Below are 46,013 nucleotides of genomic sequence, written 5' to 3'. Positions count from 1 at the left end.
CAATGGTTGGCCCAGCAGCGACCTCGATGCACTCATGCCGTGGAATTACACGCGCTGAACGGTCTCAGCTTGCCGCTTACGGCAATGCTGCCGCCCGCTTTGAAGCTATCAGCTACGCCTTGGTACAGGGTTTCAGTATTGGCGTCAGTAGCGAAACCTAGCGTCTGATACCAGAGTTGGCGGGCTTGTTGTTCGTGGCATTCCCGTACTGCCCGCGTGCTTGCTGCTTCTCCACCGATGACAGGTCGGCCCATTATGTTCGTCGCGCTTTCCAACGGGTCATATGGGCGGTACTGTTCGGGTATCCCCTCAAACCCGCAGGCTGCATAGAGGCCGGTAGGTGTGACCAGTAAGCCAGCGGCGAGAATGCACGCTCGCAATGTTGTCCGCATAAACGAAACTGAGCAAGTTCGCTGATGCAGTTGCCTGCGCGAAGTTGCCCTCACAGGTGATGTGTTTGATCGCATGTGAAATGGTCCCCCGTATGGAAGGACGTTAGGCGCGGTGCGTCCCCGCGAATGCCCTTCGATCTCTGGTGATCGGGGAGTTAGTAACCGCATGACACGGCCCTACGGCCTTTAGTTCAGAGAACCTGTTGCATACGCCGCAGGCTCCCCGACCATAGGTCGAAGAGTGGTGCCAATTCAGTGGCACGTTCCTAGTCATGAGGGGTTACTACGCCCCTGAGCCGCACGTACGGCCCAAGGGATATCTCTCGTATTCAGGAATTGGTGTCAATAATGAATGGCATTGCTCATTCCCGCTGCTCGTGAACTGAAGTGGTGTTTCCGTCCAGTGCGGAGAAAAATACGAGGCGCTTACAAACTACAGTAGTATCAATAGCTTGCATGAATTTTAGCCAGTGCCGAAATTCTCATAGTCGACCGTTGGCGAGCCTCGCGATGCTTTGGCAGCCAATGCCCATCTGCCGCCTGCTTTGCGCCCCTGCAACCTTCTGTGCCCGAATGAGGCCTAATGCGGAAGGCAGGCTGCGTCTCGGGAGTGTCGACGGACAATTTTCCGGTTGATCCCGCTGAGCTAGCGCAATGGAAGTGAGTTCTCCAGATTGACATACTGGTAATTCAAGCCCGTAGCTCTAACTGCCATCCAGCGAGTGAATAAGCGCTCTCATTTGCGCCTGCTACGTCAAAGCATTCCGTTCTTCTGGCACTCCTGCGTGCTGACCAGAGTACCGAAAATCGATAGATATAACTGTGTTAAAATCCGGCATACACACTGCTTCGTGACCCAGTCATCCGAAACTGTATTACTCACGTTCGTCCATTCTGATTTATCGAAAGTACAGCACATGGATACATCACCGCTGTAAGCCACGGCGATTATTTAGCGTCCATACTTTCTATTAATGTAATATTATTGTGTGATATATTTCTCGTTATCTATTGTATCATATATGTATCAATACTAGTATTTTATTTGTTATTATTTCTCGTATATAGCTGTACATTCGTCTGCTTATTTATCAGCCATCATTCCTTTCTGCTTCCTGCTACATTCTCGGTACATTAACTGTTCATATATCTATCCAGATATCTGCTTAAACTGATACACCGGCTCTATATTCCTAAAAGGGTCCACATAGATTAAGCCATTGATTTAAAAAATAAAATAATCAACCAGTCATCAATTTAGGCCTATTATCCGCCTGCGGCTCATCTTACAGACTGCAAGCCGCCTATCCGGTTCCGACGTTCCGGTCCGCGATAACCTTACAGGCCCCACCTAGCCAATGCGGCTTCGGATGCGGCTGGCGTCTTCTTGATCCTTAGTACCGCCTGTCGGGACAATCCTGTGACCTTGGCAATCTCGGAAGCCCCGTTGCCGATTGCCAGCATCTCCACCACCTGCCTGTATGTTTTTCGGTCATAGCTGGGCTTCTTCCCCCGGTACTTATCGGCATCGTCTTTCTTTGCCTCAATTCCGGCCCGCTGAGCGGCTTTCGTCGCTTCGGCCTGTGCCTGTGCTGTTGCGGCCATGAACGCAATCAGCGCGTCCCTGACGGCTTGCTGTATCGGGTCCGTCGTCGCCCCATCGAACGTCATCCCGTTGATGACGGTTTTGATGACAACACCTTCACGCATGAAGTGGTGGATGGCGTCTGTTACATCCTCGTAGTTACGCCCCAGCCTATCGACCCAGCGGACAACTAGCACATCGCCACGACGGAGCCTGTCATACAGACGCTTGCCTTCCGCCCTGTCTCTAAGTCTGGTGCTGATGCCTGATACGGCATGGTCTGCAAACACCTCGTCAATGACGAAGCCTGCTTGCTCCGCTTGCGTTCGCTGGTGGTCAAGCGTCTGGTCGATAGTCGATACGCGCGCATACAGTACTGTCTTGGACACGGACTAATCCTCGTTCGTTGGGGTGGTGTCCGTTATGATGCATGTCCGTTGAATTAAATCAACCCTTGCGGTCAATTTTTGTGCGGGGTTTTGGGTGTACGTTACGGTATACGCCTGCGGACACCACCCCCCCATACCGCCTCTTATGCCCTTTCGGTGATGTCCACTGCTTGCGAAGGTAAGCCGTACGCATTGCCCGGGAGCGATTTGAACGCCACCCACTCATCGGTGCCCATGGGGGGAAACGGCTGTACGAGCCAGTGTAAATACCCTCTCGTAAAAATTTCTGGTTTTTACGATCCAGCATCGATGGCTATCTGCCGCCGATTATTGCCACCAATATTATGAAGCCTATTACAAACAACCACCAAGGAAACCCTGCTTGCTTACCTTGGTTCTGGGACGGTGGAGCGGACGAGTTTGGCGTCTGCCGTACAGGAGTCCCTGCGGAAGTGTTTGTTCTCTGAGCAGGTCTGTTGGCGGTAGTTGGCGCTGGGACGGATTTGGGTGTTATCGATGCGAGAATTGCTTGATTGCGAGAGCCACTTGATACCGGGGCACTTGCAGCAGCGGATGTCGCTCGTGGGCTTGCGGGTGCTTTGCCCGTCGTAATTGAATCCAAGATCGCCTGATTTCCGACTTGCCGGTACGGAACAGCAGTGCTCCCCTTTGGGCTGGCTAGACGATGGGTTGCCTCGGTAGCAGTGATTTTACGGAGCTGGCTATTGGACGTAATGGTGATCGATAGGGAAGTACCGTATCGTCCGCTAGTATAGGGAGGGTCTACTAGGCCCTGCACACTCAACCATGTGCCAACCCAAGATTCCGTTGGGGCCGCTGTCAGCTTCTTAAGGCCGTCGCTCCAGATATTGACACGCACACCCTGCTTGGATTCATTAAAAAAGACAAAGCAGTACGGCCTACCGTACTTTGTTTTCGCAGCATGGATTTTTGTAATTCGACCGACAAGCTCAACTTTGTTGCCGACCTGTGCCAGCATGGCAGCATACGATGCGCCATCCACTACATCGAATGCTCCGACGTAGGATGCGGCGGCTGCGGCTCTGGTCTGCGACACTGGTTGTGTCGCCAATATGACGTTCGGTATGTTCCTGCCGCTCCTGAAGTCATCAAGTGATGGAACTTTGGAGATGTCAGAGAGGCAGATTTTCGCTAGGTTTTCGGCCTGGGTCGCTAAGCTGGGTATAGCTTTCAGGTCTGCGAAGGCGTTAGACTTGACTGGGTCAAGAAAGTCATTCGCAGTGAGGATAATATTCTCGCCATTTGAATGTTTCGCAAACAGCTTTGGATCGTGCATCAAAGCCCGCAAGCTCAGGTCGATCACAATGAACGAGAAGCGGTCCATATCCGGGCCGAAATCGGCGCTGGTACGCTTGGGATGCTGAAAATGCTTATGCCCTAGCTCTGTGCCTTGCCCTTTCGGCATCGCTGGGACGTAGAGGCCGTCATAGTCGATGAGCTTGACGCCGGTGCCAACGAGAACGTTACCGTTCTGTAGATCACCGTGGGCGATGTTCTTTGAGCGAAGAAACTGTTCGAGTTTATCAAACTCGCTCGCCAACCAAGTCAGCTTGCCCTTGTCCTTGTAGTTGTCCTCAAGATAAGAGCCTAGCGTGTCACCTTCGACCCAATCCATTTTGACGATCGGGTATTTTGCCCCGTTCACCATTACGCCGGTTGGCTGGTACTCAAACCCAATGAAGTAGGATGTACTCAGTCCATTGAGGGCCTTGGCGACATCGCCGTATCGCGCCTCCAGCCCTTTAGCTTCTTTATGGAAACAACGGATCGCATACTTTTTCCCGCTGGCAGTGGCAGTGTAGGTAAGCGCAAAGCCACCGCCCAATGCAACAGGTAGCCCCATGCCGTTGACCGAAATTTTCGCTGACTTCAACGAAGTGTCTGAGAAGGCCGTATTGGGGTGTTGGACCGCATCATTGTACTGGTCCATTGTTGGATATGCAGACAAGTCTCACCCCCACCCAAGGACTAGTAACGTGCTGTCGTCGCGACGCATATCACCTGCCGCTCGTGCGCTTTCGACCATCTCTACGAACTCGTCTCGCGACCCAAGAGCCCGTAGTATCGGCAATCGCTCTTCTGCGTTGGCGAGTAACCACGCGCCTAACGCATCGGTCATGCAGTAGATTCTAGCCTTCGGATTTCCGTCGAGACGCCAGTATGCTGTAGGCAAATCCTCTAGTAGGCTCGAATTTCTGTCGGGTATAGTGGAAAGCAAAAGTGGATTTGCCTTAAACTGTTCGGCTTTCGTGTAGGGAAAGCTCGCGCAAAGCTCCTCGCCATCGTCCAATACAACAAGCGTGTCGCCCACGCCGACGATATTCAGTCCTTGATGGTCGTCATCGAAAACTAGAGCCAGTAGCGTGGCGAAGCTCCCACGGTCGTACGATGCCTGCGCACTCCAAGACATTTGCTCTCTGTCGAATGCCTTCTCGTAGGATGCAATTGCTTGGCGCAACCATTCCATATCAATCGCAGGTTTGCGCAGATATTTCGCAACCAGCACCTTTGCCCATCGCTTTGACGAAAAGGACTCGGATGCTCCGTCACTTAAGACGTAGGTCCGTCGTTGCCTTGAGACTGCCGAAGCGTCCTCGTTTAGGTCTGGTTCCGATTGCTGTTTCGCAACCGTCCAACGCTGGAGTGGTAACATCAGCTTAGCGCAGGTTGCTTGCGCGTGTGCCAATGTCGAAGAAGTCCACAATTGCCTCATAGCCAGCCTTGTAGCCAAAAAAGCGCGATTCGCTGCTAACGCTCTCGTACCCCTTATCTTTCGCCGGGCTGATTAGGTGTCCCGGAAACGGGCTAGACATATTCAGCAGAAGCCGCCCGTAGTCGTCCAGCCCTGCATCCGATGCAGGGAATACGACCGGTTGTCCGCCTCCAGTTGAAATATGAAGGTTGAATAACAAGCACTGACCGTCGTTAGTAGAAAGCTGCCGCAACGCATCGGCGATGCCAGTTGGATCGCCGTCTGTAGATTGCCCGTCCGTAACGTGGATAATTGTCGGTGGGTAGCTATCGGGATGTGCGTCACACCATTCTACAAGTGCTTCTGCGGCTTTACGCATCGCTGCACTCATTGGCGTGCCACCTGCGCTGGTAGCCTCGAACCATACGGGAAACTTGGTCTTCTGATCGACAAGTCCGCCTGCCCCATCCGGCACGCGCTTTGTACGTTCTTCAATTCGCAGAGGGTTCGCCTCAATATCAGAAAGGGGGTGTAGAATGTTGCCGGACAAAGCACCGGCAAAGCCCGACTTCACCGTATCACCACCATATCCGATAACGCCGACATCGAAATAGTTGCGGACACCTTCAGAGCGGGTGCATCGTATGACCAACTGATACAGCGTCTTGTTCAAGACGTCTGCCACGAACTGCGCTTTTGTCTGCTCCGTTTCCATTCGCTCGTCCATCGAGCCTGACTGGTCAATGACAAACAGGAATGCGGACGGGCTAGTACGGCTAATTTCGGCAGAATACATATTACCCCCTCGGTACAATCGAAGCTTTTCTACACGGTGCATGCGCATGCTAATGTTCGGAGCCTTATTCTCACATGCCATAGGTTGAATCCTGTTGCAACTTTGCCTCTGATCGAATTACCTAGCAGGCAACCGCTAACCGAGTGAGATCGCATGTCTTTTCCCGCAACCGTATTCCATGTTTTGATTGCTTCCCCGTCCGACGTGCCTCAGGAGCGGCAAGCTATTGCCGAGTGCCTACACGCTTGGAATGCATTGCACTCCAAGGATACCGGCAAAGTCCTATTGCCGGTAATGTGGGAATCCCATAGCGCCCCTTCGATGAATGACAGGGCGCAGGAAGTAATCAATGATCAACTCGTACGTTCGTGTGACATGATCATAGGTGTGTTCTGGAAAAGGCTTGGCTCGCCCACAGGCAAAGCAAAGAGTGGAACCGTAGAAGAAATCAATTGGTTTCTTAAGAACAAAAAACCCGCCATGCTTTATTTTTCAAAAGCTCGCGTCGATCCTGACGAATTGGACATTAAGCAATGGGAAGAACTCAAGGAATTCAAAAAGACACTTCTGTCAAAAGGACTGCTGGAACAATATGAATCTGTCGGAGAGTTGAGCCAGAAACTCACCCGCCAGATAACCATCACTATGAGAGATATAAACGTAACGTCCTTTGTAGACAACAAGGCCGTGAAGAGAGCTATGGAAGCAGAACAGTCTCCAGACATAGAAGATAATACTGAGGTTTATCTTGAGGACTACACAGACAAATCTTTTATTATCGTCGGCAATACGTTGACACATAAGGACGTGCTCAAAGAGATCGGCGGCACTTGGATAAAATCCAAGCGAGGATTCTCTACATGGTGCTTTTCGAAGAGGAAAGCAGACAAAGTCGCCGATCTGCTTGGTGTGTCCGCTGATCTACGAACACCGCCAACAGCCTGACGGCTCTGCGCACCTAAAGACGGGACGGAAAACCAAGCTTTTTGAGGGGATTGCCCGCCCGTGCAGCTCAGAGGCACACAATGGGACAAGATGCTTGTCTAGCACCACGGAGCCCGGGTTCCAAGGGATTTTGAGCAATAATGAGCGTAGGCGCCCAGCCTACTCGGAGTGGAACACTATAAATACCTACACGAAAATTCTGTAGGCTCGAAGGTTTCAGAACGCCGCCTTTTAACGCTAGCTCAGTGGGCAGCATCTTTAAATTGTCGCAGCACATGTTAAAGATATGCCAATGAAAATTATAGTGGATTCGCCCGTGCAGCAGCTTGAAAAACCAGATGCGATCTCGACCGGCACCGATCTGGCGATTGCGTTAGGCTGGGCAGCTGAAGGCCTTGAGAAGCGCAAGATTTCAGTTGGCCACCGTGAAATAATCGTGGAAACGGCTAATCTTCAAGGAGAGGGTGCCGTTATGTTCACCCGGCTTGACGATCATGCGACGCGTCAAGAGCTGGATACGGTTGCCTTGTATGGGTACCATTCATCTTGTCCATGGGGAATTGTCGCAGACGAAGAGGGCATCCATGTACTGAGTACGCGTTGGCTACGCGACAATGACTGGTACCGGCTACCACCCATACAATGGAAAGAAGTTACCAACTCCGCGTCTCTGTTGAGCGCTTTTGCGCCTTCCGGGGTCAGAAGTAGTGCGCCGCAACGCAATCTTCTCGCACTTGAAGAACCAACAACTTTTCTACAAGCGGTAGACGACGCGCTTGTAGAGAGGCTGGACAACTGGAGAGAGAGGGCCGTTCGGTATTCTAAGGGGGCGGTAACGAAAGTCGATGCACAATTGCAGACACTTTACGCGCAATTATTTGTATTACGAACGGTTGAAGACAGGGGATTAGACGATACGATTCCTTCGCCACTGGAGGCTTGCAAAGGAGCGGATCAGTTCGATTTTGATCGTTGGGGAACAATCTACAAACGCGCAAAGGCACGCATCGGTAGCGACCTCTTTACTGACGATATTGCGCGCGAAATTGAGCCTTTCATTCTAACGGGGATTATTAGAGACCTCTACTTTCCGAAGAGAATACCGGGACGCGACGTACGTTACGACTTCTCTTGGATTAGCGCCGATGTTCTCGGCTTAGCTTACGAAAAATATCTATCTACCGTTCTTCAGCCTGCTCCCTTACCTGCACAAACAGAATTGTTTGCCCAGCCTCAGAGGGGTGTGGAACGTTTGAGTGTTAGAAAGTCTGCGGGCGCATATTACACTCCGAGATTCCTCACGGGTTATCTTGCTGGTAGCTGCATTAAGCGATTTTACGAGAACGCTTCACCAGATGCACTGCCCTATGTGATTGACTTTGCATGTGGCTCCGGCTCCTTCTTAGTAGCCGCCGTAGATCATCTTCTCGGGCATCTTAAGAGACACGATCCGTCAAAGGCATGGGCTCGCAAACTTATTGAGGGCGGACACATAGCAGGCATTGACATCGACCCAAAGGCAGTTACCGCTGCTCGATTGCATGTATGGCAAAGGGTAATCGAAGAGCCTGATGCGTTGCCACTACCTAACCTGTCGGACATTATCCGTGTAGGCGACGGCCTCAACTCGGCAACTTGGAACAATCTCGACAAACAGTACGATATTGTGCTGGGCAATCCCCCGTTTTTGGCAACATCACTTGTAGCCAACAGAGAAAAACTAGAGGCCGAATTTGAAACCGCCAGAGGCCGTTACGATTTTTCATCTCTGTTCGTTGAGCAGGCATTAAAGGTATTGCGTGAGGGGGGCAGATTAGGGCTCGTCATTCCCAACAGGCTATTCCTAAATAAAAGCGCTGAACCACTTAGGGCGCTGCTGTCGATCAAATCGGCTGTGGATGTAATAGTTGATTTCGGCTCTACAAAAGTCTTCGATGCTGATGCATACGTGGGATGCATAATTGCGGAGAAAACTGATGGCCATGGCATCATAAACCGCCCAGTGCGTGTCATCAGGGTACAATCGCTTGAGCCAGACTATATGACCGCTGAACTTTTCTCAGCAGAAGATCGTGACGTCGTATTAGAAGGCGGAACTCTTAAGTCATACAAGGCCCGCCAACCGGGAAAATCGCCTTGGTCTCTCCTGTCCGTCGCTGAACAACGCAACCGGATTGCGATGGATGAAATTTCGGTTCGCTTGGATTCCATCGCCACTGTCGCCCAAGGAATACGAACAGGTGCCAACGACCTGTTTATTCTTGACGTAGAGGACGACGACGGAGCCGCGCTCGCAAGAGTAAGAAATGGACTTGGTGAAAGCTGGTTTGTTGAGCGCGATCTTCTTGAACCGGTTGTTTTTGGCCCCGAGTTACAACGATATTCGCTAACCTCGCCTTCTCGACGGCTTCTCTACCCATATCGGAACAATGTCGCCCTGACAGAAACTGAGCTTAGAGAACGGTACCCCAGAGCCTATGAATACTTCTTTGCCTATAGAGACCTACTATCCGCCCGTTCCAGCTTAAAGGGCACGGGCTCCAATTACTATGAGTTGATACGGCCACGAGACGAAAGATGGATTCGTTGCCCTAAGCTGTTAATACGAGACCTTGCACCGTCTACAGCATTCGCGCTCGACGAGCGTGGCACAGCTTTTATAGTAAGCGGGACGGCTGTTGTTCCCGCCGACGCGGAACTATGCCTGCCGCTTTGTGCTTACCTCAACAGTCAGGTAGTAAACTCGCTTATTAAGCAGCAAACTCCCTCGTTTCGCGGGGATTTTCAGAAATTTGAACCTGGAGTTCTCTCTTCGATACCGGTTCTTATCCCAATAGCGGAAGATGAGATAGTTGCCGGACAACTTCGCGACTTCGCGATCAAACGGATGAGATGCACGGAAGGAAGCACAGATGCAAAATTAATTGAGCAACAAATAGACAGCTATATTATACAAATTGCATCATCACTCGGAGCCGATCTGGTTTTATAGTATGCCGCTGTATCCAATTGAAGGTATTGAGCTGAACCTGCCGAGGAACCTCGCAATCCTCGATACGAATATTTTGATAGCACTTGCCTTACCAGATGACGCTCTACATGCTGAGGTCGAGCAATTTATAGACGATCAAGATCAGTTTATATTTGGCGTCCCCCCGCCGGTGGTGGCGGAGGCTTGCAGTTTCATCATTGGAAAAAAGAAACGACACGATCTTGCGTTAAATCTTCTGCGCTGGCTACTTACACCGGGCAATGGCGTAGTGTTATTACCTGCGGCCCACGGTCCGAAAGAGAGCGATATACAGGCGTATTTAAATGCCGATGTCGCTTGGATGCTCAAACATAAGCTCGACTACGTAGATGCCTACGTTATGCAGATGGCAGACATGTTGACTCGATACTGTCAGCTCAGGCCGGGTCTCGTCATAATCACCAAAGACATGAAGGATTACCTACGCTGCTGGCAGCAGGGTTATATATTCAGCGTCTTCGACATTACTCAAAAGGAAATATTAGACTTTTCCTGAAGGTCTTCCGACCTTAGCAACGTGTACAAAACCCGGCCAACACCATTTTATCATCTACCATCTTACCGGTTCAGCAGGTGTGCCGTTTTCTAGAACATTGCCGCCTGCATTCATTCCCTATATACTCTTGCACATGAAAGTGAGACATACGCCTCACTGACCGCCTGTAAAAACCATTAGTATTCAAAATCTTAGGTTTCAGGAAATGCCTCACGTAAGCGGCACCATTTCTTCCTCCCCAGTTGTGATCATTACTCGATCAACGCGTCCATGCGATTGATCTTCGCATTGCAACGACCTTGCCGGTCAGAGCGAGATTTGAAACCAAATTGCGGTTATACACGTTGACTGGCCAGTGATCACAAACTGGAAAGCCAATCCTCGTGGACGTCATTCGTATTCTCATCGCCATCCTCCTCCCGCCCGTCGGCGTATTTCTTCAGGTCGGGCTCGGCCTGCATTTCTGGCTGAATATTCTTCTGACGCTTTGCGGTTATGTTCCCGGCATCATCCACGCGATCTGGGTGATCCTGCGGAGATGACACCCGCGCTCATCGGCGATCGGACGTCCGCAACATTTTAGTACGTGATTAAATTCTTATTGGATGTTGGAACTTCGTCTTCTCCTTCACGTTATGGTGATGACACCAGCCAAGGAGAAAATCATGAACCAGATCATCTACATCGTCGGCCTCGTCGTCATCGTTCTGGCGATCCTTTCGTTTTTCGGCTTCCGCTGATCCCCATTGTCAATTCGCTTGCTTGCGCATATCCTAAGTGACAGTGACACACGGCTGCGTTCATGGGTTGCTTTGCTGTCGGGTGTATTTCGGGATCGCGTTGCTCTGGGAGGTGCACGATGAAGAACGAGAGATGGACAGAACCTGTCGAGGTCAATCTTGAGACGAAGGGCAAGAGTGTCATCGCCGGCCCCTTCGAAGCGCTGACATTGTTGACGGAAGGCTGGCCCAGGATTGGCGGATTGAGCTTCGTGAAAGCCAGAAGCGCCTGCCGTGCCGCCCTTGACGGGCGAAAATCGCCCGAAGAAGCGCGCAAATGCTTCACCGATGCGGTTTCCGAGATGCAGAAAAACCCGCATTGATGCACCCAAAAGAAAACGGCTCCTGAAAAGGAGCCGTTCTTTTGTTTGCGACGCTTTCGATGATTAAGCAGTCGGAAGCGCATTCTCCTTGGACCTTACATCCAATATGGTGCGACGCCATAATAGTCATAGACCTTAAGGTCCCTGGCGTTTAGCAGGTCGTTATCATCGAGATTGGCGAAGTGAGGCGCATTTTCGATCTTTTCCTTGGTGAGGTCGATACGATAGCCGTCGAGTTCTTCGTCGTAATGCAGCTTTTCCCACGGCAGCGGATAATAATCGTCGCCGATGCCGAGGAAGCCGCCGAAGCTCAACACCGCATAGGCGACGCGCCCGCCGCGCTTTTCGAGAATGATGCGCTGTATCGAGCCGATATGCTTGCTGTCGGCTCCATAGACACGGGTGCCTTCCACCTTGTCGCTGGCGATCAGGCTCGGCGTATCCTTGACATAGGGGTCCTGTCCGACGCGGGGTTCCTGATGCAACATGATAGTTTCCTCCATCGATTTCTTCGTTGGTGTCACGCCTGGTAAACCCCGGCACCCGGCAAATCGTTCCGAAGAGTTTCCGGCTTCGTGACCGGATTTTTTTGAAGGAGGAGGGAACGAAACGGCGCCTATTGGCGGATTTTCTGCCAGACGGAAGGGGAAACGCCGACCATCTTGCGGAAGACGCGGGAAAAATGCGCCTGATCCGAAAAACCGGCGGCAATCGCGATATCAGTCAGCGCCATGTCCGGCCGCATCATCAGTTCCTTGACGCGATCGATGCGTGCCTGCATCTGCCATTGGTGCGGCGGCACACCGGTTGACGCCTTGAAGGCGTGGCTGAAATGGGATTGCGACAGGTTGGTGAGTTCCGCCAGTTCCTCCAGCCGGATCGACCGCAGGCAATGTTCACGGATATAATCGGTCGCCGCCCGCAATTGCCAGGCGGCAAGCTTGCTGCGTTTCCTGACCGGCTCCCTTTTCACCTTGAGGAAATCCGTCAAGAGCGCCAGCACGAGGCTTTCGCCGTAGAGGTCATGCAGCGGATCGGGATTATCGCATTCCGCAGCAATCAGCCGCGCGAGCGCCAGCAGCCGTTCGTCCTCGAACATCAGATGCGGATCGAGAAGCGCGTGGGGATCGAAGCCCTGCACCAGCCTCGCACCCAGCAATCCCGCATCGAAGTGCAGATCGAGATGGCGCACGAAGGAGACATTGCTGAGTTCGGCATGTACATCGATATCGGCGGGCACGAAGGAAATCCGGTTCGCCCTGGACGAGCCGTAAGTGTCGCGGCGGCAGCGGTTCATCATGAAACGGCCGTCATCCGCCCCATCCATGTCCAGCAGGAAAACGAACCGTGGATCCTTGCCGACATAACGGCCACCCGCCTTGGGAGCGCAGCGCACATCCCAGAGATCGGCGACGATGCCGTTCCACACCCGTGAACGCGGCCCGCCGATGACGGCAAAGCCCTCGATCTCATTTTCCATCCGCACGCGGAAAGCCATGGCCTCTCGATCCCGCAGGGCGCCATGGCGCCACTATAAACATGATAAATCTATTCATGTTTATAGTGGCAAACTGGTTACCCCGCAACTGCCGGCCTTCGGCCAAGCATTACCACTTCTTGGAAAGCTTGAAGGTGACGGTGCGGCTATCGCCCCAGCCGCAAACGGAGACGCCGGCGCAGCTTTTCACATATTCCTTGTCGAAGACATTGGCGACGTTGATCGATGCGGTCCAGTCGTTCTTCTCGTAGCGGATGGCGGCGTCGAAGACGGCGGCATCCGGAACGCGCAGCGTATTTGCCTCATCCGCCCAGGATTTACCCTGATACCGTACGCCGCCGCCTAGGCTCAGCCCATCGAGTGCATCATTGGTGAAGGTATAGTCCAGCCACAGCGAGGCGGTTTGGGTGGGCACGATCCAGGGCGATTTGCCGATAAGGTTCGGGTTGGCATCGCGGGTAATCTCGAGATCCGTATAGGAATAGGAGGCGAGCGCCTTCCAGTTCTCGCTGAGATTGGCTTTGGCCTCCAGCTCGAAGCCGGTGGATTCCACCTGCCCGAACTGGCCGCTCGTGGTCACGCCGCCGGCGGTATAGGAAACGATGGCATTGTCCTTGACCAGCTTGAAGACGGAGGCCGTGATGCTGCCGTCGAAGAAGCTCGGCTCGTATTTGATGCCGGCTTCGAACTGATGCCCTTCCTCCGGGGACGCCGGGGTGCCGTCGGCAAGCGTATCGATCAGCGGATTGAAGAAGGTGGCGGCCGAGATATAAGGGGTCAGACCATTATCGAATTCATAGGCCAGACCGGCACGTCCGCTCAGCGCGTCGTCATTGGAGCGGCGGGAAACACCCGCCGGCAGCCTGTTGTTCAGTTCCGTATCGACATAATCATAACGGCCATTCAGCGTGACCAGCCAACCATCGCCAAACCGCAACTGATCCTGGGCATAGATGCCGATCTGCTGCTGGGTGACGATATTGTCGGCATAAACGAAGTTCGTTCCCTGTGTCGAGCCATAGACCGGCTTCAGCGCGCCGATCGCATTCGATCCGCAGCAGGCCTGCACCTGATCCAGCCGGTAATATTTATAATCAAGGCCGAACAGCAGCGAATGGCTGACCGCGCCGGTATCGAACTGGCCTTCGACACGGTTGTCGATGCCGAAGCTGTCGACCTTCGACAAACCGTCATAACCGAAGCGGGTCAGCATATAGTCGTTGGTGGTGGGATCGAGGATCGGCTGACCGTTGGCATCGGCATTGGCCCAGCCGCCCGGATAGGGCCCTTTCTCATGCTTGTAGAGGTGGCCATAGCGGGCGTTCTGGCTGATCTTCCAGCCGTTGTCGAATTCATGGCTGACCTCGTAACCCACCATGGACTGGTAGACGCGGCCATTATCGATATCCGGCTCGCCATAAAAGGCCTTGCGGTCAAGCTTGCCGAAGGGTGCGTCGACCACGGTGCCGACATAGGGCAGGAAACCGTTGCCGATATGAACCTGATCAAGCGCCGAGAAATAGCCGTAGAGCGTGGCGCTTGTCTGTGCGTCCGGCTCGAAGGTGATCTGCGGCATGATGAAACCGCGCAGATCCTCGGAATAGTCAGTGTAATTGTCGCCGCCCGAGACCTTGCCGGTGACGCGGTATTTCCACACGCCTTCACCATCGACCTTGTCGCCGAGATCGAAACCGAAGAAGGCATTGCCGAAATTATTGATGCCGATTTCCGTTTCGCGCACCGGCTCATCCTGCGGGCGCTTACGGACCATCTGCACGATACCACCGGGATTGGCGCCACCGTAAAGCACAGAGGCGGGGCCCTTTAGAACTTCCACGCGCTCCAGACCGTAGGCATCCATCTGGAAACCGCCGAAACCGTAGCTGAACAGGTTCAGACCATCCAGAAACACGCCCGTCTGGGTGGCCTGGAAGCCACGAATGTAAAACCAGTCCGTGTCGGGGTCGGCGCCGAAAGGCTCCGCCGTCACACCGGGGGTATAACGCAGCACCTCGTCGATTTTCGTCACCGCGCCGCGGTCATCCATTTCCTGGCGGCCGACGACAGATACGGATTGCGGAATATCCTTGGTTTCCGTCTCGGTTTTCGAACCGCTGGCGCTTTTCGTCGCGACATAACCCCGGACCGGGCCAGTCGCGTTTTCCGCGCCCTGCCCGTCAACGGTAATCTGCTGCAGAACGGTCGTTTCCTGCGCGTGGCCCATCACGGGCCCCATCAGAACAACGGCAGCCGTTCCCAACAGCAGACGGCTCAAAAACATCCCATGCAAATTTTTCAAAGATATGCCCCGAAACAGATCGCAGCCGGTGTCATATCCGACAGGCCGCAGCGCCTCAATGAAGATGAGTGTTTACATCAGGATTAAGGCGGGATGCTTGTCGTTTTCGGGGCTGATTTGAAGCTTATTGGCTTCTCACACAGTTTCAGACCCGCCATTTGTGAGGGCGGACATGGAATCAGCCCTTGCGTCGGCCGATCCTCGCTAGCAGCACCACAGGGAGCATGCCGATGACGACAATCGCCAGAGCTGCGATAGACGCCTCCTCATAGGTGCCGCGTGCCGCTTCACCATAAAGATGGGTGGCGAAGGTTTCGAAATTAAGCGGGCGAAGGAGAAGCGTGGCGGGAAGTTCCTTGACGCAATCGACGAAGATCAGCAGTGCCGCCGCCGCCAGCGAAGCCTTGGAAAGCGGCAGATGAATCTGGCGGAAGGTCTGGGTCGCGGAACGCCCAAGCGTGCGCGAGGCGTGATCGAAGGATTGCGGGATGCGGCTGAGCCCCGCATCGACACCACCAGCGGCAATGGTAAGGAAACGGGCGCAATAGGCATAGATGAGGGCCGCACCACTGCCGATGAAGATAAGGCCGGTAGAAATGCCGAACCAGTCACGCATGGTCTGATCTACAAAACGGTCGAAACCGCCAAGCGCGATCAGCACGCCGATGGCGATGACCGTGCCCGGGGCCGCATATCCAACCGTCGAAAGGCGATAGGACCAGCGCGCGAGACGTCCCGGTGCAAGCCGCATTGCGTAAGCAACCGCGAGCCCGAGGATAAGGGTGATCGCCGTCGCCAGCCCGGCAAAGAGGATGGTGTTCGCGGCCTCGTCGGCAAAGCGCGCCGACAGGCCGCTGAAGCGGAACCGCTTCCATGCCTCGATGACGAGATAGCTCGCCGGCGCCACGAAGCCGATCAGGACCGGCAGGCTGCCAAGCGCAAAGGCCGCCCAGCCCTTCAGGCCGGTCAACCGCAGCGGCTCCAGTTCCCTGTTTTTCTGCGCCGAAACCGCATAACGCTGCCTGCGCCGCGCCCAGCGCTCCAGCGCCACGAGGGCAACAACGATGAACAACATGGATAGCGCGATCTGCGCCGCACCCGGCAGGTCCGATTTCGTGACCCAGGTGGTGTAGACGGAAACGGTGAGAGTGCGGACGCCAAGGAACTCCGAAGCGCCTATATCATTCAGCGCTTCCATCAGCGCAAGACTGATGCCGACCGCAATCGCTGGTCGCGCCAGCGGCACTGCCACCTTGAAGAAGGCCGCGCGTCTGGAAACGCCGAGCGTTCGCGCCGCTTCCAGCAGGTTTCCCGCCTGCGTCAGGAACATGGCGCGCACGGGAATATAGACATAGGGAAACAGCACGAAACCGAGAAGGACGATGCAGCCCGTCATGGACCTTATGTCCGGCAGACGGAACTCACGCGGGCTGGAATAACCGAGCAGCCAGCGGATCGCACCCTGCACCGGTCCTATCGGATGCAGAATATCCAGATAGGCGTAAGCGACGATATAGGTGGGCATGGCCAGCGGCAGCAGCAGCGCCCATTCCAATATTTTGCGGCCGGGAAAATCATAAGCGGTGACCAGCCAGGCGGCATAGGTTCCGACGACACCGGCCAGCAGCCCGACCCCGGCGAGAAGGATCGCCGTATCCGGAAGCGCCGTCCAGAGCACGGTCGAGCCGAGATGCGCCCACAGACCGTCTGAGCCCTGCACCGCCTGCGAAACAAGCGCCAGAACCGGCACCATGGCGCCACAAACCGCGAGCAAAGAAAGGCCCAGCCACCAGAAGGTGGAGGAAAACCTGGCTCTCGCCGGGGGGGGCAATGGCTGGATGGCGTCTGGATTCATGTGCTTCTGGAAAATACGCGGAAAGGCGTCCGCGGGTGCGAACGCCTTCCACATTGTTATCGTCGACTGGCCTTACTTGTCGAAACCGACCTTGTCGACCAGCTCGCTCGCCTGCTTGCGATGCGAGACGATTTCCGTGAGCGGCTTGTTGTCGATCTTCAGCGTGCCGAACGAAGCGATGATCTCGTTGAGAGCCGCGCCCTGCTTGACCGGATATTCGTAGTTGGCTTCAGCATAAATCTTCTGGGCTTCGTCGGAGACGAGATATTCCAGAAGCTTGACGGCTTCCGCCTTGTTCGGAGCGTTCTTGGCCACGGCTGCGCCGCTGATATTGACCTGCGTGCCGCCATTTTTGAAGGTCGGCAGAACCACCTTGATGGCATCGCCCCACTTCACCTGCTCCTCGCCGCCCTTGCCCGAGCGCATCAGGCCGACATAATAGGAGTTGGCAATGCCGATATCGCAAATGCCGCCGAGAATGTCCTTGGCAACGTCACGGTCGCCGCCGCCGGCCTTGCGGGCCAGGTTTTCCTTGACGCCGGCGAGCCACTTCTCGGTGTCCGCAGCGCCGTAATGGGCAATGTAATCGGCAAACAGCGCCGTGTTATAGGGATGCTGGCCGGCGCGAATGCAGACCTTGCCCTTCCACTTCGCATCCGCCAGATCTTCATAGTTGAAGGCGGCGAGATCGAGATCCTTCGCTGCGTAGAGAACACGGGCGCGCATGGACAGCGCGAACCAGTGACCCTTGGCATCGCGAAGCTCAGCGGGAACAGCCTTGGTCAGGGTCTCGGATTCGACCGCCTGGGTGACACCCTTTTCGGCGAGATCAACGAGATTACCGGCATCCACCGTCATCAGAACGTCGGCAGGCGAGCTTGCGCCCTCGCTCAGAACGCGCTCGGCAAGACCATCCTTCAGGAACACGGTATTGACCTTGACGCCGCTCGAGGCAGTGAAAGAGTCGAGCAGCGGCTGGATCAGGCCCGGTTCGCGGGTGGTATAAATGTTGAGTTCAGCAGCGCTGGCCGTTCCGGCCGCAAAGGCAACCGTGCTGGCAAGCAGGGCAAATCTCGTAAATTTCGTCATGTTTTGTCTCCCTCTGCGATAGCGGCAATATGGAGGAGCAGACATCATACATGACGCACCAAATCAAGTTTTATTTCTCTGGTTTCAAGGCGGAGTCGATCACCAAGAGTTGAAAATGGAGCGAGAATAAGCATGCAAATCCGCTCACTCAACCTCCAGTAAATATCAACACTCCCTTGGGATCGATACCGAAGCGCACCGTCTTGGTCCGGGTGGGTGTGCGCTGCATCGTCCTCACACGCAGATCTGCCGAAAGTCCGGGCACGGCTATGCCAAGCTGCTCGATCTCCCCGAGGAAGACACGGCTCGATATTTCGCCGGCAATTCCTTCTTTCGCCGCACCGTCCTCGATGATCGAAATCGCATTTGGGCGAACATAGGCAACGGCGGCGAGACCGTCAGGCAGATCGGACGCATCGCCCAGAAGCCCGAGCGGCGTTTCGACGCGGCCCTGTCTCATCCGGCCCTCGATCTTGTTGAAGGCGCAGAAAAAATCGGCGGCATAACGGGTTTTGGGATGATCGTGGATTTCGTAACCCGTGCCGCTCTGCACGATGCGACCTTGCTGCATCAGAACCACACGGTCGCCTGCGGAAAGCGCTTCTTCCGGATCATGGGTGACCATGATCGCCGTGGTGCCCAGCTGCCGCAGGAGCCCGAGCGTTTCCTCACGCACACTGTCTCGCAGTCCCCTGTCCAGATTGGAAAAGGGTTCGTCCATCAGAAGTAGGCCCGGCTGCGGGGCAAGCGCGCGGGCAAGAGCCACACGCTGCTGCTCCCCGCCCGACAGCGTATGCGGATAACGTTTCGCCAGTTCCTGCAGGTGAACATGTTCGATCATTTCCGCAGCACGACGACGCGCCTCCGCCTTCGGCAGCGACCGTAGACCGAACATGACATTCTGTTCCACGGTCAGATGCGGGAACAACGCATAGTCCTGAAAGACGAAACCGATATTGCGCTTTTCTGGCTCCACGAAAACAGCGGGACCGGCAACGACAGCGCCGTTCAGGGAAACGCTGCCATGGTCTGATGTCTCCACACCCGCCACGATGCGCAGCAAGGTCGATTTTCCACAGCCGGAGCGCCCCACCAGGCAAATGATTTCGCCGCGTTCGACGGAAAGATCGATATCGGACAGCACATCCGTATCGCCGAATCTCTTCCCGACCGATTTCAGTTCCAGCGCTACTCTGCCTGCCATTTCCAATCCTGCCCTGCTTTGCGAATTATGTTGATCGCTCAAATCAGGATTAAAGTCAAAAAAGCCTGGCGAAATGCGTTTCTCCTCATGGATTGGCGCAATGTGCGGCAGCAATATTGACGTTTACGTTAGAGTTAAATAAGCTTTGCCAACAAGATGGACGTTAAGGGATTACGCGTCTATCATTCGTCACCGGGGAGCGAGAGGAGCGGTCGATCCGGTAACGCCACACGGGGTTCCCTCAATCAGGCTGATTGGGCCGCCTGAATGCGGGCGCTTCGTGAATGTCAGGCAGCACAAAGCGCCTCTTCGCGGTTCATCGAACGCGCGGCGCGACAGAGACTCTGGGAGGAGCAGCATGAGTGAATTGTCCCTGGGACATCCGGAAAATGTCGGTGTTACCAAACGCTGGCTGGCATCCTATCCGCCGGGCGTGCCTTCAGAGATCCCCGCCTCGACAAATGCCTCGCTCGTCGACCTTCTCGAAAAGAGTTGCAAGCAATTTGCCGATCGCAAGGCCTTTTCCAGCATGGGAAAGTCCCTGACCTATCGGGAACTGGACGCCGAGACCCGCGCGGTCGCTGCCTGGCTGCAGTCCAGAGGGTTGGAAAAAGGCGACCGGGTTGCCGTGATGATGCCGAATATCCTGCAAAATCCCGTCGCGGTTTATGGAATTCTACGGGCGGGCATGGTCGTGGTCAATGTCAACCCGCTCTATACCCCGCGCGAACTGGAACACCAGCTGAAAGATTCCGGCGCGAAAGCCCTGTTCGTGCTGGAAAACTTCGCCCATGTGGCGCAGCAGGCGGTACCAAAAACCGCGGTGCGGCATGTGGTCGTCGCCGCGATGGGCGATCTGCTCGGCTTCAAGGGACATATCGTCAACCTGGTGGTTCGCAAGGTCAAGAAGCTGGTGCCCGCCTACGCCATTCCCGGCTCGATCAGCTTCAAGGCCATGCTGAAGGAAGGCCAGGGATTTTCCTTGAAGCCGGTCAGCCTCACGGCACAGGACATCGCCTTCCTGCAATATACCGGTGGAACGACGGGCGTCTCAAAGGGTGCGGTTCTCACCCATGCCAACCTTCTGGCCAACAAGCTTCAGATCAGCCTGTGGCTGGACGCCGCCTTCAACGGCCGAAAGGACCGCCCTGATGTTCTGAACTTCATCTGCGCGCTGCCGCTCTGTCACATCTTCGCATTGACGGTGAATTCGCTGATGGGCATTGCGCTCGGCGGCCACAATCTGCTGATCGCCAATCCACGCGACATTCCCGGCTTCGTGAAGGAACTGACGCATTATCAGCCGCATATTTTCCCCGGCATCAACACGCTTTTCAACGCGCTGATGAACAATGAGGATTTCCGCAAACTCGATCTGTCATCGCTCATTCTGGTTCTCGGTGGCGGCATGGCCGTGCAGAGGCCTGTCGCGGAACGCTGGCTTTCCATCGTCGGCTGCCCGATTGCCGAGGGTTACGGCCTCTCCGAGACATCACCCGTTGCAACGGTCAATCGTCTCGACTCCACGGAATTCAGCGGCACCATCGGCCTGCCCATCTCCTCTACGGAAATCGATATTCGCGACGAGGACGGCAAGAGCCTGCCAACAGGTGAAGTCGGCGAGATCTGCATTCGCGGCCCGCAGGTCATGGCCGGCTATTGGCAGAGGCCGGATGAAACCGCGAAAGCCATGACGGCGGACGGCTTCTTCCGTTCCGGCGACATGGGCTTCATGGACGAGCGCGGTTACACCAAGATCGTCGACCGCAAGAAGGACATGATCCTCGTTTCCGGTTTCAACGTCTATCCGAACGAAGTAGAGGAAGTGGCCGCCAGCCATCCGGGCGTGCTGGAATGCGCCGCCATCGGTGTTCCGGATGAACATTCCGGCGAAACCGTCAAGCTTTTCGTCGTCAAGAAGGACCAGTCGCTCACGGAAGCGGAGCTCAAGGCCTTCTGCGCCAAGAGCCTGACGAATTACAAAAGGCCGAAAATCATCGAGTTCCGCACCGAGTTGCCGAAATCGAATGTCGGCAAAATCTTGCGGCGCGAATTGCGCAATCTGAACTGATTGTCACGCGCAATGGGGAGAGCCGGACGACCGGCTCTTTCTTTCGTCCCGGCCCTTTTCTTTTATCAAAGTCGCCTTGATTTGGCCGCCTGAAAAAGAATAGTTTCCTCATCCTTCCACGGAAGCCGAGGAGCACAAGATGCAGGCCACCATCGAAAAACTGAAAGCAACGGCGAGCAGCACAGCCGCAACCGATCTGCGCGCCGCCTTTGCGGCAGACGACAAGAGATTCAGCCGTTTCAGCGCCAAATTCGATGACCTGTTGATGGACTACTCCAAATGCGCCGTGAATGAGGAGATCATCACACTTCTCGAACAGCTCGCGCGCGAAGGCGGCGTCGAGGCCAAGCGCGAAGAAATGTTCTCCGGCAAGGCGATCAACTTCACCGAAGACCGCGCCGTGCTGCATACGGCGCTACGCAATCGCTCCAACACGCCGGTTCTCGTGGACGGCAAGGACGTGATGCCCGATGTGAACGCCGTTCTGGCGGCCATGGGCAAGTTTGCCGATGCGATCCGTTCCGGCTCCCTCAAGGGTGCGACCGGCAAAAAGATCACCGACGTCATCAATATCGGCATCGGCGGCTCCGATCTCGGCCCGGTCATGGCGACGCTGGCGCTCGCACCGTTCCATGATGGCCCGCGCGCGCATTTCGTTTCCAACATCGATGGCGCGCATATTGCCGATACGCTGAAGCTCATCGACCCCGAGACCTCGCTCTTCATCGTGGCGTCGAAGACCTTCACCACCATCGAGACGATGACGAACGCCGCCACCGCGCGCCGCTTCATCGCCGAGAAGCTCGGTGAGGCTGCCGTCAAGCATCACTTCGCCGCCGTTTCCACCGCGCTGGAAAAAGTTGCCGCCTTCGGCATCGAAAGCGACCGCATCTTCGGTTTCTGGGACTGGGTGGGCGGACGTTATTCGATCTGGTCGGCCATTGGCCTGCCGCTGATGATCGCCATCGGCCCGGATAATTTCGGCAAGTTCCTGGATGGTGCACATGCCATGGACAGGCACTTCCGCGAGGCACCGATCCGAGAAAACCTGCCGATGCTGCTCGGTCTCATCGGTTTTTATAACCGTAACGTGCTGAATTATCCGACACGCGCAATCCTGCCTTATGACCAGCGGCTGTCGCGTTTCCCCGCCTATCTGCAGCAGCTCGACATGGAGTCGAACGGCAAGGGTGTGACCATCGACGGCACGCCCGTCGAAGGCCAGTCCGGCCCGGTCGTCTGGGGTGAGCCCGGCACCAACGGTCAGCACGCCTTTTACCAGCTCATCCATCAGGGCACGAGCGTCATTCCGGCGGAATTCATGATTGCCGCCAATGGTTTTGAGCCAGAACTGCGCCACCAGCACCAGCTTCTCATCGCCAATTGCCTGGCGCAATCGGAAGCGCTGATGAAGGGCCGTACGCTTGCAGAAGCGAAAGCCCAGCTCACCTCCAAGGGCATGGAAGACAGCCAAGCCGATTTCATCGCGCCGCACCGCGTCTTCACCGGCAACCGCCCGTCCATCACCTTCGTCTACGACGAGCTGACGCCTTTTGCGCTTGGCCGCCTCATCGCGCTTTACGAACACCGCGTTTTCGTCGAAGGCGTGCTGTTCCGTATCAACTCCTTCGACCAATGGGGCGTGGAGCTTGGCAAGGAATTGGCAACCGGCCTGCTTCCCGTCGTCGAAGGCAAGGAAAGTGCGGCGGGCCATGACAGCTCGACGCAGGGACTGGTGAAGGCGCTGGCGGGTCTGGCGGGCTGAGGTTCGTTACGACCAAGATCCAAAAAAGCCGGAGACACCTCCGGCTTTTTTAATGGGGCGGCTCAAATATAAAGCGCGGCCATCTTGCGCCACGCACCCGCACGGTGGGCGCGGCCGTCCCAGACGTGCATCCGATGCCCCACCTGCTTATCCGACAGGACACGGCTCAGATGATGATTGTTGTCCAGAAACGGGTCGGCATCGCCGATGGTGAAGACCATGTCGATACGCCGCAGGTGATCAAGCCGCCATGGGCAGTCAAGGCCCGGAAGAAAGTGGCTGGGTGTATGGAAATAGACGTCGTCGTCGTAATAACCGTCTAACAGATCGCCGAAGGATTCCACCTTCATCGTCAGATCATAACGACCGGAAAAGGCGACGAGCTTGCGAAAAAGATGCGGGTGGCGAAAGACGAGGCTGGCGGCTTGAAATGCACCGAGACTGCAACCCTGCACAATGGTGCTGCCGTGAGGATTTTTCTCTGACATCAGCGGCAGCACTTCGTTCAGAATATACTCTTCGAAAGCGGCATGGCGGCGAATGCGATCGGCGGGATGATGCCATGCCGCATAGAAGGTCTCTCTGGCCAGCCCCTCTATGCAATAAAGCTGAAGGTGGCCCGCCTCCAGCTTGTCGGCGAGACTGCCGACAAGGCCCAGTTCCTCATATTCGAAAAATCGCCCGTCGCGTGTCGGAAACATCAGCACCTTCGCACCGGCATGACCGAATATCAGGAGCTCCATGTCACGATGGAGCCTGTGACTATACCAACGGAAATATTCGCGTTTCATGGCACCTTGAAAAACCGTCTGACCTTGTCCTTATGGACCGCATCTTGCGATGCGCTGTCAGGGTAATCGAAATGTCCGGCGTCGAGGATGAAGATTTCATTAAATTTCGATTCTGGCAAAGCATTGGCCACGGCGAACTGGCAAGGTGGCGCCACTGCCGGATCGAAAAGCGCAGGCGCGACCAGCATCGGGACTTTTATGCGGGCGGCAGCACAGGCGGCATCGAACAGGCGCAGCGTTTCGAGCACATGGGCGTGGGTCTTGGAATAGGCCTGGACGGCATCCGCGCTGCCAACGGTCGGTAACGTCAACCAGAACGGCCTGTGGCCGAATGTCGGCACGACAAGGTGGCCACGATCAATGCGCTTGTCGAAAGGAATGGCCAGGGCACCGATGCCGCCGCCGAAACTGATGCCGCTGTAACCCACCTGCCCGTCCAGCCAGGGATAAAGGCTTATGAGCGTGGAAACGGCAACCCACAGATCGTCAACGCAGCCGCCGATGACGTAATCGTCCTTCCTGTCGATATTATAGAGGACATGTAGGGCCGGATCGGACGAGATCGGCGGACAGGTGCTGAGCGAAAGCCCACGAAAACAGGGAAACAACACGGCCGTCTCTTCCACGGGCACGTCAAAATCAGGAGCCTCGCGACCGCCATAACCATGGCCAACAACGAGGCCGCGACGCACCTGTCCCTCGCGCGGCAAAAGCAGCCACCCGCCGATGCGAAAACCGTCGGTGGATGTGTAGGTCAAATCTAGGACATGCCAGCGGGGGTCGCTGAGCCTGCTCTTGCGCAGCACCGGCCGGGGATCCGTGGCGAGCGCGCGGCGATAGCGCTTTTTCCAGAAATCATCGAAGCCGGGTGGCGCCTCGGGCGGGGTGATGGCCAGCAGCTGTTCACGCTGCATGCCATAGGTCGGGTCGAAATCAAAAGGATGGGACTTGGGAACGCTCATGCGACGCTTGTTTCGTGAAAAAACAGCGGACACAAGCTTCATAATATCGAAATAACGGTTTTTTACGGCTTTAGCGCCGGGAAGAGTGTTGAACCACTCGTTCAAAATGGTTCAACCGCGCCCATCACAAACCGATTTCATGCGCAAAGGGCGGATTTGCCCCGGCCCGCGAAACGGTGACTGCCGCAGCCTTTGCCCCCAGCGCAAGCGCCTTTCTGATCTGCTCTTCCGTCAGTGAGGCAACCTGCGCCTTGGTGAGAAGACCCTGCATTTTCAGCGAAGCCAGAATGCCGGCATCGAAGGTGTCACCAGCACCAACGGTATCCACGACCTCGACGCGTTCAGAGGCGACTTCGACCTTCAAGCCGGAGGTGTAGCCCACGGCGCCCTTGGCGCCACGGGTGACGACGACCAGCTTTGCACCGTGATGCAGCCAATGGCGGGCAAGCGTGTCCTCATCCCCTTCAAGACCGAACCAGGCGAGGTCCTCATCCGAGAACTTGACGATATCAGACATGGCGGCCATGCGGCGGATGCGGGCCATATGCGACTGCTTGTCCTTGATGAAACCGGGGCGGATATTGGGATCGAGCGAAATGACACGGCTTTCATGCTCGCGTGTCATCAGCGCCTCATAGGTGCTGCCGCAGGGCTCCGGGATGAGGCTGATCGCGCCGAAATGCAGCGCCTCGCAATCCGCGCCCAGTGCCGGAAGCTCCTTCTCGGTAATCATCCGGCCAGCGGTGTTCTCGTCGTAGAACGCATAGGTCGCATGACCTTCCACCAGCTTCACGAAGGCGATGGTGGTCGGGCGCGAAAGGGTAGCGCAATAGCTGAAATCGACATTGCTGGCGCGCAGGGTTTCCCGCAGGATATCACCCATCATGTCATCGGAAAGACCCGTGAAGGAGGCGGAAGGAACGCCGAGACGCCCCAGCGCAATCGCCGTGTTGAAGACCGCTCCGCCTGCATAGGGGGCAAAACCCGCCTCGCCCAGCGTCGTCTGCCGGGGCAGCATGTCAATCAGGGCTTCACCACAACACAGGATCATTACGGTCCTCCTCAAAACAGCAAATCAAATGAACTTAAATCGATTTAGACGAAGATCGATCGGAAGGCCAGCCACAAGCTGGGCTGGCCACATCCGAAATCACGATTGCGGCAATTCGCTGACGCCGCCGTGCTTTGCCGACCATGGCAGTGGATTGTCGAGGAAGGCTTCAACCTCTGACAGGGTCTTTTCGTCGAACAGTTTTTCAGCGCGGGCGACCGCCAGAACATCGCGCCAGGTCGTCAGATAATGCAGTTTGACATTGCCGTTGGAAAAGCGCGCTTCAGCCTCTTCGAAGATGCCGTAATAGAACAGCGCGATGCCGTGATCGACAATGCCGCCAGCCGCCCGGATAGCATCGATGAAGGTGAACATCGACCCGCCGGCCGTCGTCAGATCCTCGATGACCAGAACGCGAGCGCCTTCCGGCATATGGCCTTCGATCTGGGCATTGCGGCCGTGGCCTTTCGGCTTCTTGCGGCAATAGATCATCGGCAGGCCGAGGCGCTCGGCAAGGAAAGCAGCAAAGGGAATGCCTGCCGTTTCACCGCCGGCGACACAGTCGAACTTCTCGAAACCCGCCTCGCGCATCACCGCCGCCGCCGCAAAATCCATGGCTGCGGAGCGAATGCGCGGGAAAGAGATCAGCTTGCGCATGTCGATATAGACAGGGCTCTTCATGCCCGAGGCAAAGGTATAAGGGCTTTCGGAATTGAAATGGACAGCCTTGATTTCCCACAACATTTTCGCAACCAGTTCCGCAACCACGGTGCGATCGGTGAATGTGAAGTGGTTCATAGGCGTTCTCCTTTTAGGCCTTGGTTTCTCGCTCCGAAAACCCGGATGGGTGTTCGGAAAGCACGCGTCTTTGTTCGGTATGCCGTCGCCCGCCGAGGTACTGGCAGACCATAACAAAACCGCCGGCAGTGCCGGCGGTTATAAAATCAGTCTACATCCCAATGGAGCGGGAACATCGGGTCAAATACGGTGACCGGCCCCGCGCCCGTCTCGATCTTGGCCGGGAATGATACCGGCTCGTCGCGCTTGACCAGCGTGATCGTCTCCTCGTTTGGCGCAAGACCATACCAGGCCGGGCCGTTGAGCGAGGCGAAGGCCTCCAGCTTGTCGAGGGCGTTTTCATCCTCGAAGACATGGGCAAGGCAGCTCATGGTGTTGATCGAGGTATAGATGCCGGCGCAGCCGCAGGCGCATTCCTTCAGCGGGTCCACATGCGGAGCGGAGTCCGTGCCGAGGAAGAAGCGCGCGTCGCCCGACGTCGCAGCAGCCCGCAGCGCAAGCCTGTGCTCCTCGCGCTTGGCGACGGGCAGGCAATAATAATGTGGCTTGATGCCGCCAACCAGAATGGCGTTGCGGTTGATGATGAGATGATGGGTGGTGATTGAGCCGGCGATATTGGCCTTGGAAGACTTGATGTAATCCACGCCGTCGCGGGTGGTGATGTGCTCCATCGTCACCTTGAGCTCCGGCAGGCGCTGGCGCAGCGGTTCCAGAACCGTATCGATGAAGGCCTTTTCGCGGTCGAAAATATCGACCTCCGGCGTCGTTACCTCACCGTGCAAGCAAAGCGGCAGGCCGATCTTCGCCATGCGTTCCAGAACCGGCATGGCCTTGTTGAAATCGCGCACCCCGCCGTGGGAATTGGTGGTCGCACCCGCCGGATAGAGCTTGACGGCAGTGATGAGGCCGCTTTTTTTGCCCTCTTCCACATCGTCGGCCTGCGTGTCCTCGGTCAGATAGAGGGTCATCAACGGCTCGAAACGGTCATCCGCCGGAATTGCCTTGACGATGCGTTCGCGATAGGCGCGGGCGTCGGCCGTGGTAACAACCGGCGGCACCAGGTTTGGCATAATGATGGCGCGGGCGAAATGACGGCTCGTATCCCCGATCACCCCTTCCAGCATGGCGCCATCACGAAGATGCAGGTGCCAGTCATCAGGGCGGCGCAGGGTGAGCGACTTCATCGGGATACCTCGGAGCATGATGGAATTGGCGCCCGCTTAGCATCTTTTGCCGCGGGAAAACAGCCGCCAAAGTTCATCGGGCGGCTGTAAATGTCATTTTTTTAAAGCATGCCTCAGATGTTGCCCGCTTCCGGACCCCAGACATCGGTCATGGCAAAACCATCGGCCAGGGGATCGAAGGGATCAAGGCCGACCTGATGCAGACCGAAGGTGAAGCCACGCCCGGCAATGGTGGGAATGACGGCCGGACGGCCCGCCACTTCGGTGACGGCGGAAAGGCCGACATCGAATTCCGACCCGATGATCGAGCGGGATTTATATTCGTCGCCCACCTTCACCTTGCCGCGCGCATAAAGCGTGGCGAGATTGGCGGAATTGCCGGTGCCACAGGGCGAGCGATCCGCGCGGCCCGGCCACATGGTGGTGCAGGTGCGGATGGAACCATCGGCATCCACATCACGGAACATGACGTAAGCGACGCCTGATATTGCCGGGATTTCCGGATGCACGACGGTCATTTCACGGTTGACCAGATCCTTCAGGATCATGCCGGCCGAGACCAGCTTGGCGGCATTGGCCTTTTCGATCGTGAGCCCGATCTGGCGGACATCCACCAGCGCATAAAAAATGCCGCCGTAGGAGATATCCATCGTCACCTTGCCCCATTCCGGCGTGTCGATGCTGATATCCAGCTCATGCACGAAGGATGGCACCATGGTCAGCTTGACCTTTTCGCAGCGTCCGTCACGGCAGGTGGCCGTCGCTTTGACGAGACCAGCGGCCGTTTCCAGAATGATGACGGTTTCCGGTTCCTGCATTTCCACCATGCCGCTTTCCAGAAGCGCCGTCGTCGCGCAGATGGAATTCGAACCCGAACTGGCATGCGCCTGATCCGGCTGGAGAATGACGAAGGCGGCGTGCGCATCGGGATGTTTCGGCGGCAGGAGCAGGTTGACCGACCCCATGGGCGTACCGCGCGGCTCCAGCGTCAGGAAGCGGCGCAAGGCTTCCCCTTGCGGATCGGTGTTCATCCAGTGCAGCTGTTCGGCCACGGTGTTGCCGGGAATTTTCGGCGCGCCGCCAGTGACGACACGGCCGATTTCGCCTTCGCAATGAACATCGAGAAGCTGGAGGGTGCGTTTCCAACGCATGGGGTCTACTCCGGAAGTTGGGTTGTTGGCCCGACCATACAGATAAAAATACAAGCTGTATACAAATCTGCGGGAGTGTGGTGACAAAAACGCCTGACGTTTCCGCCACCCCCGGTCGTATCGTGGCTTAGCGACTACGGCATTCCGCCCGGTTTCGATTTGCGGCGGCATCGCAGTTGACCCTTGACGACTGAAGCGCCTGATCGTCCACCACGGAACCGGCTGTATCGCCCACCGACCCGACGGTGTTTTCCACAGAGCGGCCAAGCCGCTCCACCTGCCTGCCATAATTTTCCCGCGTGCGTGGATCGAAGACCGCGATCGGCGCACTGACCACCACGCTGGCCGCCGTTCCGACGGTTTGCGCAGCACCGATACTGACGGCACCCAACGCTTCGCCCAGGCCGACATCGGAATCCGTCACCGTCTGGCCGGCAATGAGACGGTCGCCGATCAGGCGGACGACCTCGGGACTCTCGGCAAATTTTCCGTGATTCAGACGATCACCGGATTGCAGCTTGGTGAGATCGAGAACGGTGATGCCAGCTTTTTCCAGCTGGCTGCGATAGGGCTCAACGGAAGGATCGATCTGGCCGAGGCGATCGACATTGCCGGAAATGCGACGCGACAGGCTGAGCGCGCGGTCATCCTGCGACACGAAGAGGGTGAATTTCGGCGGCGTTTTACCGAGGCTGCTGAATTGCCGGCTGAACACGTCGACATCGAGATCCGGAGCAGCCAGAATGACATTGCTTATCTTGGGATCAACGCGGCCGTTGCGGATGGCCATCTGGCGCAGCGCCTCCACCGCAAGCCAAGTGCCCATGGAATGGGCCATGACGGTGACTTCGCGTATGGATTTATCTTTCGCCAGCCGCGTCAGCATCTCCTCCAGCGAATCGCGGGAATAGTTGGTACTTTCCTTATCGTAATTATAGTCGAAAATGCTCGCGCGCGACGGCCAGGTGAAGACCACTGGAACGACATCCGTGCCGGAATCATGGACGATCTGGGCGAAGCGATAGACGGATTCCTCGTAACGATTGTTGAAACCATGCACGAAAACCAGCACACGGCGGTCCTTTGCGATATGCTTACTGATCCAACTTCTGGTTTCTGCTTCGGAGAGAATGGGCTCAACCGCAACCGTGGTGAAATCCTTCAGCGGATTGGGTGGCAGTTTTTTCGGCCATTGCACCTGACCAACCTTGCGGTTGGCAGCAGGCGGAATGGAGACCGTGACCGCATCGACCTTCAGCCCCGTTCCCCGCTCGCCGCCGAAAAGAACCGCGGGATTTTCGGACGGGGCGCGCGTTGTCGCAACGAGGAGATTGACCGGCGTCGTACCGACCACAGTTTGTCCCGTCGGTGTCATGACCCCGATGGGCCGCCCGCCGCAGCTTGCAAGCAGGGCGACAATCGCGATCATGGCGACGAAGCGAAGGGGCATCACATCACTCTCCTACAACCCTGAGGCAGCTCGATAGCGGCCGGGTGGAGAAGATTTTCTACCGGAGGCGGAACAGTCGCGCCAGCAACCTAAGCGGAGTGGCGGGCACTTTCCCCAGCGGTGTGTCCAAACGGACCCAATTGCCGGTCGAAAAACCGGCAAGAGGACCACCTGTTTCAACGCCTATTGCTGGGGTCGCATCGTGCCCTTTTCCCGCAACGCCTGATGCCAGGACAACGCCTCTTCGATGAGATGCGGCGTATGCCCGCCCCGCGCTGTCGCCCGGTGATAATAGTCAGCCAGCGCATCGCGATAATCGGGATGGACGCAATTGGCGATGATGACAGCCGCACGCTCGCGAGGTGCCAGCCCGCGCAGATCGGCAAGCCCGATTTCGGTGACGAGGATATCGACATCGTGTTCGGTATGGTCGACATGGCTGACCATGGGCACGACGCTTGAGATCGCGCCACCCTTGGCGATCGACTTGGTAACGAAGATCGACATATAGGCGTTGCGGGCGAAATCGCCCGAGCCGCCGATGCCGTTCATCATATGCGTCCCGCCGACATGGGTGGAATTGACGTTTCCGTAGATATCGAATTCCAACGCGGTGTTGATGCCGATGATACCGAGGCGGCGGATGACTTCCGGATGGTTGCTCACCTCCTGCGGACGCAGGATCAGCCTGCTTTTGTAATCGGCCAGTCGCGGCATGACCTGCTCGTTCATGGCGGAGGAGAGCGTGATTGACGAACCGGAGGCGAAGGTCAGCTTGTCAGCGTCGAACAGTTCGAAGGTCGAATCCTGCAGGACTTCCGAATACATTTTCAGATCATGAAACGGCGTATCGATGAAACCATGCATGACAGCATTGGCAATGGTGCCGATACCGGCCTGAAGCGGCTGGAGTTCGTGGGTCATGCGGCCATGACGCACCTCGTTCAACAGAAAGTCGGTGAGATGGCCGGCAATCGCCTTGGTCTCGTCATCCGGCGGCAGCACCGTGGAGAAACTGTCGCTTTTGTCGCTCAGCACGATGGCGGCGATCTTTTCCGGCGGCACCGGAATGAAAGGCAGGCCGACACGGCTATCCGTCGCGACGACGGGGATGGGCATACGGGTCGGGCGCTTGGCGGGAATGAAGATATCATGAAGCCCTTCCAACACCTCGGGCTGTGACAGGTTGATCTCGACGATGACCTTGTCGGCAAGGATGGCGAAACTCGCGGAATTACCGACGGAGGTGGTGGGAATGATGCCACCTTCCGCAGTGATTGCTACGGCCTCGATAATGGCGACATCGACGCCGTGGATCTGGCCGCCGCGCAATTGCTCCACCGTTTCGGAAAGGTGTTGATCGATGAACATCACCTTGCCGTCATTGATCGCTTTTCGCAAAGCCGGATCGGACTGGAACGGCATGCGGCGCGCTAGCATGCCGGCCTCGACCATTGTCCTGTCGAGATCGTTGCCGAGGGACGCGCCGGTCATCAGGGTGATTTTCATGGGGTTGGTCCTGGCGCGCTCGGCCAGCGCCAGCGGCACGGCTTTGGCCTCACCGGCGCGCGTAAAGCCGCTCATGCCCACCGTCATGCCATCCTGAATGAGACTGGCGGCCTCTTCGGCGCTGACGATCCTGTTCAAGAGGGACGCGTTGCGGATACGCTTTTCAAGCATGCAATTCTCCATGATCTGTCATCACGATGGCACGGCATTGGTCGGCCACCTTTCGGCGACTATGGCGTGCCGTTTCATTGATGAAACTGACATAGATCAAGGGTGCGCACGGAACCATGGTTCCGATGCATCACATCCCGTTCAACAAACCAGACGTGGCGCATCCCCGCGACAAGCAACGGGGGTCTTCTCACCACCGCAACCCTGTAATCGGCAAAGAACCTCGCACCCTACACCGGGAACAGGCACGAGGCGAAGGTCATCCCCGTATAACACGGAAACGTCCGGTGTCAGGGACCTTCGCAGACAGGCGCCTGACCGAGCACGAGCTGCCCAACTTCCGCGTCATAGGCACGCAGGCCGAATGCACCAAGGCTTATGATCCGGTAACAGGGATTGCCGCCCGTCCACAGCGGATCGACAACATCGATATCGGTGATGAAACGATGCGCGCAGGCCTGACCGGAACTATAGGCGATGCCTTCGGCGGTCGTCCCTGCCATCGGCACATGTATATGGCCGAAAATGATGTGACGTATTCCGGCCGGATGAGCGGCGAGCCGGCGCATGACAGCACCGTCATCATGCATACCGATATGTTCGAAATGGCGGATGCCGCAATCCATCGGCGGGTGATGAATGAACACCGTCACCGGCAGGTCGTCCGCGCTTTCCAGCGCATTCTCCAGCCATGCCAGACGATCCGCGCCATACATGCCGCCGATGACATCGGCCTCGTGGCTGTCGAGAAACAGCAGCCGACCGAATTCCGTGTCGATGAAGGACTGGATATAGCCGTTGTCGTCACGCGGCTGCTCGGGAAAGGCAGCCACGAATTCCGGGCGACGGTCGTGATTGCCGAGCATCAGCCGCACAGGCACGGAGACCGGCGCGAGGATGTCTCGCAGCAGTTCATAGGCTTCCGGCTCGCCGTAATTGCAAAGATCACCCGTCATCACAAGAAGATCGGCGTCGGCGTGTTTTTCGACAATATCGGCCACCGCCGCGCGCAGCTGCTTTTCCGGATCGACGCCGTTTACAGCAATGCCGGGGGGTACGAGATGAGTGTCGGTGATCTGGATGATCTTCATAACAGGGCTTTCTGCGCAAAATAGCTGCGGGAACGGATTTCCCCGCAGCCTTTTCAATGGTTTTGCTTATTTCAGCAGGGCGTTGGTCTGCTCGACGATCTGCTTGAGACCGTCTTCCGGCGTCACCTCACCGCGCATGACGGTGCCGATGATGTCGCGCTGAGTGCGCCAGATGCGGACGGAGTCGCCACCCGGATAACCGGCCCAAGGCAGAGAACGATCAGCCTGAAGCGAAGCGGTCTTCACATTCGGGTTCTCGACATAATAAGGAGCAAGGAAGTCCGGGCCGGTGGCCAGCTTGTTGGTCGGCAGGTAACCGGTGATGCGAACGATGGTGTTCTGTGCTTCTGGACCGGTGATCCACTTCAGGTACTTCCACGCCGCGTCCTGCTTGGCCTTTTCCTGGGTCAGAATAACAGCCGAGTTACCGCCGGTCGGAACACCACCCTTTTCCTTGTTGTCGAGCGGGAAGGTTGCGGTCTTCAGCTTGAAGCGGTCGCCGACCAGACCCTGGATCGTCTGAACGTGGGCGGGCGTCGAGAAGATAAAGCCGGTGAGGCCTGCACCGAACTGCTGGCGGGACTGGTCCCAGTCGAGCAGGTTCTGGCCACCTTCGGTGACGAACTGACGGGTCATCTTCAGGGCGTTGAGGCCGATCTCGTTGTCGAAGCCAACGGTCTTGGCCTTCTCGTCAACGAGCTTTCCACCCTGTTCGACGATGAGCGCCTGCCACAACCAGTCGTCCGGCCAGCCGTTGATGTCGTAGCTCATGCCGGCGAACTTCGGGTCGAGCGCCTTGATCTTCTTGGCGAGAGCGATGAGCTCAGCAAAGGTCGTCGGCATCTTGTCCGGGTCGCCGCCAGCCTTGGTCACGAGGTCGGAGTTGATGTAGATGATCGGCGAGGACGCATTGACCGGCAGGCCGTACTGCTTGCCGTCGATCTGGCCGAGGGCGGCCATCTTGGGGCTGTAGTTCTTGTCGAGGAAAGCCTGACCGCCTTCAGCCTCAATGAACGGGCCGAGATCGGTGATCTGGTTGCGCGGTGCGAGCGTGTGAACGAGTTCAGCCGTCAGGTTGTAACCCGAGAAATAAACATCCGGCAGATTGCCTGTGACGGCGGAGCGCAGAACCTGCTGCTGGCCTTCGTTATAACCGGCGGCCGGAGCGAGGAAGTTGATCTTCACATCAGGGTTCTTCTTCATGAATTCATCGGCCAGCGGCTGATGGAATTTGGTGAATCCCGGCAGATTGTAAAGAACATTGAGCGTGATTTCGTTGGCCAGAACCGGCTGTGCGAGGCCAGCAAAAGCCATGCCAAGAGCCAGACCGCCCATCACAGCGCGTCGGTTGAGTTTCATATCAGTCTCCAGAAAGGTTGTGAGGAGGAAATCTGAACGGCGTCACTTGACGCCGGTCATGGTAATACCGGCGATGAAATGCCGCCGTGCGAGGAGGAAGCACAGCACCATCGGCGCGGTAATCAGTGTTGCGCCCGCCATCAGCGCACCGTAATTGGCGCCGGATTCGACATCCGCGAAAAGCATCATGCCAAGCGGCGGCGGGGCGAGATTGGTGTCGGAGACCACGATCATCGGCCAATAAAGGTCGTTCCAGTGGGCAACGAGCGAAAAGATCGAAAAAGCGGCAAGCGAAGGCAGAGAACCGCGAAGGACCAGCCCCCAGCAAATCTCCATTTCCGAGAACCCGTCCATGCGGGCGGCCTCGATGATTTCATTCGGATAGCTGCGGAAGGACTGGTTGAACAGGAAGATGGCGAAGACCGACAGGAAGAACGGCATCATCATCGCGAAATAGGTATTCAGCAACTCTGTCTTGGCCAGACCGACAAAGAGCGGCAATGCCAGGGCCTGAATGGGAACGCAGAGCGCGGCAATAACAAGGCCCAGCAGCAGCTTGCGGCCCGGAAACCTGAGCTTCGCCAACGCATAGGCGGCCGGAACCGATGTCAGGACCTGTACGACGAGAATACCGACGCAGACGATGACGCCGTTCAGCATGAAACGCGCCATCGGCACCTGACCTGCCGCCCGTGCATAATTGTCGGCCGCATCGAATTTCTGCGGGATGGGCCAGAGCGACACATCGAAAATCTCTGCCGGCGAGCGGATAGAGGTCAGCACCATCCAGTAGAATGGCAGGAGCATCACGAAAGCGCCGAGAGCCAGTACGAGATGCGGGAAATATTTGCGGAGTGCGGCCATCAGTAATGCACCTTCCGGTCCATATGCAGCGTCTGGCCGATCGACAGGATCAGCACGATCACGAGGAAGATAATCGTCAGCGCGGCGGCATAACCGGTATTGGAATATTCGAAACCTTCGAGATAGAGGTCGTAAAGCAGGGTCTCGGAACCGGAGCGGCCCTTGGTCAGCACGGCCACCGTCTCGAATACCTTGAACGCGGAGATGGAGGTGGTGACGACAACGAACATGGTGGTCGGCCCCAGCATTGGCCACGTGACGGTCAGAAAGCGATCAACCGGGTTCTTCGCGCCATCCAGCCGCGCCGCCTCATGCAGATCCTTCGAAATGGCCGTGAGGCCGGCAAGGAACAGCACCATGTTGAAACCCAGAATCTGCCAGACGCCCATCAGCGCCATGGTGGGAATGAGGAGCACGGGATTGGAGAGAAAAGCGACGGGCTCGAAACCCAGCCATTTGATCGCCGCGTTCACTGGCCCAAGCGAAGGGTGCAGCAGGAACTGCCACACGGTCGCCATGGCGACGAGGGTTGCGGTGACGGGAAGGAAATAGGCCACCTCCCAGAAAGCGCGGCTGCGCTTGCGATTATACACGAGCAAAGCGACGCCGAGCGCCAGAAACACACCGAAGGGAATGACGATGAGCGCATAGATGGCGGTATTGGCCAGAGAGCGCAGGAAAACCGGGTCCTGAAACGCCTTGACGAAGTTTCCAAGGCCGACAAAGCGGGTGGAAAGCGAACCGAGCTGATAATCGGTGACGGCAAAACCGGCCAGAACGAACATCGGAACGATATAGATCGCCAGCAGCAGCAGGCTTGCGGGAGCAGCGAACATCAGGCCGCGCCAGATCATCCGCCGGTCCGCCTTTGACAGCCGCGGGCGAGCCTTCGCGCGCGCGGCCGTGGAAAAATCGACCGCCGTCATGCCGGCACCCGCTCGCGCACCGTCACCTTGCGGCGCAGACCGTCGGCCGCAAAAAGATGCGCGCGTTCCGGCGCAAAGCCGAGATTCATCACGCCATTCATATCCGCGCCCACAGCATCGCCGGCGCCCTGACGCAGGGTGATGGCGACCGTCTCGTCGCTCAGCAGGCGGCAGCTCACAAAGCGGTCGGCGCCATGGGTTTCGCTGCGCACCACGCGCACGGCAAAACCTTCTTCGCCCGGACGCAAATCCTCGGCGCGAAGGCCGAGCGTCGCCGGGCCGGCATCACGGCCAGCACCTTCAATGCCGAGATCGCGTCCAAAAGCGGCGATCTTGCCTTGCGCATCGATTTCGACCGGCAGCAGGTTGATCGAGGGCGTGCCGATAAAACGCGCGACCGTCAGCGTCGCGGGCTTGCGGTAAAGCTCGTCCGGCGTACCAAGCTGCTCGATACGGCCTTCCGACATCAGCGCGATGCGGTCGGACATGGTCATGGCTTCGATCTGGTCATGGGTGACATAGATGAATGTTGCGCCGAGCCGGCGGTGCAGGCCCGCCAGTTCCTCACGCATATGGGCGCGAAGCTTCGCATCGAGGTTGGAAAGCGGCTCGTCCATGAGGAAGGCTGCAGGTGAACGCACCAGCGCCCTTGCAAGCGCCACACGCTGACGCTGGCCGCCGGAAAGCTGCGCCGGCTTTCGATCCAGCAGATGCGCGATCTGTAGCGTCTCGGCCGCCTGCTCGACGGCGGCATCGATCTGCTTCAATGTTTCCGCAGGGGCCGCAAAACGTCCGATCAGCGGCAGGCGCGCGGCAAAAGGCAGGCGCCGCATCCTGAGCGGTGTGGCAATGTTCTGGCGCACGCTCATATGTGGATAAAGGGCGTAGGACTGGAAAACCATCGCCAGATTGCGATCGCTCGGATCAACCTCCGTCACATCCTGTTCGCCGATGGACACCGAACCGCGATCCGGCGTTTCCAGCCCCGCAATGATACGCAGAAGCGTGGACTTGCCGCAGCCCGACATGCCGACGAGAGACAAAAACTCTCCAGGGCGGATGGAAAGATCGATCTCTTTCAGAACATCGTCGGCCCCGAAGCCCTTGCCGATTCCTGAAAGTTCAAGTGATTGTGGCGTCATTCTGCGCTCCTTTTCTGGAGCGCATATGCTTTTATTGTATGACAATATGACGAAGGTTTGAGGAAGGTTCGATGACACTCGAAAGCCCGACAATCTCGGACTATCGGAAAACCCTTTGGTACAGGCCTTTACCCAAAACCACTAATATTTAGGGGTATTTCTCAAATATTCCCCACTGGCATTTATAGACTGAGAACCGGGTCGGCAGTACCGGTTTAAACGGCGGCGAGAATCACATGCGGTCGTAATTTTCCGGAATCGAATCCGCAAACACCTTGTCCGTTTCCAACGCGGCTTTCACCCCGGGCGCAGCTGATGAAGGGGTGATTTTAGCACATATTCGGAACGTTCGGAATTCGCGCGGCCCTACGGAGCCTCGAAGCATCCGTCTGAAGGAGTTGCCAATACCAGCGATATCGCGCGTGAGAGCGATTGTTTCAGGACTTCATTTTATCGGAAGAGAAATGGCGCACCCGAAGAGATTCGAACTCCTGACCCCCAGATTCGTAGTCTGGTGCTCTATCCAGCTGAGCTACGGGTGCGTGCCGTTCCGGTCGTTTCCGGTGGCGTGGCGATCCTCTAAAACGTCCTCATTCCGAATGCAAGCGATTTCGCTTCGAAATTGTCATTTTTCCGCAGCAATTCATGTATCTAATTGATTTTATTTGAAATTCCATGAGGATCATTTTCCACGGGCCAGATACCATGTCCGTTTGGGTGTGGAGAACGATTGTGCGAACCCGCTGCGGAGCAGGTTTTTCAGGCGGTTCTAGCCGCCTGTACGGAAGCGGCGCGGTCGGCGATCTCAATGCGGAACTGCGTGCCGGGACCGGGCTTTTCGACGAGCGCGATCGTGCCGCCATGGGCAAGCACGAGTTCGCGGGCAATGACCAGCCCGAGGCCCGTGCCGCCGGAGCGGGCCGAACCCCTGAAAGCGGAAAACAGGTTCTCCTTGGCCTTGCGCGGCATTCCCGGTCCATTGTCATCGATGACGATGCTGACGACGCTGCCAGCCCTCTGGGCCGAGATGGAGAGGTGTCGAAGCCCGGCATTCGCGGTATCGGATTGCAAGGCCTGAACGGCATTGCGACAGAGATTGTGGATGACCCGGAAGAGCTGCTCGGAATCCGCATCCACCGTGAGATCGGAGGGAACGCTGTCCTGAAACTCGATGCCACTATCCGGATCGAGCGCCAGAATATCGCGCACATCCCGCACCAGAAGGCTCAACTGCACCATCTTGCGTTTCGGCGCGCCTTCGGTCGCCTGGCCATAGGCCAGAACCTCGCCGGTATAGGCCACGGCGCGGTCGATGGTGCGCAAGAGTTTCGGCGCGAAGCTCCTGACCATCGGGTCCTTGGCATCCACCAGACGGTCTGACATGAGCTGGGCGGAGGAGAGGATATTGCGCATGTCGTGGTTGATCTTCGAGACCGCGAGGCCGAGATCCACGAGGTTCTTCTGCTGCCGCAGGGTCTTCTGCAGTTCGGTCTGCATATCGGCGAGGTGGCGGCCGGCAACCGATAGTTCATCCGTTCCCTCATCAGGTACGAAAATCCGCTCGGGATTGCCCGGGTCCTCGGAGAAGTTCTGCATGCCGAGCGTCAGCCGGCGTATGGGCCGGATCATGATGCGGTTGATGGAGATGAAGATCAGGCCTGCGGTGATCAGCGACAGGACGATGGAAATCAGGAAAACGTTGCGGGCATAAGCAAGCATTGCCGCCCTAAGCTTGTTTTCGCCAAGCACCAGTTCGATGATCGTGTCGCTGTCGCCGACGACGTCGAAAACGCGGATGATGCGGTTGCCGCCGAACAGCAGGGTGGAAAAGGCGTCCCGCACCGCCGCCACCTGCGAAACGTCGGAAAGATCATATTGCTCATCGACGCCCGGCGGCGTTTCCGCCACGGCGAGCAAGCGCGACGTGCCGTCCTTGCGCAGGGCGATAAGCTTCGCTCCGGTTGCCATCAGCGTGTCGTTCTGCACGCTTCTCGGCAGTTCAGCCTGCAGGCCGTCGATGACAGCCCCGGCGGCCGCAGCCGTATTCAGACGGTCGCGCAACCATGAAAGACGCATATTGGCGACGGAAGGTACGAAGATCAGCACTTCGGCGATCATCACGAAGATGACTGTGAGCAACAGCAACCGCCCCGAAAGACCGGCGGTCAATCCCGGCATGCAATGCACCCGATCGTCTTGCGTGCGGTCCAAGCTGTCTACGCCTTTAGAAAACACCGGGCCCATGATCCTGTATGCGCGCCGCTGCTTGCGTGGAACGGCTCGGTTTATATGCAGTGATGATAATAGGACCTAATGGATATTTTTCCAATGCACTGCAAAATAAAGGTTTTCATTGCCGGAAAAACAAACGCCGCCCGGCAGGGGCGGCGTTCGAAAATGAGCCGGTGTGAAGCGGACCGCTTGTCGTCTAAAACTCCTGCCAGTCGCCATGCGCGGGTGCCGCCGCAGGCTGGGCATTGAGCGCGCGGCTGACGCTGTTCATCAATTTACGGGCCGGAGACGCCACTGCCGGTGTCCTGCCGGAGACCGCCACCGGTCCGGCGGAGACCGTCATCGGCCTCACGGGCTGCTCGATGCGGGGGCTGCGCTGCACATTTTCCGCGCCGACATTGAAGCGCGCCACGAGCGTCACGAGATGGTCGGCCTCGCTGCTCAGCTTATGGGTTGCAGCCGAGGTCTCCTCCACCATGGCGGCGTTGCGCTGCGTTACCTGATCCATCTGGTTGATGGCGGTATTCACCTCATGCAGGCCGGTGGACTGCTCCCTGGCGGCCGTGGCGATCGAATGGATGTGCTCGTTGATTGCCAGAACGCGGGTCTCGATCTCGCTCAGTGCGCCGCCAGTTCTTTGCACCAGCGATACGCCGCGCCCAACCTCCTCGCCCGATTTGGTGATCAGCGCCTTGATGTCCTTCGCAGCGGTTGCGGATCGTTGCGCAAGTTCTCGCACCTCCTGAGCGACGACGGCAAAGCCCTTGCCCGCCTCGCCTGCACGGGCGGCTTCCACACCGGCATTCAGCGCCAGCAGGTTCGTCTGGAAGGCGATTTCGTCGATGACGTTGATGATCTGGCTGATTTCGCGCGAGGCATGCTCGATACGATCCATGGCGGACACGGCGTCGCGCACGACATTGGCGGACTCCTCCGTCTTCTGCTTCGTTTCGGCAACCATGGCGCTGGCTTCCTGCGCACGATCGGTCGAATTGCGAACAACGGCGGTAATCTCATCCAGAGCGGCTGAGGTTTCCTCCAGCGCCGCCGCCTGCTGTTCCGTCCGCTTCGACAGGTCATCGGCCGCCGAGCGCAATTCGTTCGCGTTGCCGCTGATGCCTTCCGTGCTGCCGCGCACTTCGCGCATCGTCTCGCGCAGCTTGGTCAGCGTCTGGTTGACGTTCACCTGAAGTTCGGCGAAAACGCCGCGGAACTCGCCATCCATTCTCTCCGTCAGATCGCCCCGCGCAAGGCCTTCAATGACGCGGCTGGTCTCGGACACGCCATTATGGACCCCGATGAGGAGCGAATTGATCGTCGCGGCGAAACGATTGAGGTTGTCGTCGCCATAATCCTTGTTGATGCGGCGGCTGAAATCGCCCTGGGCCGCAGCGTCGACGACGATGGCCATGCCGGCCTGCAGATCGTCGCTTTTGGCGCGCATGGCGGCTTCCTGCGCATTCATGCGGCGCACTTCGCTGCCGTTTTTCTTGAAGACCTCGACGGCCGCGGCCATTTCGCCGATTTCATCGTTGCGGCCGAGATAGGGGACGGCGGCGTCGAGATTTCCGTCGGCCACAGCATTCATCACCTGCGAAACCCTGCGGATGGGTGCGCTGAGTTGCCGCGTTCCCATATACAGGCCGAAGGCCGCTCCCGCGCCGACACCTGCAACCGTCACCGCGACAATCACCCAGAATATGGCGGTGCTGAAAGAATCGACCCCCGCCTTCACGACTTCGAGTTCGGCAAGGTCGTTTTTCACGACACTGTCGATCTCCGCCTGATAAGCCTTGCGGTTGGTGCGGTTAGCCTCGTTATTACCCTGCTGGTTGGCCGCCTGGGGCCCGACTTCCTTACCGAGACGGACCGTCTCCAAGCGGAAGGACCGAAACTCCTTGGATCGGCTGACAAGCTTGTCGAAACTCGCTTTTTGCTCGGCCGGCACCAGCGGGGCCCAAGTAGCGATCAGCTTTTCCATGGCGTCGAGATTTTTCACCATGCCGTTAGCAAAGGGGGTGGCCGCAGCCACATCGGCGGCCGCATAGATACCGCGCGCGTCCATGACGACTGCCGTCACCAGTCGGTTGAGCGCCTCTCCCTTATAAGCCCTTTCGGCGGCTTTCTCGAAATGATGCGAACGAACCCAGAATTCGTTGATCGCATAGATGGACAGCCCGCCAATGGTACAGGCAACAAGGCTCATCAGCCCGACAAGTAGATTGATACGACCGCGAATTCTCAACTTCGTTCCCCCAACAAAAACCAGCTGCGCGATGAAAATGGGAAGCTGGCATAACTTTTCGCGTCACAAGATTTATCAATGCCGCGTTAAGAAAGAATTTCGGATTTTACCGATGACGCGCTGGAATTGGCCTCTATCGGCTGTCGGCGAAGAAGATGGCGATGCGTTTTCCGCAAAAGGTGAAGCGCGAAAACCCCTTCGGCAATTGACTTTGCTCGGCCTATGCCCTTATAAGCCGCGCACGCTCGGCCATTGAAAGCTCGCCCAGGCGGGGTTAGCCGTGCAAAAAACGAAACGCTCTTGCAAATTATTGCAAATTCAAGAAGGGCCGCACACCGCGGTATTAAATAAATGTCGAAGCGTACTTACCAACCGTCCAAGCTCGTCCGCAAGCGTCGTCATGGCTTCCGCGCCCGTATGGCTACCGCTGGCGGCCGCAAGGTTCTCGCAGCCCGCCGTGCGCGCGGCCGCGCTCGTCTTTCGGCTTAATTGCCGTCTCTGTGACCCGGTGAAAGTCGCGGGCACATGAGTAAGACAGGAAAACTGCCCGGCCGGCTTAAAAACCGGTCGGATTTCCTTGCCGTTCAGGCAGGAGAAAAACGGCGGGGAGGCAGCTTTCTTCTGGAAGTGCTTGACCGGAAAGCCCCGGAAACCGAGCCTCGCGTCGGTTTTACCGTAACGAAAAGACAAGGCAACGCGGTCGAGCGAAATCGCATGCGCCGCCGTCTCAAGGAAGCCGTCAGGCTTTCTGCCGGGGTCGCAATGAAGCCCGGTCATGACTATGTGATTGTCGCCCGCAGGGACGTGCTTGATACAGCCTTCCCGAAACTTCAGTCTCTCCTTAACGAGCGAATTGAAGGAACGGCGAAACCGAAACGGTCCCAGGAGACCCGCTCCAGGAAAGAATGATGGAAAAGAACCGCAATTACTTCATCGCGATAGCCCTTTCGGTTGTCATCGTCCTCGCCTGGCAATTCCTTTACATGAATCCGCGTATCGAGCAGCAGCGCCGCGCCGAAGAGGCCCGCCAGGCGCAGCAGCAAACGACGCAGCAACAGCAGCCTGCGCCGGGCGCCGCACCGGGGGCCGCCGTTGAAGGCGCACCGCCCGCATCCTCCCCGCAGGCCGCCGCCACCGCGACCCGCGAAGAGGCAATCGCAAAGACCCAGCGTGTCGCCATCGAGACCAACGCCATCGCCGGCTCGATCAACCTTACCGGCGCCCGCTTCGACGACATCCGGCTCAAGGACTACCATGAGACCGTCGATGACTCGAGCCCGATCATCACGCTGTTCTCGCCCTCCGACACCAAGGAGGGCTATTTCACCGAACTCGGTTACGTTGCGGCACAGGACGTCGGCGGCGTGCCCGGCCCGACCACCGTTTGGACGCTTGCCAACGGCGACAAGCTGACGGAAACCACTCCGGTCACGCTGACCTACACCAATTCCAAGGGCGTCATCTTCTCGCGTACGGTTTCGATCGACGAGCATTATATGATCTCGGTGGCCGACAAGGTAGAAAACCCGGGACAGGCTGCGATCTCCTTCGCCACCTATGGCCGTGTGACGCGCAACAACAAGCCCGCGGTTCCCCCGGTCTTCGTCATCCATGAAGGTTTCCTCGGCGTCTCCGGCAAGGATGGCAGCCTGACGGAAGAAAAATACAAGGACGTCGAAGAAGCGCCGGTAACAGTTGCAAAGGCGACCGGCGGTTGGCTCGGCATCACCGACAAATATTGGGCCGCGGCCATCGTTCCGCCGCAGACGACACCGTTCGAGACGCGCTACTCGCACATCACCGGCAATCAGCCGAGCTACCAGGCAGACTTCAAGAGCGATGCCCTGACGGTCGAGCCCGGCCAGTCGATCGAGCTGAAGAGCCTCGTCTTTGCCGGCGCCAAGGAAGTGCCGCTGGTCGACCGTTACGAAACGACCTACGCCATTCCGAAGTTCGACCTTCTGATCGACTGGGGCTGGTTCTACTTCATCACCAAGCCGATGTTCAAACTGATGGATTTCTTCTTCCGTTATTTTGGCAATTTCGGCGTGGCGATCCTGCTCACCACCATCGTCGTCAAGGCTCTCTTCTTCCCGCTCGCCAGCAAGCAATATGCCTCCATGGCGAACATGAAGCGCGTGCAGCCGAAGATGGAAGAGCTGAAAGCCAAGCATGGCGATGACCGCATGGCCATGCAGCAGGCGATGATGCAGCTCTACAAGGAAGAGAAGATCAATCCGGTCGCCGGCTGCTGGCCGATGCTTTTGCAGATCCCGGTCTTCTTCGCGCTCTACAAGGTCATCTACGTCACCATCGAAATGCGGCATGCGCCGTTCTTCGGCTGGATCCACGACCTTTCCGTGCCGGATCCGACGTCGCTGTTCAACCTGTTCGGCCTTCTGCCCTACGACGTGCCGCACTTCCTGATGATCGGTGTCTGGCCGCTTGTCATGGGCATCACCATGTTCCTGCAGATGCGCATGAACCCGACGCCCCCCGATCCGACGCAGGCGATGATCTTCAACTGGATGCCGCTGATCTTCACCTTCATGCTGGCCTCCTTCCCGGCCGGTCTGGTCATCTACTGGGCATGGAACAATACGCTCTCCATCACCCAGCAGGCCGTCATCATGAAGCGCCAGGGCGCCAAGATCGAGCTGTTCGATAACATTAAGGGGCTGTTCAAGCGAAAGCCGGTGCAATCGAAATGAGTGAGACCGGCACGGCAACCGAAAAGCCCCTGTTCGGGCGACCCTGGATTTTCATTCGCGGCGTTCCCGCAATGAAATTCCTGCCGCCCGAAGGGCCGCCGGAGATTGCCTTCGCCGGTCGTTCGAATGTCGGCAAGTCCTCGCTCATCAATGCGCTGGTGGGCCACAAGGGGCTTGCCCGCACGTCCAATACGCCCGGACGCACGCAGGAACTGAACTATTTCGTTCCGGATGGTTATTCCGGCGAAGCGGGCGATCTGCCGCCGATGGCGTTGGTCGACATGCCCGGTTACGGTTATGCGCAGGCCCCCAAGGATCAGGTCGACGCCTGGACGAAGCTTGTCTTCGATTATCTGCGCGGCCGTGCGACGCTGAAGCGCGTTTACGTGCTGATCGATTCCCGCCATGGCGTGAAAAAGAATGACGAGGAGGTTCTGACCCTGCTCGACAAGGCGGCCGTTTCCTACCAGATCGTGCTGACGAAGACGGACAAGATCAAGGATGCCGGCGTTCCGCGGCTCATCGGTGAAACGCTGGAGAAAATCCGCAAGCGTCCCGCCGCCTATCCGGAAGTTCTCGCCACATCCTCGGAAAAATCATTCGGGCTGGATAGCCTGCGGGCCGAGATCGTCAGAACGATCTCTCTTTGAGGGGCATGCCTCTCAGGCGATGGTGAAAAGCAGAACGGCGGTCCAGAGCATCGCCGTTAACGCCAGAAGGCGCCAGAAGCGCACGGAATGCCAGACCTCCGAAAATATGGCTGCGAACATGCTGCCGCCCCGTAGCGGCTGGCCCCTGAATGGCAGGCCGGAGCGGCTCGGGTCCCGTTCCAGCAGTGCGGCGACGGTTACGTTTTCGCGATATTCGGTTTCCGCCAGATTGTCCCGCCAGCGCCTGACCATGGCCGCGAACTGGCGGTCGCGTTTGACGCGCTTGGCAAGCTCCGCCATGCTTTCCGGCGGCAGCGCACCCAGCACATATTCGCCCGCAAGCACTTCATCCTGCAAGCCGCTTTGCTTGTCTCGATCGGGTGCCGTCATGTGGTTTCTCGCTCCTCGGTCGTTCAGGTCAGCATCGCTCCCGCGGCGCGCGACATCACCTGTCACCCTGAATTAACCCCTCCCC

At 57.2% G+C, this 46,013-nt stretch carries 37 protein-coding genes and 1 tRNA gene; 11 read left to right on the top strand and 27 right to left on the bottom strand.

Annotated features, from left to right (window positions below; all coding sequences use genetic code 11):
* Nucleotides 1–1,730: 1,730 nt before the first annotated feature.
* From BS627_RS17645 to BS627_RS17630, 4 genes are all read right to left on the bottom strand, one after another.
* Nucleotides 1,731–2,366, bottom strand: a complete 636-nt coding sequence (locus BS627_RS17645; RefSeq protein WP_077984470.1) for a recombinase family protein — start codon at nucleotides 2,364–2,366, stop codon at nucleotides 1,731–1,733.
* Nucleotides 2,367–2,679: 313 nt separating this feature from the next.
* Complete coding sequence (locus BS627_RS17640) at nucleotides 2,680–4,338, bottom strand: protein kinase family protein (RefSeq protein WP_077984469.1); 1,659 nt, start codon at nucleotides 4,336–4,338, stop codon at nucleotides 2,680–2,682.
* 21 nt (nucleotides 4,339–4,359) lie between these two features.
* Nucleotides 4,360–4,914 (bottom strand): hypothetical protein, encoded by a 555-nt coding sequence (locus BS627_RS17635; RefSeq protein WP_131829428.1) that lies wholly within the window; start codon nucleotides 4,912–4,914, stop codon nucleotides 4,360–4,362.
* 151 nt (nucleotides 4,915–5,065) lie between these two features.
* The gene (locus BS627_RS17630) at nucleotides 5,066–5,896 is read right to left on the bottom strand and encodes a vWA domain-containing protein (protein WP_077984482.1); all 831 of its coding nucleotides are present in this window, start codon (nucleotides 5,894–5,896) and stop codon (nucleotides 5,066–5,068) included.
* Between the two features lie 153 nt (nucleotides 5,897–6,049).
* Between BS627_RS17630 and BS627_RS17625 the strand changes: the two genes are divergently transcribed.
* The 5 genes from BS627_RS17625 to BS627_RS17605 all read left to right on the top strand — a co-directional run bounded on the left by BS627_RS17625 (nucleotide 6,050) and on the right by BS627_RS17605 (nucleotide 11,470).
* On the top strand, nucleotides 6,050–6,841 hold the full coding sequence (locus BS627_RS17625) for a DUF4062 domain-containing protein (RefSeq protein ID WP_077984467.1): 792 nt from the start codon (nucleotides 6,050–6,052) through the stop codon (nucleotides 6,839–6,841).
* A 292-nt stretch (nucleotides 6,842–7,133) separates the two neighbouring features.
* Nucleotides 7,134–9,833, top strand: a complete 2,700-nt coding sequence (locus BS627_RS17620) for an Eco57I restriction-modification methylase domain-containing protein (protein WP_165691294.1) — start codon at nucleotides 7,134–7,136, stop codon at nucleotides 9,831–9,833.
* Nucleotide 9,834: 1 nt separating this feature from the next.
* The gene (locus BS627_RS17615) at nucleotides 9,835–10,368 is read left to right on the top strand and encodes a PIN domain-containing protein (protein ID WP_077984465.1); all 534 of its coding nucleotides are present in this window, start codon (nucleotides 9,835–9,837) and stop codon (nucleotides 10,366–10,368) included.
* 383 nt (nucleotides 10,369–10,751) lie between these two features.
* Complete coding sequence (locus BS627_RS17610) at nucleotides 10,752–10,910, top strand: YqaE/Pmp3 family membrane protein (protein ID WP_077224834.1); 159 nt, start codon at nucleotides 10,752–10,754, stop codon at nucleotides 10,908–10,910.
* A 317-nt stretch (nucleotides 10,911–11,227) separates the two neighbouring features.
* Nucleotides 11,228–11,470 carry a DUF982 domain-containing protein gene (locus BS627_RS17605; RefSeq protein WP_077984464.1) on the top strand — a complete coding sequence of 81 codons (243 nt, stop codon included), beginning with the start codon at nucleotides 11,228–11,230 and terminating at the stop codon, nucleotides 11,468–11,470.
* 95 nt (nucleotides 11,471–11,565) lie between these two features.
* Here BS627_RS17605 and BS627_RS17600 read toward each other — a convergent pair whose 3' ends face one another.
* The 6 genes from BS627_RS17600 to BS627_RS17575 form a co-directional block, all read right to left on the bottom strand.
* The gene (locus BS627_RS17600; RefSeq protein ID WP_165691293.1) at nucleotides 11,566–11,958 is read right to left on the bottom strand and encodes a PRC-barrel domain-containing protein; all 393 of its coding nucleotides are present in this window, start codon (nucleotides 11,956–11,958) and stop codon (nucleotides 11,566–11,568) included.
* Between the two features lie 128 nt (nucleotides 11,959–12,086).
* Complete coding sequence (locus BS627_RS17595; RefSeq protein ID WP_165691292.1) at nucleotides 12,087–12,968, bottom strand: helix-turn-helix transcriptional regulator; 882 nt, start codon at nucleotides 12,966–12,968, stop codon at nucleotides 12,087–12,089.
* A gap of 109 nt (nucleotides 12,969–13,077) precedes the next feature.
* Entirely contained in the window at nucleotides 13,078–15,267 is a 2,190-nt protein-coding gene (locus BS627_RS17590; RefSeq protein ID WP_077984462.1) for a TonB-dependent siderophore receptor, read from the bottom strand.
* Between the two features lie 178 nt (nucleotides 15,268–15,445).
* A complete protein-coding gene (locus tag BS627_RS17585; protein ID WP_077984480.1) occupies nucleotides 15,446–17,122 on the bottom strand; it encodes an ABC transporter permease in 1,677 nt (558 codons plus the stop codon).
* Between the two features lie 72 nt (nucleotides 17,123–17,194).
* Nucleotides 17,195–18,211: an extracellular solute-binding protein gene (locus BS627_RS17580; protein ID WP_077984461.1), complete on the bottom strand. Its 1,017-nt coding sequence runs from the start codon at nucleotides 18,209–18,211 to the stop codon at nucleotides 17,195–17,197.
* Nucleotides 18,212–18,359: 148 nt separating this feature from the next.
* On the bottom strand, nucleotides 18,360–19,415 hold the full coding sequence (locus BS627_RS17575) for an ABC transporter ATP-binding protein (protein WP_077984460.1): 1,056 nt from the start codon (nucleotides 19,413–19,415) through the stop codon (nucleotides 18,360–18,362).
* Nucleotides 19,416–19,773: 358 nt separating this feature from the next.
* Here BS627_RS17575 and BS627_RS17570 point away from each other — a divergent pair, with 358 nt between their 5' ends.
* Nucleotides 19,774–21,486, top strand: a complete 1,713-nt coding sequence (locus tag BS627_RS17570; RefSeq protein ID WP_077984459.1) for a long-chain fatty acid--CoA ligase — start codon at nucleotides 19,774–19,776, stop codon at nucleotides 21,484–21,486.
* A 139-nt stretch (nucleotides 21,487–21,625) separates the two neighbouring features.
* Nucleotides 21,626–23,251 carry a glucose-6-phosphate isomerase gene (gene pgi, locus BS627_RS17565; protein WP_077984458.1) on the top strand — a complete coding sequence of 542 codons (1,626 nt, stop codon included), beginning with the start codon at nucleotides 21,626–21,628 and terminating at the stop codon, nucleotides 23,249–23,251.
* A 62-nt stretch (nucleotides 23,252–23,313) separates the two neighbouring features.
* Here the strand turns inward: pgi and BS627_RS17560 are convergent, their stop codons facing one another.
* The 16 genes from BS627_RS17560 to BS627_RS17480 form a co-directional block, all read right to left on the bottom strand.
* Nucleotides 23,314–24,042, bottom strand: coding sequence for an esterase family protein (locus BS627_RS17560; RefSeq protein WP_077984457.1), 729 nt, complete (start codon nucleotides 24,040–24,042; stop codon nucleotides 23,314–23,316).
* Nucleotides 24,039–25,004: an acetylxylan esterase gene (locus BS627_RS17555; protein WP_077984479.1), complete on the bottom strand. Its 966-nt coding sequence runs from the start codon at nucleotides 25,002–25,004 to the stop codon at nucleotides 24,039–24,041. Before BS627_RS17555 ends, BS627_RS17560 begins: the two co-directional genes overlap by 4 nt.
* Nucleotides 25,005–25,128: 124 nt before the next feature.
* Nucleotides 25,129–26,055, bottom strand: coding sequence for a carbohydrate kinase family protein (locus BS627_RS17550; protein WP_077984456.1), 927 nt, complete (start codon nucleotides 26,053–26,055; stop codon nucleotides 25,129–25,131).
* A 99-nt stretch (nucleotides 26,056–26,154) separates the two neighbouring features.
* A complete protein-coding gene (locus BS627_RS17545; protein WP_077984455.1) occupies nucleotides 26,155–26,853 on the bottom strand; it encodes an orotate phosphoribosyltransferase in 699 nt (232 codons plus the stop codon).
* A gap of 146 nt (nucleotides 26,854–26,999) precedes the next feature.
* The gene (pyrC, locus tag BS627_RS17540) at nucleotides 27,000–28,037 is read right to left on the bottom strand and encodes a dihydroorotase (RefSeq protein ID WP_077984454.1); all 1,038 of its coding nucleotides are present in this window, start codon (nucleotides 28,035–28,037) and stop codon (nucleotides 27,000–27,002) included.
* 113 nt (nucleotides 28,038–28,150) lie between these two features.
* Entirely contained in the window at nucleotides 28,151–29,188 is a 1,038-nt protein-coding gene (locus BS627_RS17535) for a 4-hydroxyproline epimerase (protein WP_077984453.1), read from the bottom strand.
* 127 nt (nucleotides 29,189–29,315) lie between these two features.
* The gene (locus tag BS627_RS17530) at nucleotides 29,316–30,638 is read right to left on the bottom strand and encodes an alpha/beta hydrolase (RefSeq protein WP_077984452.1); all 1,323 of its coding nucleotides are present in this window, start codon (nucleotides 30,636–30,638) and stop codon (nucleotides 29,316–29,318) included.
* A 183-nt stretch (nucleotides 30,639–30,821) separates the two neighbouring features.
* On the bottom strand, nucleotides 30,822–32,318 hold the full coding sequence (locus tag BS627_RS17525; RefSeq protein ID WP_077984451.1) for an acetyl-CoA hydrolase/transferase family protein: 1,497 nt from the start codon (nucleotides 32,316–32,318) through the stop codon (nucleotides 30,822–30,824).
* Between the two features lie 290 nt (nucleotides 32,319–32,608).
* Nucleotides 32,609–33,409 carry a phosphodiesterase gene (locus tag BS627_RS17520; protein WP_077984450.1) on the bottom strand — a complete coding sequence of 267 codons (801 nt, stop codon included), beginning with the start codon at nucleotides 33,407–33,409 and terminating at the stop codon, nucleotides 32,609–32,611.
* 66 nt (nucleotides 33,410–33,475) lie between these two features.
* Nucleotides 33,476–34,768 (bottom strand): ABC transporter substrate-binding protein, encoded by a 1,293-nt coding sequence (locus BS627_RS17515; protein WP_077984449.1) that lies wholly within the window; start codon nucleotides 34,766–34,768, stop codon nucleotides 33,476–33,478.
* Between the two features lie 42 nt (nucleotides 34,769–34,810).
* On the bottom strand, nucleotides 34,811–35,632 hold the full coding sequence (locus BS627_RS17510) for a carbohydrate ABC transporter permease (RefSeq protein ID WP_077984448.1): 822 nt from the start codon (nucleotides 35,630–35,632) through the stop codon (nucleotides 34,811–34,813).
* The gene (locus BS627_RS17505) at nucleotides 35,632–36,558 is read right to left on the bottom strand and encodes a carbohydrate ABC transporter permease (protein WP_077984447.1); all 927 of its coding nucleotides are present in this window, start codon (nucleotides 36,556–36,558) and stop codon (nucleotides 35,632–35,634) included. Before BS627_RS17505 ends, BS627_RS17510 begins: the two co-directional genes overlap by 1 nt.
* Nucleotides 36,555–37,700: an ABC transporter ATP-binding protein gene (locus tag BS627_RS17500; protein WP_165691291.1), complete on the bottom strand. Its 1,146-nt coding sequence runs from the start codon at nucleotides 37,698–37,700 to the stop codon at nucleotides 36,555–36,557. The genes BS627_RS17505 and BS627_RS17500 overlap by 4 nt, the downstream gene beginning before the upstream one ends.
* A 465-nt stretch (nucleotides 37,701–38,165) precedes the next feature.
* Nucleotides 38,166–38,242 (bottom strand) — tRNA-Arg (locus BS627_RS17495).
* A gap of 217 nt (nucleotides 38,243–38,459) precedes the next feature.
* Nucleotides 38,460–39,878 (bottom strand): ATP-binding protein, encoded by a 1,419-nt coding sequence (locus BS627_RS17485; protein WP_162520446.1) that lies wholly within the window; start codon nucleotides 39,876–39,878, stop codon nucleotides 38,460–38,462.
* 250 nt (nucleotides 39,879–40,128) lie between these two features.
* Complete coding sequence (locus BS627_RS17480) at nucleotides 40,129–42,177, bottom strand: methyl-accepting chemotaxis protein (protein ID WP_077984446.1); 2,049 nt, start codon at nucleotides 42,175–42,177, stop codon at nucleotides 40,129–40,131.
* A 351-nt stretch (nucleotides 42,178–42,528) separates the two neighbouring features.
* On the opposite strand from BS627_RS17480, the gene rpmH reads away from it, so the two are divergent.
* Genes rpmH through yihA form a run of 4 tightly spaced genes read left to right on the top strand, consistent with a single transcriptional unit; the run spans nucleotide 42,529 to nucleotide 45,538 of the window.
* Nucleotides 42,529–42,666, top strand: a complete 138-nt coding sequence (gene rpmH, locus BS627_RS17475) for a 50S ribosomal protein L34 (protein WP_003493611.1) — start codon at nucleotides 42,529–42,531, stop codon at nucleotides 42,664–42,666.
* A 36-nt stretch (nucleotides 42,667–42,702) separates the two neighbouring features.
* Entirely contained in the window at nucleotides 42,703–43,086 is a 384-nt protein-coding gene (rnpA, locus tag BS627_RS17470; protein ID WP_077984445.1) for a ribonuclease P protein component, read from the top strand.
* Complete coding sequence (gene yidC / locus BS627_RS17465; RefSeq protein ID WP_077984444.1) at nucleotides 43,086–44,888, top strand: membrane protein insertase YidC; 1,803 nt, start codon at nucleotides 43,086–43,088, stop codon at nucleotides 44,886–44,888. The genes rnpA and yidC overlap by 1 nt, the downstream gene beginning before the upstream one ends.
* The gene (gene yihA / locus BS627_RS17460) at nucleotides 44,885–45,538 is read left to right on the top strand and encodes a ribosome biogenesis GTP-binding protein YihA/YsxC (protein ID WP_035263945.1); all 654 of its coding nucleotides are present in this window, start codon (nucleotides 44,885–44,887) and stop codon (nucleotides 45,536–45,538) included. Before yidC ends, yihA begins: the two co-directional genes overlap by 4 nt.
* Before the next feature lie 12 nt (nucleotides 45,539–45,550).
* On the opposite strand, the gene BS627_RS17455 is transcribed toward yihA, so the two are convergent.
* Nucleotides 45,551–45,928, bottom strand: coding sequence for a hypothetical protein (locus BS627_RS17455; RefSeq protein ID WP_077984443.1), 378 nt, complete (start codon nucleotides 45,926–45,928; stop codon nucleotides 45,551–45,553).
* Between the last annotated feature and the right edge of the window lie 85 nt (nucleotides 45,929–46,013).

It is taken from the genome of Agrobacterium salinitolerans, from assembly GCF_002008225.1.
GTDB lineage: Bacteria > Pseudomonadota > Alphaproteobacteria > Rhizobiales > Rhizobiaceae > Agrobacterium > Agrobacterium salinitolerans.
Note: the sequence above shows the minus strand (reverse complement) of the source record. Positions and strands in the feature narration are given on the sequence as shown.

Coding starts and splice junctions, on each gene's coding strand:
- BS627_RS17640 (WP_077984469.1), bottom strand. CDS start 4,338: ATGGACCAGTACAATGATGCGGTCCAACACCCCAATACGGCCTTCTCA.
- BS627_RS17630 (WP_077984482.1), bottom strand. CDS start 5,896: ATGTATTCTGCCGAAATTAGCCGTACTAGCCCGTCCGCATTCCTGTTT.
- BS627_RS17625 (WP_077984467.1), top strand. CDS start 6,050: ATGTCTTTTCCCGCAACCGTATTCCATGTTTTGATTGCTTCCCCGTCC.
- BS627_RS17620 (WP_165691294.1), top strand. CDS start 7,134: ATGAAAATTATAGTGGATTCGCCCGTGCAGCAGCTTGAAAAACCAGAT.
- BS627_RS17615 (WP_077984465.1), top strand. CDS start 9,835: ATGCCGCTGTATCCAATTGAAGGTATTGAGCTGAACCTGCCGAGGAAC.
- BS627_RS17605 (WP_077984464.1), top strand. CDS start 11,228: ATGAAGAACGAGAGATGGACAGAACCTGTCGAGGTCAATCTTGAGACG.
- BS627_RS17600 (WP_165691293.1), bottom strand. CDS start 11,958: ATGTTGCATCAGGAACCCCGCGTCGGACAGGACCCCTATGTCAAGGAT.
- BS627_RS17595 (WP_165691292.1), bottom strand. CDS start 12,968: ATGGCTTTCCGCGTGCGGATGGAAAATGAGATCGAGGGCTTTGCCGTC.
- BS627_RS17585 (WP_077984480.1), bottom strand. CDS start 17,122: ATGAATCCAGACGCCATCCAGCCATTGCCCCCCCCGGCGAGAGCCAGG.
- BS627_RS17580 (WP_077984461.1), bottom strand. CDS start 18,211: ATGACGAAATTTACGAGATTTGCCCTGCTTGCCAGCACGGTTGCCTTT.
- BS627_RS17575 (WP_077984460.1), bottom strand. CDS start 19,415: ATGGCAGGCAGAGTAGCGCTGGAACTGAAATCGGTCGGGAAGAGATTC.
- BS627_RS17570 (WP_077984459.1), top strand. CDS start 19,774: ATGAGTGAATTGTCCCTGGGACATCCGGAAAATGTCGGTGTTACCAAA.
- pgi (WP_077984458.1), top strand. CDS start 21,626: ATGCAGGCCACCATCGAAAAACTGAAAGCAACGGCGAGCAGCACAGCC.
- BS627_RS17560 (WP_077984457.1), bottom strand. CDS start 24,042: ATGAAACGCGAATATTTCCGTTGGTATAGTCACAGGCTCCATCGTGAC.
- BS627_RS17555 (WP_077984479.1), bottom strand. CDS start 25,004: ATGAGCGTTCCCAAGTCCCATCCTTTTGATTTCGACCCGACCTATGGC.
- BS627_RS17550 (WP_077984456.1), bottom strand. CDS start 26,055: ATGATCCTGTGTTGTGGTGAAGCCCTGATTGACATGCTGCCCCGGCAG.
- BS627_RS17545 (WP_077984455.1), bottom strand. CDS start 26,853: ATGAACCACTTCACATTCACCGATCGCACCGTGGTTGCGGAACTGGTT.
- pyrC (WP_077984454.1), bottom strand. CDS start 28,037: ATGAAGTCGCTCACCCTGCGCCGCCCTGATGACTGGCACCTGCATCTT.
- BS627_RS17535 (WP_077984453.1), bottom strand. CDS start 29,188: ATGCGTTGGAAACGCACCCTCCAGCTTCTCGATGTTCATTGCGAAGGC.
- BS627_RS17530 (WP_077984452.1), bottom strand. CDS start 30,638: ATGCCCCTTCGCTTCGTCGCCATGATCGCGATTGTCGCCCTGCTTGCA.
- BS627_RS17525 (WP_077984451.1), bottom strand. CDS start 32,318: ATGCTTGAAAAGCGTATCCGCAACGCGTCCCTCTTGAACAGGATCGTC.
- BS627_RS17520 (WP_077984450.1), bottom strand. CDS start 33,409: ATGAAGATCATCCAGATCACCGACACTCATCTCGTACCCCCCGGCATT.
- BS627_RS17515 (WP_077984449.1), bottom strand. CDS start 34,768: ATGAAACTCAACCGACGCGCTGTGATGGGCGGTCTGGCTCTTGGCATG.
- BS627_RS17510 (WP_077984448.1), bottom strand. CDS start 35,632: ATGGCCGCACTCCGCAAATATTTCCCGCATCTCGTACTGGCTCTCGGC.
- BS627_RS17505 (WP_077984447.1), bottom strand. CDS start 36,558: ATGACGGCGGTCGATTTTTCCACGGCCGCGCGCGCGAAGGCTCGCCCG.
- BS627_RS17500 (WP_165691291.1), bottom strand. CDS start 37,700: ATGACGCCACAATCACTTGAACTTTCAGGAATCGGCAAGGGCTTCGGG.
- BS627_RS17485 (WP_162520446.1), bottom strand. CDS start 39,878: ATGCCGGGATTGACCGCCGGTCTTTCGGGGCGGTTGCTGTTGCTCACA.
- rpmH (WP_003493611.1), top strand. CDS start 42,529: ATGTCGAAGCGTACTTACCAACCGTCCAAGCTCGTCCGCAAGCGTCGT.
- rnpA (WP_077984445.1), top strand. CDS start 42,703: ATGAGTAAGACAGGAAAACTGCCCGGCCGGCTTAAAAACCGGTCGGAT.
- yidC (WP_077984444.1), top strand. CDS start 43,086: ATGGAAAAGAACCGCAATTACTTCATCGCGATAGCCCTTTCGGTTGTC.
- yihA (WP_035263945.1), top strand. CDS start 44,885: ATGAGTGAGACCGGCACGGCAACCGAAAAGCCCCTGTTCGGGCGACCC.
- BS627_RS17455 (WP_077984443.1), bottom strand. CDS start 45,928: ATGACGGCACCCGATCGAGACAAGCAAAGCGGCTTGCAGGATGAAGTG.